Origin of the sequence: Amycolatopsis orientalis (assembly GCF_000943515.2) — a bacterium.
GTDB classification, from domain to species: Bacteria; Actinomycetota; Actinomycetes; order Mycobacteriales; family Pseudonocardiaceae; genus Amycolatopsis; species Amycolatopsis orientalis.
In genome coordinates this window covers 4,854,016-4,910,004 of sequence record NZ_CP016174.1, presented here as the reverse complement: position 1 = coordinate 4,910,004, position 55,989 = coordinate 4,854,016, and the positions used below count along the sequence as shown (strand labels likewise).

The window sequence follows — 55,989 nt, the reverse complement described above, 5'->3', positions numbered from 1 at the left end:
GCAGCCCGGCCGAGGCGAGGACGCCCGAACCGTTGCAGACACTCATGAGCAGGGCGCCTTTCCCGGACTGCCGCCGCAGCCACTCGGTCACCGGACGAGTGGTCGGTTCGCCGAGGTCCGGCAGCGCGGGCACGACGACGACGTCCGGGGCGGCGGAGGCGAGCAAGCGGTCGAGGTCGGCGAAACTCAGGTCCGGGATGAGGTCCAGCCCGCCCGTGAGGGTCACCGGCCGGGCTTCGGGAGCGACCGTGTAGACGTTGAACGCGCCGCTCGTCGCCAGGACCTCGAAGGGGGCGAGCGAGTCCGAGACGACGGCGCCCTCGTTCCCCACGACGACGACCGCGGTGGGCTTGGCGGGATCGTGCGCCCGCGGCACCGGACGTGGCGAGATCGCGTCGGTCCTTGGTGTGTGGAGGTTTTCGAAACTGGCGGCCAGCGTGATCCCGCCGAAGGCGAGCGGGAGGGCCAGCGCGGCGAGGACGAACGCGAGCACGGTCAGCGTGCCACGGGACAAGGCGCGCATGGTCAGGCTCCGTACTCGGTGCGACGGCGGAGCATGGCCACGAGCATCGTGGGCACCATCAGCACGTGCCCGGCCGTCATCAGGGCCATCCCGGAGATCAGGCCGGTCCAGAAGAACGGCAGGAAGAGCACGTAGGGCACGTACATCGCGGCCGACATCTCCGCGATCGACGCCCAGCCGTGCCGCCGGATCCGCATCCACAGTGCCATGCCGAGCGACATGTTCGTCGCCATCACCAGCGCGCTCGCGGTCACGTTCCCGGCGAGGCCGGGCCAGGCGAACGACCAGACCGGTTCGAGGACGATCATCCCGGCGACCATCGCCACGAGCATTTCGACGGCGTGCCGGGTGAAGTGCAGGACGGCCCGGTTGCGGGTCTTCGGTTCTGTCGTGTGGTTCATCGTGGACTCCCTCGCGATTCGGTGCGACGGGAGCGATGTTCGGTGCGCCGGGGGCACTTCGGCAGGTGCCGGAAGTCATGTTCGGGGTCACGTGACCCTCGGGGAGGGTCGCACGCTGTGTGGCGGTGGCTCGTCGATGAAGGAATTGGGACACTCAACGTCCCGATTCCTTCATCGACGAGGTCGGTCGCACCGCCTCGCGATCCACAAGTCACCCCGCAGGTCAGGCGTATCTACACAAATGAAGGCCTCCTTCGCTACCTTGAGGGTAGGCACGGGGACCTTCACGGCAGCGAGCCGATCGCGCCATGCTTGCCTCACGGCTCAGAACAGGCCGAGTTCCCTCGCACGCAGGGCGGCCTGGGTCCGGTCCCGCACCTGGAGCTTGGACAGCACGCTCGTCACGAGGTTCTTCACCGTGCCTTCGGCGAGGTACAGCGCCTTGGCGATCTCCCGGTTGCTGTGGCCGTCCGCGAGGAGCCGGACCACCTCCAGCTCCCGTTCGGAAAGCGGCGTGACCAGCGGCTGGGGACGCGTCCGCGGCTCCTCGGGCAGCTGCGCCACCCTGGCGACGACCTTGGCGGCGACCGACGGCTGCAACACCGACTCGCCCCGCTTGGCCGCGACCAGCGCCTCCACCAGCCGCGTCGACGAGACGTCCTTGAGCAGATAGCCGACGGCACCCGCTCGCAGTGCGGCGAAGACGTCCTCGTCGTCGTCGAACGTGGTCAGCGCGAGTACCCGGACCCCGGGCTGTTCGGCGCGCAGCCGTCGGGTCGCGGCGATCCCGTCCAGTACCGGCATCCGCAGGTCCATCAGCGCGACGTCGGGGCGGAGTTCGGCGCAGAGCCGGACGGCCTGCTCCCCGTCCGCCGCTTCGCCGACGACCTCGATCCCGGACTGGACCTCCAGGAGCGTCGCCAGCGCCTCACGGAATAGGGCCTGGTCGTCGACGATCAGTACGCGGACGCTCATCCCGGCACCTCCACGGTGAGGGTCAGGCCGTGCCCTTCGACCGAGTCCACCGCGACCCGCCCGCCGAGTCCGGCCACCCGTTCCCGGAGCCCGACGAGGCCGAAACCCTTGCCGTCGGGGGATTCCCCGGCGAGACCGACGCCGTCGTCGCGGACTTCGAGCCGGATCAGATCCGTGACGGCGTAGTCGAGCACCACGGTCGCGGTGTTGGCACGCGCGTGCTTGCGCACGTTGGTCAGTCCCTCCTGAGCCGCGCGGAACAGCGACTCCTCCACCTCGGCACGGGTGTCCCGAGCCGTGCCCTTGACCTCGAATCCGGTCGGCACCCCAGCCGCGGAAGCCTCGTCGGCCAAGGACCGCAGTGCCTCCGCGAGCGGTTCGGAGCGCGGTTCCCGCAGCGTCGACACCGAGCGACGGACCTCGGCGAGGGCTTCCCGTGCCTGGTCCTGCGCCTTGGCGAGCATCGTGTCGACGCGGCCGGTATCCGCGGTGCCGATCACCGCCCGCGCCGCCTGAAGCATCATCTGGACGACGGTCAGATGATGGCCGAGTCCGTCGTGGATGTCGCGGGCGAGCCGGTTGCGCTCCTGCGTGGTCGCCAGCTGCTCGGCCTGCGCCGCGTAGTCGCGAAGCCGTTCGTGCGCCTCCGCCAGTTCCTCCCGCGCCCGCTTCTCCCGCTGGACCAACTCGGTCACCACGGCGGCGAAGACCATGACCGCCAGCGTCCCCAGCCCTTCCCGTAGCCCGTCCATCGGCTCCATCCCGAGGTGCACGAGCGGGATCACGACCGCGACGCCGATCGCCGCGGGCAGGGGCAACAGCAGGACGGTTTGGGAGATCAGGACGACGAGCAGCAGGATGGCGCCGACGGCGGCGCCCGAGAGCGAGAACAGGGTGAAGCCGAGCGGTAACTGCACGCAGACGTAGGCGACGGCGAACGCGCGGCCGCGCTTCTGGACCCAGGGGAAGCCGGCGATCGCGATCGCCGCGTAGAGCAGTCCGACGAGGAGTGTCGGCAGCACGAGTGTCTCGTAGTTGGCCGAGCCCAGGGGCAACGTCACGTACGCGACGACGGTCAGCACGGCCAGGGCCCGGTTCACGGACACACCATGCTCGACCCCGCGACACCGGCGCAAGCGACTCCCGCATTTCGTCCTCTGGATGCGGTCCATGCGGTGCGCAACTACCGCATCCAGAGGACGAAACGCGGGGTCAGGCGATGGTGCTGTGCCGGATCTCGAGGGAGAACGGGGTCTGGACGTCCTCGGGTTCGAGGTCGCTCCCGCCCGCGATACGCCGTCGCAGCAGATCGACCGCGGCCCGCGCGATCGCCGCCTTGTCCGGGGCGATCGTCGTCAGCGAAGGGAGGCTGTAGGCGCTCTCCTCGTTGTTGTCGAAGCCGACGATCGCCATGTCCGACGGCACCTGGACCCCACGCTCGGCCGCGGCGCGAAGGGCGCCGATCGCCAGCAGGTCGTTGAAGCAGAAGACCGCGTCGGGCGGTTCCGGTCGCGAGAGGAGGTGCGCCATCGCCTCGGCGCCGTTGGCGCGGTGGTACCGCAACGCGGGGAGCACCAGTTCCGGAATGGGTGCGATGCCCGCCTCTTCGAGCGCGAGGTGGTAGCCCTCCAGCCGTTGCGCGGCGGTGTGGCGCTGCGGATGCGCGCCGATCGCGGCGATCCGCCGGCGGCCCAGCGAGATCAGGTGCCGCACCGCGATCCTGGCTGCCTGGACGTTGTCGATCCCGACGTGGTCTATCGGGACGTCGACGACGTGCTCGCCGAGCATCACCAGCGGGACACCCGGCGCGAGATCGTCGAAATCGTCGGTGTGGAGGGCTTCCGGGCTGATGATCGCGCCGTCGATCAGATGCGGACCGAGCGTGGACAGCGCGTCGCGCTCGCGCTCCCGGGTGCCCAGCGTCTGTTCGATGAGGACGTTCCACTCGTGCTCCTGCGCCGCCTGCAGCACGAGGCCCGCCAGCTCGCCGAAGTAGGGGATGCTCAGCTCGGGCAGCATGAGCCCGAGGAACCCGGTGCGGCCGCGGCGCAGGTTGCGGGCACCGAGATTGGGCCGGTAGCCGGTCGACGCCAGCGCTTCCTCGACGCGCTTGCGGTTTTCCGGCTTCACGAAGTCGTAGCCGTTGACCACGTTCGACACGGTCTTGACCGAGACGCCCGCGAGCTTGGCGACGTCCTTGAGCGTGGCCACCCTCGTTCCCCTCTCCCGAGATCCGGCATGGATCCGGGACAGCCTAGCCGCGCGAACGGCGGATTTACAACGTTGTACCAACGATGTAAATCTGGCATCGTCCCCTTGAGTGACATGGGTCACCGCCGATCCGTGCGCTCGACCTTCCCCGAGGAGCGATCGATGTCCCTGCCCATCCGCCGCACCCTGCTCCTGGTGACCGGCCTCGCGCTCGCGCTGACGGCCTGCACCAGCCGTGAGAACCAGCAAACCGCCCCGTCGGGGGCGGGACCGGCCGCCTCGGCGGCGCCGAACCAGGCCGCCGGCCCGGGATGCGCCCGCGAGAAGACCGGCTATCCGCAGGTGGACGTGAAGAACGCGGTCATCGGCTTCTCCCAGTCGGAGAAGGAGGCGAACCCGTTCCGGATCGCCGAGACGCAGTCCATCAAGGACGAAGCCGCGAAACTCGGTGTCCCGGCGGACAAACTGCTGGTCACCAACGCGCAGAGCGATCTCAACAAGCAAGTCGGCGACATCAAGTCGTTGCTGGACCGGGGCGCGCAGCTGCTCATCGTGGCGCCGCTGAACTCCGACGGCCTCCAGCCCGCCCTCGACGCCGCGAAGGCCAAGAAGGTCCCGGTCATCACGATCGACCGCAAGGTGACTTCGCAGCCATGCACCGACTACCTGACCTTCATCGGCTCGAACTTCGTCGAGCAGGGCAAACGCGCGGCGCGGGAGATGGTGAAGGCGACCGGCGGCACCGGCAAGGTCGCGATCCTGCTCGGCGCGTCGGGCAACAACGTGACCACCGACCGCACCAAGGGTTTCAAGGACGAGATCGCCGCGACCACGGGTATCCAGATCGTCGCCGAGCAGACCGGGGAGTTCGACCGCTCCAAGGGCCAGGCCGTGATGGAGCAGCTCATCCAGAGCAACCCCGAGATCACCGCCGTCTACGCCGAGAACGACGAGATGGGCATCGGCGCGGTCACCGCGCTCAAGGCCGCGGGCAAGGCGCCGGGCAAGGACGTCAAGATCGTCTCGATCGACGGCACCCGCAACGCCGTCCAGCTCCTCGCCGACGGCAGCTACAACGCGGTGATCGAGTCCAACCCGCGCTTCGGCCCGCTCGCCTTCTCCACGCTGCAGGACTTCGCCGCCGGCAAGGAGATCCCGCCGACCGTGGTGATCTCCGACGACCAGTACGACTCGGCGAACGCGGCCCAGAAGCTCGGGAACGCGTACTGACGATGGAACCGGTACTCGAGGTCGAAGGCGTGACGAAGACGTTCGCCGGGGTGCGCGCGCTCGACGACGTGTCGTTCGCGCTGCGGCCGGGCGAGGTGCACGCGCTGGTGGGGGAGAACGGCGCCGGCAAGTCGACGCTGATCAAGGTGCTCACCGGCGTGCACAGGCCGGATTCCGGCACGGTCCGGGCGCGGGGCGCGATCTCCACGATCTATCAGGAGGTCAACCTCATCCCGCTGATGAGCGTGGCGAGCAACGTGTCCCTCGGCCGCGAGCCGAGGACACGCTTCGGGCTCGTCGACTGGCCGCGGATGAACTCCGAGGCCGCGGCGCTGCTGGCGGACTACGGCATCGAAACCGACGTCCGCCGTCCACTCGGGACACTCGGCGTCGGCGCGCAGCAGATGGTCGCGCTGGCCCGCGCGGTGTCGGTCGACGCGGACGTCGTGATCATGGACGAGCCGACGTCCTCTTTGGAACCCCGTGAGGTCGAGACGCTGTTCGAGGTCATCGGCAGGCTGCACGAACGCGGGATCGCGATCGTCTACGTCAGTCACCGGATGGACGAGCTGTACCGGATCTGCGATCGGGTGACGGTGCTGCGGGACGGGAAGCGGGTCCACACCGGACCGCTCGCCGACCTGCCGCGGCTGGAACTGGTGTCGATGATGCTCGGCCGCAGCGTCGGCGACATCCGCTCGCACGGGGCGACGGCCTTCGAGGGCGACCACGAGGCGGGCCGGGAACCGGTGCTGCGCGCGGAGAACCTGTCCAGCGGCAACCGGCTCTCTGACGTCTCGGTGTCGATCAGGCCCGGCGAGATCGTGGGGCTCGCCGGGCTGCTCGGTTCGGGCCGGACCGAGACCGCGCGGGCGATCGTCGGCGACCTGCCGCTCTCCGGCGGCACCGTCCTCGTCGGCGGAAAACCGGTGGCGCGCGGGAACGTGGCGGCCGCGATGCGCGCGGGGATCAGCATGCTCGCCGAGGATCGCAAGACCGAGGGGATCATCCCGCATCTTTCGGTGCGGGAGAACATCGTGCTCGCCGCGTTGCCGAGGCTGTCCCGCTTCGGCCTGGTCAGCCGCGCCCGGCAGGACCGGATCGTCGACACCTTCGTGAAACGGCTGCGCATCAAGGTATCCAGCCCTGATCAGAAGGTCGCCGAACTCTCCGGGGGCAACCAGCAGAAGGTGCTGCTCGCGAGGTGGCTGTGCACCGAACCCACGGTGTTGCTGCTCGACGAGCCGACGCGCGGTATCGACGTCGGCGCGAAGGCGGAGGTGCAGGCGCTCATCGACGAACTCGCGAAAGACGGCCTGGCCGTCCTGCTGATCTCGTCGGAGATGGAGGAACTGCTCGACGGCGCCGACCGGCTGATCGTGCTCAAGGACGGCGCGGTGGTCGGGGAACTGGCCGGCAACCAGCTGACGCAGGACCGCGTGCTGGCGGCGATCGCCTCGGGCGGCGCGGATGACTAGCACCCAGCGGAGAACAGAGGATCCGGGAAGCACCATGACGGACACGGCGAAGACGGTGGACCGGACCCGGGTCGCGCGCTGGCTGCAGGAGTACGGCGTGTACGTCGCCGTCGTCGCGCTGGTGCTGTTCAACATCGCGTTCACGGCGAACTTCCTGACCGCCGGCAACTTCCGCACGCAGCTCGTCCAGGCGGCGCCGGTACTGGTGGTCGCGCTCGGGATGGCGCTGGTGATCGGCACCGAGGGCGTCGACCTGTCGGTGGGCGCGGTCATGGCGCTGTCGGCCGCGCTCGTCCCGCTGTACCTCGGCTACGGGACGCTGCCCGCCGTCGCCATCGCGCTCGCGGCGGGGTTGGCGGCGGGGGCGTTCAACGGCGTTCTCGTGGCCAGGGTCGGGATCCAGCCGATCGTCGCGACACTCGCTTTACTCGTGGGCGGCCGCGGCCTCGCGCTCGTGCTCGCCGACGGCCGGCTGATCCAGCTGCACGACGAGACGTTCCTGGCGTTGGGCACCGGCGAGGTGCTCGGGATCCCGGTCAGCGTGCTCATCGCGGCGGTACTCGCCGTGCTGGTGGCGGCACTGGTCGGGAAGACGGCGTTCGGCAGGCGGCTGGTCGCGATCGGCGGCAACCGGCGGGCCAGTGTGCTCGCCGGGTTGCCGGTCAACCGCGTCCTCATCGGGGTCTACGCGATCTGCGGGCTGCTCGCGGCCTTGGCCGGGGTCCTCTCCACCGCCCGGCTGGGCGCCGGTGACCCCGCCGACGCGGGATTGCTGATGGAACTGTCCGCGATCACCGCGGTCGTCGTCGGCGGCACCCCGCTGACCGGCGGCCGGGTCCGCATCCTCGGCACGGTGATGGGCGTCCTGCTCATGCAGCTCGTCCGCGCCACGCTCATCAAGCACAACCTGCCGGATTCGACCGCTCAGATGGTCCAGGCCGCGATCATCGTCGGCGCGGTGTACGTCGCACGGGAACGGAGCAGCCGATGACCGCGGCGCCCACTATGGCCGCCCAGGACTCCACCCGGCGCGAGCTGATGACCGGAGTCCTGCAGAAACAGGGCGCGGCGATCGCGCTGGTGCTCATGGTCGCCGTCGCGTGGCTGCTGTTCCCGCGTTTCGGCAGCCTGGACAACCTGCGCGACATCGCCCTGCAGAGCTCGTTCCTCGCGATCGTCGCGCTCGGGATGACGTTCGTGATCATCACCGGCGGGATCGACCTGTCGGTGGGCTCGGTCTACGCGCTCGGTGGGGTTCTCGCCGCCTACGGCTCGCAGTGGGGTTTCCTCGTCGCGCTGGTGCTGCCGCTGGCGGTATGCGGCCTGATCGGGCTGATCAACGGACTCCTCGTCGCGAAAACCGGGATGGCGCCGTTCATCGTCACGCTGGCGACGCTGCTCTTCGCGCGCGGCCTGCTGCTCGCGATCACCACCGAGGGCGCGACGACGTACAAGATCCCGGAGGGCGAGGCTTTCGTCGAACTCGGCCGCGGCACGCTCTTCGGGTTCGGCTATCCGGTGTTCATCGCGGCCGCGTTGTGCCTGCTCGGCGGGCTCCTGCTGCGGCGGACCCGGTTCGGGCAGTCGGTGTTCGCCACCGGCGGCTCGGAACAGTCCGCGAGGCTGATGGGGCTGCCGGCGGCGCGCACGAAGGTCACCGTCTACGTGCTGAGCGGTGTCCTTTCCGGCCTCGCGGGCGCGCTCACCGCGGCCTACCTGCAATCCGGCGTCACGGTGATCGGGGTCGGCCTCGAACTGGACGCCATCTCCGTCGTCGTCATCGGCGGCACCCTGCTGACCGGCGGGATGGGCACGATTCTCGGAACGGTCATCGGCGTGGGCATCCGAACGGTCATCCAGAACGTCATCAACCAGATAGGAACTCTCGACAGCAACTACCAATCGGTGGTCAGCGGCGCGTTCCTGCTGGTGGTCGTTGTGCTGCAGCGGTCGCTGGCGCGCACGACCGCCCGGAGATAGGGAGATCGCATGCACCGAAGAACCGCGCGCGCCCTGAGCGTCGTGGCCGGTCTGCTGGCCGCCGCGACGACACTGGTGCCCGTCGCTCAAGCCGCTCCCGTCCCGCTTCCCACCCCCTGGACGGATCAGGTCTCGCCGTCGAACGCGCTGCCGGAGTACCCGCGTCCGCAGCTGGTCCGGTCGGAATGGCTCAACCTCAACGGGACCTGGGGGTTCACCGGAGCGCCGAACCTGAACTCGCCACCGATCGGCAGACCGCTGAGCGAGAACGTCCTCGTGCCTTACCCGATCGAGTCGATGCTTTCGGGGATCAAACGGCATGAGGACAACATGTTCTACCGGCGCACCTTCACCGTTCCGTCCACTTGGGACGGACGACGGGTGAAACTCAACTTCGGCGCCGTCACCTGGGAAACCAGGGTCTGGGTCAACGGGACGTCGATCGGCAGCCACACCGGCGGCTTCGACGCCTTCTCCTTCGACATCACCCCGGCCCTGAAGGCGGGGGAGAACGAGATCGTCGTCGGCGTGGCGTCGCCGGTCGACGGCAGCCGGTACCCGATCGGGAAACAGCGCAAGACGCCCGACGGCATCTTCTACACGGCGGCGTCCGGGATCTGGCAGACCGTCTGGCTGGAACCGGTCCAGGCCGAGCACATCACCCGGCTGGACACCACTCCCGACGTCCCCGGCGGCGCGCTCGATCTCGTCGTCCAAGGCACACCCGGGCAGCAGGCGACCGCCGAAGTCCTCTCGGGCGGACAGGTGGTCGGCACCGCGAGCGGGACGGTGGGCTCGCATATCCGGGTCCCCGTGCCGAACGCGCGGCTGTGGTCACCGGACGACCCGTTCCTGTACGACCTGCGCGTACGGCTGCCCGGAGGCGACGTCGTCACCGGGTACTTCGGGATGCGGTCGCTGGGCAAGGCGATGGTCGGCGGCGTGATGCGCCCGCTGCTCAACGGGAAGTTCGTGTTCCAGCTGGGCACCCTGGACCAGGGCTACTGGCCGGACGGCATCTACACCGCGCCGACCGACGAGGCGCTGCGGTTCGACCTCGAACGCCAGAAGGCACTGGGCTTCAACATGGTCCGCAAGCACATCAAGGTCGAGCCCGCGCGCTGGTTCTACCACGCCGACCGGCTCGGGCTGATGGTCTGGCAGGACATGCCCGCGCTCGACGCCGTCGACGAGGTCCCGAACGGGCACGCGAACTACGAATCCGAACTGCGGCGGATGATCGAGCAGCACAAGGGCATCACGTCGATCGTGCAGTGGGTCCCGTTCAACGAGGGCTGGGGCGAGTACGAAGCCGGGCGGATCGTCGACCTGGTCCGTTCGATCGACGGCACGCGGCTGATCAACCACAACTCCGGCTCGAACTGCTGTGTGTCCGATCCGGATCCGGGCAACGGCGACGTGATCGACGACCACGCGTACCAGGTCTCCACCGGGACGAGGCAACCCGACGCGCGACGGGTCGCGGTGCTGGGGGAGTACGGCGGACTCGGCAGGCAGGTGCCCGGGCACGAGTGGGAGCCGGGCAAGGGCTTCGCGTACGGCGCGCTGTACCCCGACGAGACGTCCCTGACGAACAGGTACGTGGAGATCACGAAGCAGGTCGGGCGGTTCGTGCACGGGCGCGGGCTTTCGGCGTCGGTCTACACCGAGCCGTACGACGTCGAAAACGAGGTCAACGGGTTCTACACCTACGACCGGCGCGTGCTGAAGATGACCGAGGCGCGGGTGCGCGAGATCAACCAGAAGGTGCTCGCCATCGCCAAGGGCACCGAGGTCGGCCGGGGCGAACTCGTGTCGCTGCGGGTCACCACGGCCGGGTACACCGATCGCTATCTGCGGCACCAGGACGGCTTCGTCCGCACCGACGTCCTCGGTGAGGGCAGCGCGGACTTCGGCAAGAAGGACGCGACGTTCTGGGCACGGCAGGGGCTCGCGGACGCGTCGTGCCTGTCGTTCGAGTCGCGGAACTATCCCGGGCACTTCCTGCGGCACGCGTCGTCGCGGATCCGCAAGGACGCGAACGACGGTTCCGCCCTGTTCGCCGCGGACGCGACGTTCTGCGCGAGGGAAGGCGCGGGCGGTACGTCGCTGGAGTCGTTCAACCAGCGGGGCGCCTTCATCCGTCACTACGCCGAGACCGTCTATCTCGCGCGCAGCGGCGGGGCGAACCCCTGGGACACGCCGACGAGCTTCGCGGCGGACACGACGTGGGCGGCCTCGGTCCCGCTGTGGCGCAGCGGCGCCGATCTACCGCTCGACCAGGCGCGGTCGTTCAGGGTGACCACGCCGGGCTTCACCGACCGCTACCTGCGGCATCGCGACGGTCTCGCGCGGACGGACGTGGTGAACGCGTCGAGTGCGGCGCTGCTGAAGGCGGACGCGACGTTCGTCATCCGGCGCGGGCTCGCGGATCCGTCGTGCTACTCGCTGGAGGCGCGGAACTATCCTGGCCAGTTCCTGCGGCACGCGGACTTCCGGGTCCGCCTCGCCCGGAACGACAACACCGACCTGTTCCGGAAGGACGCGACCTTCTGCGCCCAGCCGGGGTCCGGTGGGGTCCGGCTGGCGTCTGTCAACGAGCTGGGCACGAACATGCGGCACTACGCCGAGGAGGTCTTCGTCGCCATCAGCGGCGGTGGCCACCCGTTCGACAACCCGGTGTCGTACGACCAGGACGTGACCTGGACGGTCTCGGCGGCTTGGGCTCCGTAACCGCCTCGTGAGTGGTAATGACGGTTCTAACCGTCATTACCACTCACGAGACCGAGAGGGACCCCCGGTAACCTTGCGTCCATGACCGGCCCGGACGTACCTCTCTCTTTCAAGCTCGCGTACGTCCCCGGCGTGACGCCTTCCAAGTGGGTCCGGATCTGGAACGAGCGGTCGCCCGGTGTGCCGCTCGACCTCGTCCAGACGACCGCCGCGGAGGCGGCGGCGCTGGTCCGGGACCGCGAGGTGGACGCCGTCCTGCTGCGGCTCCCGATCGACCGCACCGGTCTGCACGCGATCCCGCTCTACACCGAGACCACGGTCGTCGTCGTCCCCAAGGACCACGTGGTCGCCGCCGCCGACGAGGTCACCGTCGAAGACATCGCCGACGACGTCGTGCTGCACCCGCTCGACGACACGCTGGACTGGGAGCGACCGCCCGGGAAACCGGCGCTGGACCGCCCGGCCACCACGGCGGACGCCATCGAGCTGGTCGCCGCCGGGGTCGGGCTCCTCGTCGTCCCGCAGTCACTGGCCCGGCTGCATCACCGCCGCGACCTGACCTACCGCCCGATCTCCGGGACGCCCGAGTCCGGCGTCGCGCTGTCCTGGCCGGAGGACGAGACCACCGACCTGATGGAGCAGTTCATCGGGATCGTCCGGGGCCGGACCGTCAACAGCACGCGGGGACGGCAGCAGACCCCGGAAAAGCAGGCTCAAGACAAGCAGAAGCAGGCCCCGGCGAAGAGCAAACGCCCCCAGCCCGGGGCTCGGAAGCCGCCGCCCGGCCGGCGCGGCGCTCCCAACGGCGGGAAGCGCCGCCGCAGGGGCTAGCTTTCGCTCCGTGCCGCCTTGACCCGCGCCTCCTCCTTGCGGACCTCGGCGTGGGTTTCGCGCTCCCGCTTCAGCCAATCCGGGGCGGCGGTCTTGATCTCTTCGATCTGCTCGGTGGTGAGGGCCTCGGTGATCCCGCCGCGCGCCAGGCCGCTGATGGAGATGCCCAGCTTCGCCGCGATGACCGGCCGCGGGTGCGGCCCGTTGCGGCGAAGCTCCCGCAGCCACTCGGGCGGCTCGGCCTGCAGCGCGTTCAGCTCGTCGCGGGAGATGACACCCTCCTGGAACTCCGCCGGGGTGGCCTCGAGGTACACGCCCAGCTTCTTCGCCGCTGTCGCGGGCTTCATCGTTTGAGGGGTCTTGTGCGACGTCATTGCCTCAGGGTAACGAGCGCCCTGGCGCCGGGAGTTCACGCCCTGTGATCAGCACGGCGTCCGTCACGCGCCCTCAGCGCTCGTACCGGTCTAGAGGTAGTCGAAGAACCGGTCCCACCACGACGGCGGCCGGTCCGGCGGGTAGAGGGCGTCGAATCCGCTGATGCCGGTGTACCTGGTCCACAGCGGATGTTCGGAGACGGGCAGGTAGCCGAGTGCTTCCAGTTCGTCTTCGATCCGTCTTCGTTCCGCCGCGGGGAAGAACTCCCGTTCCTCGTCTTCGTCGTAGCTGCCCGGATATCCCAGTGTCACCGCCACCAGGCCGCCGAAATTGCTGACCGTGACGGTCAGGTGGTCGACGGCCGACGTCGCGTCCGCCGGGATCACGATCCTGCCGAGATGGCTGGCGTCCTGGACGTGCCGGTCGACCTCGCAGGAGCAGCCGAATCGTCGGTCGAGCCGCTCGGCCAGCCGTTCGAACCGGGCCCGTTCGGCCGGGCCGTCGAAGTCGTGCGGCACCTCCCAGTGGCCGGGCTCGTCCAGCTCGCGCAGCATCGCCCAGGTCTGCTGTTCGTCGAGGGGCATCGTCGCCTCCCGGCCTCAGGTGGTCTAGTCCACTTATCGAATTGACCTTAACCAGCCGGATCCCGTGCGGACAATGGTGGGACGAATTCCGGCCGGAAAAAAGTTTCGCGGGGACCGATGGGTTTCCGCGCGGTCGTGTCTCTGCATGGGGGTAAGGACCGGAACGACCCTTGGGAGCGAGACATGCGCAAGCTCATCGTCACCATCCTGATGTCCCTCGACGGCCACTACGAAGGCCCGGGCGGGAACTTCATGGCCATGCCGCTGGACAACGAGTTCGACACCCACAACCACGCCGAACTGGCCGAAGCCGGGACCCTCCTGCTGGGCGCCAGGACATTCCAGCTGTTCCAGGGCTTCTGGCCGCAGATGGCGGGCGACCCGGCCGCGACCGAAGTGCACAAGGCGATTTCCCGGCGCAACGGCGAGATCGAGAAGGTGGTCGTCTCCGACACCCCCGCCGAAGAACAGGACGGGCCGTACCGCGACACCACCACGTTCGTCCGCCGGGCCGACGCGCACGAGTACATCGCCGGACTGAAGCGCGGTGAAGGCGCGCCCATCCTGATGTTCGGCAGCCGGGTGCTCTGGAACGACCTCCTCGCCGCCGGGCTCGTCGACGAGTTCCACATCGTGCTGGGGGCCGGCGTGCTCGGCGGCGGCACCCCCGCGTTCGACGGGAAGACGACCGCGCGCCTGCGGTTGCTGGGCAGCGAAACCCATGCGGGATCGGAGAACATCGTCCTCCGCTACGCCGTCGAAAAGCAGGGGTAGCGCCAGCGCTACCCGGAATCGGGGAGGCCGCCCTCCTGATCTTCGCGTCCGATCCGGCCATCGTTGTCGGTGTTGATCCGGTCGATGAAGGAGTGCGAATGACGGGCACGAGCACCACGACGGTACGCAAGGGCGTTGTGGTCCTGACGGTGGCGGGGCTGATGGGTACGGCGTGGACCACCGCGGCGGAGGCGGCCCCGTCCGGGGGCCAGGAGCTGCGGAAGAGCCTCGACTCGTTGGTGAGCCAGGAGAAATTCCCGGCCGCGCTGGCCTCGGTGACCAACCGGGGACGCACGACGTCACTGGTCGCGGGGTCCTCGCGGATCGATCGCCGGGTCCCCGTCCCGCGGGACGGCTCGGTCCGGGCAGGCAGCAACACGAAGACGTTCACCGCGATCGTCGTCCTGCAACTGGTGGCGGAGGGCAAAGTGGACCTGGACGCGCCGATCGACAAGTACCTGCCGGGACTCGTGCGCGGCGAAGGCATCGACGCCACCAAGATCACCATCCGGCAGCTGCTGCAGCACACCAGCGGGCTCCCGGACTACACCGAGCACCTCGGGCTGGGGGAGTTCGAGCGGATCCAGCACAGGTTCTTCCACCCGCACGATCTGCTCGCCGCGGCGCTGGCCCATCCGGCGAAGTTCGCCCCCGGCACCAAATGGGAGTACAGCAACACCGGTTACCTGCTGGCGGGCATGGTGATCGAGAAGGTGACCGGACGCCCGGTACAGGAGCAGATCACCGAACGCGTCATCAGGAAGGCGGGCCTGCGGCACACCTACTGGCCGCAGCCCGGCGACCAGACCATCCAGGGGCCGCACCCCCAGGGATACGCGATCGGCAGCGCCACGAGCGGCGAGGTGATCGACGTGACCGAGCTGGATCCGTCCTGGGGCGGGGCCGCGGGCCAGCTGATCTCGACGCCGAGCGACCTCGCGAAGTTCTTCCGAGTGCTGCTCGACGGGGCGTTGCTGCCGCGCGAGCAGCTGGCCGAGATGCGGAAAACCGTCGACGCCCCGTTGTTCCCGGGCGCCCGCTACGGCCTCGGCCTGATGAGCAACCCGCTCAGCTGCGGTGGCGTGTACTGGGGGCACGGCGGGGACATCCACGGGTTCGAGACCCGGGGTGGGGCCACGGAAGACGGCCGCACCGTCGGACTCGCGGTCACCGCGATGCCGGGGACCTTCGGCGACGGCGAGCGGGGCAGCGCCGCCGTGATGGCCACAGTGGACACCGCGTTCTGCAAGTGACCGGTCCGGTCCGTGAAGGACTCCTTCACTACCTTCAGGGTAGGGAAGGAGGCCTTCACTACCTTCAGGGTCAGGGGCCTGGCAAAGTCGCAGAGTTGCTGGTCCGCGCCGCTCCTGGGACGGCGGCCGGCGTGAGGGGTGTGTGGATTTAGGGACGTTCAACCTGGATCCACCGGTGTTGTTGGCGGGGTTGACGTGTCGTGGGCGCGCAAATGCCCTCTGGCTTGGGATGATTGTTCTTGCGACGAAACAAATCCACCTAGCGAGAGGGCATCTGCTGGATGCGATCTTCTCATACCGCCGGATCGGTGTCGGTGAGGTTCGATGATGCGGGTCTCGTGTCGTGCGCGGGGCTGGTCCCGGTGCTGCGGCTGGCCGAGGACATCGGCCTGGGCGGCCTGATCGAACAGCGGGTTGACCTGGGGATCCCGGTCGGTGCGAACACGGACGCGAAAGCACTCTCGGTCGTGGCGGGCATGGTCGCCGGCGCGGACTCAATCGAGGACCTGGACGTGATCCGGCATGGCGGGATGCGCCGGTTGTTCACCGGTCTCCGCGCGCCCTCGACGTGTGGGTCGTGGCTGCGCGGGTTCACCCACGGCCACGTCCGTCAGCTCACCTCGGCCGCCTCCGAGGCTCTGATCCGGCTGGCCGGGCGGGTGCCGTCGCTGCTGGCCGGCGTCGAGCAGCTGGCGTTCATCGATATCGATTCCAAGATCAAGGAAACCTACGGTCACGGCAAACAGGGCAGCGGGTTCGCCTATAACGGGATCCGCGGCCTGAACCACCTGATCGCCACCCTGTCGTCCCCGGTCTGCGCGCCGGTGATCCTGACCGCCCGGCTGCGCGGCGGGAACGCTGATTCCCGCCGCGGAGCGGCGTCGATGATCACCGAGGCGATCGGTCTCGCCCGCCGGTCCGGCGCGACCGGGACGCTCGTGGTCCGCGCGGATTCAGCGTTCTGCACCGGCCCGATCATCACCGCGATCCGCCGGACGGGCGCCTCATTCTCGGTCACCGCCCAGAAAAACGCGGCGGTGATGGCCACGATCAACGCTATCGGCGACGACGACTGGGGCCAGGTCGCTTACCGGCACCCGATCCCCGACCCCGAGACCGGTGAGTGGATCACGCACGCGGAGATCGCCGAAACAGTCCACACCGCGTTCACCAATGCCACCACCAACCCGGGCCAGATCACCACCGCGCGGCTGATCGTGCGCCGCACCCCGAGATTCACCACCACCGAGCAAGGCGAGCTGTTCCGCACCTGGAACTACCACGCCGTGTTCACCGACACCGGCTTCGACCTGCACACCGCCGACGAGTACCACCGCAAACACGCGATCATCGAACAGGTCTTCGCCGACCTCAACGACGCCGCCCTCGCCCACTTCCCCTCCGGCCGCTTCGCCGCCAACCAGGCCTGGCTCACCCTGGCCTGCCTCACCCACAACCTGCTCCGCGCCACCGGCAGCCTCACCAGCATGTTTCACGCCAAAGCCCGCACCGCAACCCTCCGCCGACATCTCATCACCATCCCCGCCCGCATCACCCGCACCGCCCGCCGCATCACCCTGCGACTACCAGCCAACTGGCCCTGGCAACACCACTACCAAGCACTCTTCACCGCAACACACCAAAGACTCTGACCCCCACCCCAACAACCAGGACCACAGTGGACACACCGGATGAGACGTCCGGCACCCCACCCTGCCACCAGCGAAAACACAAGATCGACAACATTGGCGAGATCAACACCCGCATCCACCGGTGGATCCAGGTTCAACGTCCCTAAATCCACACACCCCTCACTAGCGGTAACACTTGCGCGCCGCCAGTCACAGCGAGTGCCTTCATGGGCTCCCGGCTGCGGGAAGTGGTGGGGCTGGTGGTCAGTGCTGCTCGTGGTGGTCCGGGTGTGACGTCGCTGGTGTCTGCGGGGTTCGAGTGTGCCGGGTTCTGGGGGTATGTCCCTGATCCTCTGTTGATCAAGCTTCGCAACCGAGTGTGACCCGCGTCTATGAAGGAATTGGGACACTCAACGTCCCAATTCCTTCATAGACGGCTGCACCACCACGAAGAGGTACCCGACCTTCTGGGCAGGGAAGGAGTCCTTCACGGACAGCGCGGGGCCCAAGACACCGGTGACCGGGCAGGGTCAAGTCTCGTGAGTGGTAATGACGGTTAGAACCGTCATTACCACTCACGACTCCCAGTGCCGACGCCCCGCCAGCTAGTGCCAGGCCTAGAGGTTCTTGATGGCCGTCTTGAAGCCTTCCAGCGCCGCGCGATAGAAGCGGGGACCGTAGGACACCCGTGCCACGCCCAATTCCCGGAGCGCCGCCAGATCCAGTTCCTCGCCGACGTTCCCGTTGACCGGGCACCCGAGTTCGGTGACCAGCGCGGCGAGGTCGTCCCGCCGCCGCACACCGATCGGGTACACGCAGTCGGCGCCGGCCTCCCGGTAGAGCCTGCCCCGCCGGACGGCCTCGGCGAGCCTGTCCGCCTCAGGAATCCCGCGGTCACCCAGGAACGTGTCGACCCGGGCGTTGACGACGATCGGGACGCCCGCGTCGCTGGCGGCCGAACGGATGTCCGCGAGCCGCTGCGCGTGCTCGCCGGCGTCGACCAGCCCGCCCGTGGCGTGGTCGGTGTCCTCCAGGTTGCAGCCGACGGCACCGGTCTCCAGCAGCCGGTCCACGAATTCCCGCGGCGCCAGGCCGTAACCCGCTTCCGCGTCCACGGTCACCGGCACGGAGACCGCGCGGGCGACCCGGCCCGCCGCCGCGAACATCTCTTGCCACGGCGCGCCTTCGCCGTCGGGGTAGCCGAGCATGGCCGAGACGGCGGCACTGGCGGTGGCGACCGCGGGGAACCCCGCCTCCGCCACGACCTCGGCGCTCGCCGCGTCCCAGACGTTCGGCAGGACCAGCATTTTCCCAGTGTGCAGGCCGCGGAGCGTTTCGGCGCGAGCCTTCTGATCGGTCATCGGTCTCCTCCTCGTTCGGTACCGGACAGGGCGGGTGCCCGCGGAACTTCGGCCGGCCGCCTGCCCGGCATACCCAAGGCGACCAGCATGCCGGTGAAGGCGAACGCGACGACGGCGACCATCGCGGTCGTGAAACCACCGCCGAATTCCGACGGCGAGAGGTAACTTCCGGCACCGGCGAAAACGGCCACCGTCACCGCGACGCCGAACACCCCGCCGAAGATCCGCAACATCATGAACACGCCGGAAGCCTGGCCGATCTCGGGCGGCCGGACGGCCCCGACGACCGAGCGCTGCGCGGCGGGCATGGCCGAGGTGATGCCGACACCGCTGAGGATCAGCCCGGGCAGCAGAACGGCGTAGCTCGTGCCGGGTTCGGCGACCAGGGCGATCCAGCTCATGCCGATGGTCTGGAGCAGCAGCCCGGCGGCCACGAACGTCCGCGCGCTGTACTTGTCGGCCAGTTTGCCCGCGATGGGCGCGCAGATCATCAGGGTCGCGGTCCACGGCATCATCCGCAGCCCCGCCTCGAACGGCCCGAAGCCCTGCGCGGTCTGGAAGTACTGCGGCAGGAAGAACAACGTGCCGTACAGCGAGGCGAAGACGCAGAAGTTCGCCGCGTTGGCCGTGGAGAAGGCCCTCAGCCGGAAGAACCGCATCGGCAGCATCGGTGCTTCGCTGTGCCGCTCCCAGAAAACGAACGCGATCACCAGGGCGACGCCGAGTACCAGCGCGCCGAGCACCTCGGCGCTGCCCCAGCCCGCGAGGTTCCCCCGGACCAGTCCCCAGACGATGCCCAGCGCTCCCAAGGTCACCAGGACGACACCGCCCAGGTCGAACCGGTTGTTCGGGCCCGCGCTTTCGTCGACGCGGCGGAGCGTCAGCAGGACGGCGGCCACGCCGACCGGCAGGTTGAGCCAGAAGATCCACTGCCAGGCCAGCCCCTCGGCGATCGCGCCGCCGATGAACGGGCCGCTGAACGTCGCCAGTCCGGTGAGCCCCAGGTAGAGCCCCATCGCCTTGCCCCGCCGTTCGGGCGGGAAGATCGCGCTGATCAGGGTGAGCGACAACGGCAGCACCAGCGCGGCACCGGCGCCCTGCACCGTCCGCGCGGCGATCAGCGTGCCGATGTCCGCCGACAGCGCGCAGCCCACCGAGGCGAGCGTGAACACCGCGAGGCCGGTGACGAACATCCGGCGGCGGCCGAACCGGTCACCGAGTGCCGACCCGGTGAGCAGCAGGACGGCGAAGCTGAGGTTGTAGGCGTTGACGGTCCATTCGAGTTGCTCGATCGAGGCGGTCAGATCCCGGCGGATCGTGCCCAGCGCCGTCGTCACGACCTGGCTGTCCAGCGCCATCATGAACGACGCCAATGAGGCGAGCGCCAGAACCCACGCCTGTTTGGGTGTCAAGGTTTCTCCTTGGCGGGAAAGGGTTTTCGGGCAGGACGGCACACACGCCCGGCGGGCGTGTGTGGGTGTGGGAAGGATCAGCCGCGCAGCGAGCGGGGAAGCCCGAAGGCCGCGAGCTGTGAGTTGTCGAGGAACCGGGTCACCGCGGTGATCCGGTCGCCCGCGAGGGCCAGCACGAGTACCCCGTGCGCGTGGCAGATCGGCGTCCTCGGGTCGAGGAGGTAACAGCCGAAGGCGGGCTGGCCGTTCGCCCGGGTCGGGATCAGCGAGTAGCGGTGGCCGTCCCGGAACGCGACCGTCGCCAGGAAGTTCCCGACGGCGTCCGGGCCCTGGTACTCCAAGGGGAGCGGGGGCATCGTCAGCCAGGCGTCGTCGGTCAGCAGCGCCACGATGGTGTCGACGTCGCCGTTCTCGAAGGCGCGGGCGAACTCGTCGACGATCCGGCGTTCCCGCGGCGAATCCGGCAGGGGAGCGGTCTCCCGGTCGCCGTCCGGCAGCTCCCTGGCCAGTGCCGTGCGCGCCCGGTTCAGCGCGCTGGTCACCGCGTTCCCGGTGGTGTCGAGGATCTCCGCCACCTCGGCGGCGCGGAACCCGAGGACGTCCCGCAGCACCAGCACGGCCCGCTGCCGGGGCGGCAGCTGCTGGAGGGCCGCCAGGAACGCGAGCGAGATCGACTCCCTGACCTCGTACCGCGCCTCCGGACCGGGCACCTGATCGGCGATCTCGTCGAGCAGGACGTCGGGGTATGGCTCCAGCCAGCTGGGTTCCGGACGGCGGCGCGACGGCTCGGGCAACGGGACCTCCGATCGGTAGGCCGCGTGGTCCTGCGGGCGGCGGCCGCCTGTCCGCAGCGCGTTGAGGCAGCGGTTGGTCGCGATCCGGTACAGCCAGGTCCGCACGGACGCGCGTTCCTCGTACGCGCCGATCCCGCGCCACGCGGCCAGCAACGTCTCCTGCAGCAGATCCTCGGCGTCCTGCACCGAGCCCAGGATGCGGTAACAGTGCACCTGCAGCTCACGGCGGTACGGCGCGACGAGGTCACGGAACGCCTCGCCGTCGCCGGTCTTCGCCAGGGTCAGCAGTTCGTCCGCCCGCATGCCCGGCTCCTTCCTCCTGTGGTGTCTCTCGAAAGGATGGACACCGCCGCCGCCGGAAACTGGTCGGTCCCCGCCCAGTTTCCCCGGGATCCGCGGAAAACCGGTTCCCGGACCGGCTCTCCCGTGGCTACACTCGCCGCGTATCACCCCGACGAGGAAGGACAGGACCGTGCGTCATCGCCACGCCGCCGTCGTCCCCTCGGCTCGGTACGAGGTGATCCTCGTGTCTTCGCGCATCCGGTGCCTGCCGCGCGGCTAGCACCGGCTCCTTGACGAACGCCTGACCCGCTCGCGCCCTCTTCCCGTTGTCCCGCAACGGTGACGGCCGCCTGCGCGCGTTCGCCGGAATCGCGCTGTCGAAGTTTCCGGAGATCATCTCGAAAGGCCCGCGCCATGCGCACCGAACCACACCGTGTCCCCCTGTCCGCCGTCCGGAATCTGGGCATCCTCGCCCATGTGGACGCGGGCAAGACCACCCTCACCGAACGGATCCTGTACGTCACCGGCACCACCTACCAACGGGGTGAGGTCCACGACGGTACGACCGTGACCGACTTCGATTCCCAGGAGCGGGACCGCGGCATCACGATCTTCGCCGCCGCCGTCAGCTGTTCATGGGACGGTCATCGCCTCAACCTGATCGACACCCCCGGCCACGTCGACTTCTCCGACGAGGTCGAACGGTCGCTCCGGGTCCTCGACGGCGCGATCGCGGTGTTCGACGGCGTCGCCGGGGTCGAACCGCAGAGCGAATCGGTGTGGCGCCAGGCCGACCGGCACGGCGTGCCACGGATCGCGTTCGTCAACAAACTCGACCGCGCGGGCGCCGACCTGGACGCGGCCGTGGAGTCCATCCGGGACCGGCTGCATCCGCGTCCGCTCGTGGTCCAGCTGCCGATCGGGGCCGAGGACGGCTTCGTGGGCGTCGTCGACCTGCTGCGGATGCGCGCGCTCGTCTGGGCCGACGGTGCCGGGACGGCCGAGGAAGGCCCGGTTCCGGAGTCCCTTGTGGACGAAGCGAACCGGCGCCGCCGCCTGCTCGACGAGACCGTGGCGGAACTCCATCCGGCCGCGCTGGAGGAATTCTGCGCGTCGTCGTCGGTTTCGGCGGAGACACTGGTCGCGGCGCTGCGCGAGCTGACCCGGACCGGGGAGGGCGTCGTGGTGCTGTGCGGCTCGGCCTACCGCGACCGCGGCGTGGAGCCACTGCTGGAAGCCGCGGTGGCGTACCTGCCCGCACCGTCGGACGTCCCGCCGGTCCGCGGCGAGTACGAAGGCACGGCGCACGAGCGGCCCGCCGAGCCGTCGGCGCCGTTCGCGGCACTGGTGTTCAAGGTGACCTCGACCGCCACCGGGCGGTTGACGTACCTGCGGGTGTATTCGGGCACGATCCGGACTTCGGAGGCTGTGGTGGACGTGGGCAGCGGGCGGACCGAACGCGTCGGCCGCATCCTGCGGGTCCAGGCGGACCGGCACACGCGGGTGGACAGCGCCGCCGCGGGCGACATCGTCGCGGTGGTCGGGCTGAAGGCCGCCCGTGCGGGCGCGACGCTGTGCGCGCCGTCGGATCCGATTCTGCTCGAACCGCCCGTCGTCGCCGATCCGGTGGTGTCGGTCGCCGTCGAGGCACGGACGGGAACCGACACGGAACGGCTGATGACGGCGCTGACGCGGCTGGTCGAGGAGGACCCGTCGCTGGTCCTCCGGGCCGATCGCGAGACCGGCCAGACCCTGTTGTCGGGGATGGGCGAGCTGCATCTGGAGGTGGCGGTGGAGAAGATCCGTCGCGACCACGGACTCGACGTCGGCGTCGGGCGCCCGAGGGTGGCCTACCGCGAGACGGTCGCGCGTGGCGTGACCGGTTTCGTGCACCGGCATGTCAAACAGGACGGCGGCGCCGGGCAGTTCGCCCACGTCGTCATCGACACCGAACCACTGGAAGAAGGGGAGTTCGAATTCCGGTCCACTGTGGTCGGTGGCCGGGTGCCGCGCGAGTACGTCCGCGCGGTCGAAGCCGGTTGCCGGGACGCGCTGGCGGAAGGTCCGCTCGGCGGGCATCCGGTGACCGGTGTCCGGGTCACGCTGACCGACGGGGCCACCCACTCGAAGGACTCGTCGGAGATGGCGTTCCGGACGGCCGGGCGGTTCGCGCTCCGCGAGGCGTTGCGCGCCGGGGCGATGACGCTGCTGGAGCCGGTCGCCGAAGTGACCGTCACCGTGCCGGAAAGCGCTGTCGGCGTGGTGCTCGGCGATCTGGCCGCCCGGCGTGGCCGGGTGCTGGGTTCGACTGCGCGCGCGGGCACGACCGTGGTCACCGCGACGGTGCCGCTGGCCGAACTGTTCGGCTACGCGACGCGGCTGCGCGGCCGGACCCAGGGCCGGGGCACGTTCACCGCCCGGCCGACCGGGCATGCCCCGGCGCCGGTGGGGCAGCAGGCGCGGTAGACCGACGATGGCCCGCCCACGACGTTGTGGGCGGGCCATCGCCCGAACCGCTGTCATCCGGTGATCGGGCACCGGGTGACAGCCGTCTTCAGCCGGTCACGCCGACGGCCACGGCGGACGGCAGTTCTGCCGCGGCAGCGCGTGCGAACCGTTGGTGTACACACCGTCCGCGATCGTGTCCTCCATGATCGAGCGGTGATCGGTCGGCCGGGCCCACTGGTAGCACTGGTGCTGGGCGAAGTACCCGCCAGGTGCTTCGAAGGTGTCGAAGTGGCAGACACCGTCGGTCTCGATGCAGTAGCGGATGAACGGGATGCCACCGAAATCGGTGCGACCGGGACCGAACGACACGTAGCCGCCGAACGGCGACGGCGCGCCCGCACCCGGCGGGAGCACCGCGCTGATCCCGCGTCCCGGCGGACCGACCGGCTGCATCGGGTCGGCGAAGATCTTCGCGCTGAACCGCGACTTGTCCACGCCCAGCCTGCCGTCCGCGATGTCGTTCAGCACCAGGTTCGCGACCAGCGCGCCCTGCGAGTAGCCGACGACGGTGAACTCCGCCCCCGGGTTCTCGTCGAAGGAGCTCTGGACGACCCGCCGGGCTTCCTCGTGCCCGCGTGCGACGCTCTGGTCCATCGGCGTCTGGTCGCAGTTGGGCAGTCCGGCGGCCCCGGCCGGGTAATGGACCACCTTCCGGATCCCGCCCCGAAGCCAGGCGTTGTCGTACACGGTCGCGGCGCCGTCACAGGTGCCGCCGATGAGGATGTAGTAGTGCGCCTGGTCGGCCTGGGCCACCGGCGCGGTGACGCCGATCAGCCCGATGGCCAGCGCGGCCGCTGCCAGGACCCCCCTGAGTTTCTTCACATTCGACTCCCTTTCGCTCGACTACGGTGCGTGCTCGAACGCTAGGGATGCGTCATGAAATTCTGATGAAACGGCTTTCAGCGGTGGGCGAGGACGTTCACCACGTGACCGTCGGGGTCGCGGACGAAGAACCGCCGAACTCCCCACGGCTCGTCGGTCAGCTCGTGCACGATCTCCGCGCCGGACGCCTTCGCCTCCGCGTACGCCGCGTCGACGTCGTCGACCTGGATGGACGCGACCGGCACGACCGGCGCCGTCTCGTCATGCGTCATCAGGCTCAGCTGGACCTCGGGACGCGCCGGATCCGCCAGCGTCACGATCCAGCCGTGATCCATCACCACCTCGAAGCCGAGCACCCGCACGTAGAAGGCTTTCGCCTGCTCCAGCGACTTGCTCTCCAGATCCGGAACCACCCTCTTGATCGTCATGCGCCGATCCTGGCACAGGGGTCCGACGGTTCCGGGGGAGCAGGAGCGGCGTCGCGAGCATGAGCAGCCCGGCGATCCCGACCGCGGCCCGCGGGCCGGTGACCGCGGCGAGCAGTCCCCACGACGCGGTCAAGGCAGCGGTGGTGAGCTTCCCGGCGATCGACCAGGCCGACAGCGTGCGGGCCGCGCGGTCGAGGGGCACCAGCTCGAGCCTGCTGGTGGCGAGCACCGGAGCGAATACGCCGATACAGGTGATCAGGCAGAACTCGACGACGATGACCAGGAGCAGTCCCGAAACGCCGGGATGGAGGAAGACCAGCCCGACCGGCCAGCAGACGCGCAGCCAGCCGGCGACGAAGAGGACGCGCTCGCGGCCGTACCGGGCGACGACCCGCCGGGAGAGCCTTGCCCCGACCAGCCCCCCGAGACACGGCACGGCGAAGGCGACCGCGTACTCCCACGGGGCGAAGCCGAGCTGCCCGAGCATCAGGACGGCGACCAGCGGCGCGGTCGCCATGATCAGGCCGTTGACCAGGATCGTGTTGACGAAGAGGGGACGCAGCACCGGGTGGGTGAGGATGAATCGCCACCCTTCGCGAAGGTCGCGGCCGCTCAACCGGGGGCCGTCCCGCCTCGCGGGCGGCGGTTCCGCGCCACCGACGGCGCGGATCCCGGCCGCGGAGAGCAGATAGCTGACCGCGTCGGCGGCGACCGTGATCACCGGCCCGAACAGGCCGACGGCGAAGCCACCGAGCGGCGGGCCGAGCACGGTCGCGGTCCAGGTGGTGGACTCGAACCGGGCGTTCGCGACGAGCAGGTCTTCGCGGGGCAGCAGCGTTTTCAAGAAAGCGCCGCTGGCCGCCAGGAACGTGATGTCGGCCGCGGCGACCACGACCGAGACCACGAGAAGCTGGCCGAAACCGAGCAGCCCCAGCGCGTACGCCACCGGGACGGTCAGCAGCGCCACGCAGCGGACGAGGTCCATCGCGATCATCACCGGCCGTTTGCGGCGGAACTCGACCCAGGGGCCGAGCGGCAGCGCGACCACCGCGCCCGCCACGAGACCGGCGGACGCCAGCAGCGAGACCTCGGTGGTACCCGCGCCCAGCACCACGATGGCGATGATGCTGAACGCGTCGAACGCGAACCTGGTGCCGAAAGCGCTCGCCGCGTACGCCGCCCAAAGCCATCCGAATCGTCGCCCCAGCGACCGTCCACCCATGCGCGAGATCAAAGCAAGCCGCTGCGCCCAAGTCGAACAACGACCCGTGGACGGCCCACAACCGCGAGTTGTGGCCGCCGCTCAGAGATCCCCGAGCGCGGTGACCGGCGACTCGACACAGTCCGCGACGAACCGCAGGAACCCGCCCGCGGTCCCGCCGTCGCACACCCGGTGGTCGAACGCCAGCGTCAGCTCGCAGATCTTCCGCGCCACCAGCTCGCCGTCGACGACCCAGGCACGGTCGAGGATCCGGCCGATGCCGAGGATCGCCGCCTCCGGATGGTTGATGATCGCGGCCGACCCGTCCACCCCGAACACGCCGTAGTTGTTCACCGTGAACGTACCGCCGGCCGGGCTGGGTTTGCCTTCTCGTGCCTGGGTCGTCCGTTCGCGGATCGCCGCCGAAAGCTCCCTTGTGGACAGTGAGCCCGCGTCGCGGACGACCGGTACGACGAGACCGCGGTCGGTCTGTGCCGCGAAACCGAGGTTGATGTCGCGCAACTGGACGATCTCCTCGCCCTCGACGCGCGAGTTCAGCTCGGGGTACTTCCGCAGCCCAGCCACGGCGAACCGGGCGATGAGACCGAGGAGACTCACCGGGCGGTCCGGTGCCGAGGCGTTGAGCGACTTCCGCGCCGTGACGAGTTCCGTCGCGTCGACGTCGACCCAGACCGTCGCTTCGGGGATCTGGCGCCGCGAGGTCGTCAGCTTGTCGGCGACCGCCTTGCGGACCCCGGTCAGCGGGATCCGCGTCTCGCCGTCCCGCTGCTCCGGGACGGTGAGCGCCGCTTCGACGTCGGCGCGCCGGATGATGCCGCCAGGACCGGTTCCGGTGAGCTTCGTCAGGTCGATCCGGTTGTCGGCGGCCATCTTCCGGACGAAGGGCGAGATCACGCCGGGTGCTTTCGAGGGCTTCTCGGGAGTGGCGACGACGGTGCGCGTCCGGCGGCGCCTCGTCGTGGTGGTCGTGCCGTAGCCGATGAGGACGTTGCCGCTGCCTTCGCTCGCGGTCGTCACGCCCGGCTCGGCGAAACCGGGGCCGATGGTGAGCAGGGGAGCTCCGACCGGCAGTGACTGGCCGGGTTCGCCGTGGAGGCGGGGGACCACACCGGCGAACGGCACCGGCACCTCGACCGCGGCCTTCGCGGTCTCGACCTCGACGACCGGCTGGTCGACACCGACGGTGTCGCCTTCCGCGACGAGCCAGTTCACGATCGACGCCTCGGTCAGTCCTTCGCCGAGGTCCGGGAGCAGGAAGTCAGGCACCGGCCACCGCCGGCTGGTCGTTCCACTGCAGGCGGGCGATGGTGTCCAGGATCCGGTCGACGTCCGGAAGCTGGTGGCGTTCCAGTTTCGGTGGCGGATAAGGGATGTCGAGCCCCGTCACCCGCAGGACGGGCGCGTGCAGCTGATGGAAGCATTGTTCCGTGACGCGGGCGACGACCTCGGCGCCGTAACCGCCGAACCCGGCGGCTTCGTGGACGACGACAGCGCGCCCGGTGCGCCGCACCGAGGCGGTGACGGTCTCGTCGTCGAACGGCGTCAGCGACCTGAGGTCGACCACCTCGACGTCCCAGCCCTCGGCGGTCGCCGCCTCCGCGGTCTCCAGTGCCGTCGCGACCATCGGGCCGTAGGCGATCAGCGTGACGTCCTTGCCCTCGCGTCGGACGACCGCGCGGTCCATCGGGGTGTTGCCGCGGGTGAAGGAGACCGGTTCCTTCGACCAGTACCGGCATTTGGGTTCGAGGAAGATCACCGGATCCGGTGAGTCGATCGCGTCGCGCAGGAGGTCGTAGGCGTCCTGTGGGGTGCCGGGCGTGACGACGCGCAGGCCGGGCGTGTGGGTGTAGTAGGCCTCGCTCGAATCGCAGTGGTGCTCGACGCCGCCGATCCCGCCGGCGTAGGGGATCCGGATGACCATCGGCAGCGAAAGCGCGCCGCGGGTGCGGTTCCGCAGCTTCGCGACGTGCGAGGTGATCTGCTCGAAGGCGGGATAGGCGAAGGCGTCGAACTGCATCTCGACGACCGGACGGAAACCGCCCATCGCCATCCCGACCGCGAAGCCCACGATGCCGGATTCGGCCAGGGGCGTGTCGAAACAGCGCTCCTCGCCGAAATCGGCGGTGATCCCGTCGGTCACCCGGAACACCCCGCCGAGCGGCCCGACGTCCTCGCCGAAGATCAGCACGCGGTCGTCGTCCTTGACGGAGTCGCGCAGTGCGGCGTTGAGTGCCTGCGCCATCGAAAGCTCGTTCATCAGGCCTCCACTGCTTCGAGTTCGGCGACGATCTGCGCGCGCTGGGCGATCAGGTGCCGGGTCGGCTCGGCGTAAACGTGCTCGAACAGGGAGAGCGGGTCGGGCTCGACGTCGGCGTTGAGCGTGTCGCGCACGCCGGCCGCGAAGGTCTCGGCTTCGGCACGGAAGCGCTCGATGTCCTTTTCGGACAGCAGGTTCTCGTTCGTCAGGTAGGTCTCCAGACGGCGGACCGGGTCGGCCGCACGCCACTTCTCGACCTCGGCCGGGTCGCGGTAGCGGGTGGCGTCGTCGGCGTTGGTGTGCGCGTCGATCCGGTAGGTGTGCGCCTCGACGAGCACCGGTCCTCGACCGGAACGGGCGTGCGCGACGGCGTCGTCCAGGACCGAGAGCACGGCGAGGGCGTCGTTGCCGTCGACCTGTTCGGACCGGACGCCGTAGCCGACGCCCTTGTAGGCGAGCGCGGGCGCGGCGCTCTGCTTCTCGAACGGCACCGAAATCGCGAAACCGTTGTTCTGCACGAAAAAGACGGCGGGCGCCTGGAACACGGCCGCGAAGTTGAGCGCCTCGTGGAAGTCGCCCTCACTCGTGGCGCCGTCGCCGATGAGCGCGAACGCGACGGCCTCCTCGCCGCGGCGCCGCAGCGCGTGCGCGAGCCCGGCCGCGTGCAGGGTCTGGGTGGCCAGCGGCGTGCACTGCGGCGCGACCCGGGTCGCGGCGGGGTCGTAGCCGCAATGCGCGTCGCCGCGGAGCAGCGTGAGGACCTCGCCCGGGTCGAGCCCGCGGGCGACCAGGGCGACCGAGTCGCGGTAGGTGGGGAAGAGCCAGTCGGCGTCGGTGAGGGCGAGCGCGCTCGCGACCTGGCAGGCCTCCTGGCCGGCACTCGACGGGTAGACGGCGAGGCGGCCCTGTTTGGTCAGCGCGGTCGCCTGGACGTCGAACCGGCGGCCGAGCACCATCAGCCGGTATGCCTCGACGAGCCGGTCGGCGGGCGGTTCGGAGTAGCCGTCGTGCTCGTCGACGCGCGTGCCGTCCTCGGCGAGGAACCGCACCGGGGTTTCGGACGGCAGCAACGCGGCGGCAGGGGTCTCTCGCGACATGGCGCAACACCACCTTTCACAGACATATGATGCTGAGATGGTGGTTTCCGGAGTCCCAGTGTTCAAGAGGCAGGCGAAATGAGCGACAAACTGCCCGAGGGATCGGTTCAGACGAGCCAGGCGTCCAGCAGTGGCGTGGCTCACGGGCCGCATCCGGGACGAACGGTCCTTGCCCTCGACGACATCGACCGCGCCATCCTCGCCGAGCTGTCGGCCGACGGCAGGCTCGCCGTCCGCGCGCTGGCCGAGCGGCTGCACATTTCACGCACCAACGCCTACGCGAGGCTGGATCGGCTGGGGTCCGAAGGCGTGATCACCGGCTTCGGCGCGAAGATCGATCCGCGGCGGGCGGGCCTCGGAACGAGCGCGTACATCCTGATCACCGTCGAGCAGACGTCGTGGCGGACGATGTCGGCCGAGTTGCGGGAGATCCCGTACGTCGAGCACGTGTCGCTGGTCGGCGGCGACTTCGACATCCTGCTGCTCGTGCGGACGCCGGACAACGCATCCCTGCGCGACGTCGTCCTGGAACGGCTACAGGCCCTGGACGGCGTCCGGTCCACCCGGACCTGGCTGATCTTCGAGGAGCAGCCCGGCGTCGCGCCTCGTGAGTGGTGATCGTCGAGTCCGTGAAGGCCTCCTTGAGGGACTCTGGTTCCCTCAAGGAGGCCTTCACGGACCGGGCCCGGGAACGACCCACTCACGAGGCTCTGGGGCGCGGGCACTGCCGCGGCCGTAACATCGGGCGCGCTTTCGCCGAATACAGGCGGGTTCGACGGCGGAGGCGGAGGAATCGTGACGCGCGTGCTGCTCCTGTTGTCGGCTGCCGTGTTCTTCTGCGGGACCGCCTATGCGTCACCGGATCCGCCGACGCGCCCGGTCGTGACGGTCACGACGAGCGTCGCTCCGACGACGGTCTCACCGACGGAGCTGACTACGACGGTCGTCGTCCCGTCGATCACCGCCGCACCGCCCACGACCAAACCGCCCACTACGACCAAGACCAAGCGGCTCACGGCGGACCAGCGGCGGGCAGCCTGCCGCAAGGACGAGAACCAGTGCTACGAGCCGGGGACGAACATCAAGTGCCAGACAGGCGGCTGCGTCGACAGGGCGCGCGGATTGACACAGCGAGACGTCGAGACGGAGCGCGACAAGTGGCTGCGAGAGCACCCGGGCTGGTGTCCCGTGGGCGAGACCGGTGCGGTGGCGCCCTGTTGACCGACCCGGCGTCACCGAAGCCGGACCGGCGGCCCCATTCGGGTGATAACGGTTCGGCATTCGATGTATCTGCCCGTCACTCCATTGACACCTCCCTACGATCGCGGCGACTGGGTGGAGGAGTGCGGTGACGGTGGACGGCGTGGGTCAGGATTATCTGACGCGGCAGGTCGGGGCGTTGCTCGAAGCGATTCGCGAGGAGGGGCCGGTCGGCGAGGGCAGACGCAGCTTCCGGCTCGCCGGGCATCTCGCCGCGGAGGGCGGGTTCCATCTCGGCGACATCCTCGCCGCGACGGCGCAGTTGCTGGCGGTCCACGCCTGGAACAACGGTTACCTCGCCGCGGCGGAACTGCTGACGCGCCGGATGCGGGACTTCGGCGCCGAGTCGGCGGAGCTGGTGCAGCATCTTGTGCGGCTGGAGACCGGATGCGAACAGGGATGGCTCCTGCGGGAGGACCGCGAAGCCCTCATCGACTACGCGCGGCGGGCCCGGCGTCCCGACATCGAGCAGCGGGCGCAGGCGATCGAGCCGCTGCTGCCCGGGGTCACCGGCCCCGAGCGTCCTGATCGGATGGCCAGTGAGTCGTGAGATAGTGCTCGGGATCCGCGAGGACGGCGCGGATCACCGCGCCGGCCGCGCCGCGTACGGCGGCTCTAGTGCCGAGCGACGAGCGGACGAGCCGCACCGGCGACCACGCCGTACTGGGCACACGGCGCTCCAGTTCGGCGAGGAGTGGCTCACGAAGCCAAGGTTCGAGCCGGGCGTAGGTTCCGCCTAGCACCACCGCCGGGACGTCCATCAGATTGACCACAGTGGACAGTCCGACGCCGAGGTGGCCCGCCGCGGTGGCGACGGCGACGGCGGCCGCGTCGTTTCCCGCTTCGAGAGCGGAGATCAGGTCGTCCACCGTCTCGGCGCCCGCGAGCCGCAGGATCTCCTCCTGTCCGGCCATCCGTTCCAGGCAGCCGTTGGCGCCGCAGGAACACGGCGGACCGTCGGGAGCCACCGGCAGATGCCCGATCTCGCCGCCCGCGCCGCGCACGCCCTCGAACAGGGCACGGTCCAGCACGATTCCCGCGCCGATCCCGATCTCGCCGGACACATGGACGAAATCGGGCAGCGCCGAGCCGTGCCAGAGTTCGGCGAGTGCGGCGAAGTTGGCTTCGTTGGCGACGGTGAAGGTCTCCCCGAGCCGGTCGGCGAGGTCGACGTCGCGCCAGCCCAGGTTGGGGGCGAGTCGGACGAGCCCGCTGGAGGATTCGACCACACCCGGCACCGCGACGCCGACGCCGGCGACGGGCACCCCCAGCGCCTCCGCCTGCTTCCGTGCGCTGCGCAGGAACGCCGACACACGCTGGAAAACACGCGGAGTCCGGTTGTCCGCGTACCGGACCTCCTCGGCCCGGACGGTGCCGGTCAGATCGACCAGGCAGGACGCCAGGTAGTCGACACCGATCTCGATGCCGAGCCCGTGCGGGCCGGTGGGGGACAGGGAGACGACGGTGCCGCGCCGCCCTGGGCCGACGCGTCGCTCCGGTTCGCCTTCGGCCACGAGATCCGCGCCGATGAGGCGGTCGACCACGCTCGACACGGTGGCTTTCGTGAGTCCGGTGGCGGCGGAAAGGCCCGCGCGTGAGGTGCCCGGGCCGTCCGCGATCGCGCCCAGAACGAGGGCGGCGTTGTGCTGCCGCACGGTGTGCTGTCCCGCCGGGCGCGTGCCGATCATCGCGCGATTGTATTCGTTCGATGCCTGAACGAAAGCCTTGACCCGCCGGGGTGCGCGTGGATAAGTTCAGGCATCAAACTAATTCGTGGAGGCATTGATGGCTCAGGCACCGACGCGTGAGGACAAGTTCAGCTTCGGGCTGTGGACCGTGGGCTGGCAGGCGAACGACATGTTCGGCCCGGCCAGTCGCGGCCCGCTCGATCCGGTCGACGCGGTGCACCGGCTTTCCGACCTCGGTGCCTGGGGCATCACCTTCCACGATGACGACCTCGTCCCGTTCGGCTCGTCCGACGCGGAGCGCGCGCGGCATTTGAAGCGCTTCCAGGCCGCGCTCGCCGAGACCGGCCTCGTCGTCCCGATGGTGACCACGGACCTGTTCCGCCACCCCGTCTTCAAGGACGGCGGCCTGACCAGCAACGACCGCGAGGTCCGCCGGTTCGCGCTGCGGAAGGTGCTGCGGAACCTCGACCTCGCCGCCGAATTCGGCGCGTCGACGTTCGTGCTCTGGGGCGGCCGCGAAGGCAGCGAGACCGATGCCGCGAAGGACGTCCGCGCGGCGATGGACCGTTACCGCGAGGGCATCGACTTCCTGGCCCAGTACGTCATCGACCAGGGCTACGGGCTTCGGCTCGCGCTGGAGCCGAAGCCGAACGAGCCGCGCGGCGACATCCTGCTGCCGACCGTCGGCCACGCGCTCGCGTTCATCTCCACGCTGCAGAACCACGAGATCGTCGGCGTGAACCCGGAGGTCGGGCACGAGCAGATGGCCGGGCTCAACATCGTCCACGGCATCGGGCAGGCGCTGTGGCAGGGCAAGCTGTTCCACATCGACCTCAACGGCCAGCGCGGCCCGCGGTTCGACCAGGACCTCGTGTTCGGCCACGGTGACGTCCTGTCGTCGTTCTTCCTCGTCGACCTGCTGGAGAACGGCGGTTACGACGGGCCCCGCCACTTCGACTACAAGCCGCTGCGCACGGAGAACATGGACGGCGTCTGGGCCAGCGCGGAGGCGAACATGGCCAGCTATCTCCTCTTCGCCGAACGTTCGCGTGCCTTCCGGGCCGACCCAGAGGTGCAGGCGGCGCTGGAGACGGCCCTTGTCCCGGAACTGGCGACGCCGACGCTCAACGACGGCGAAACGGCCGCGGACCTGCTGGCCGACCGTTCGGCGTTCGAGGACTTCGACGCGGACAAGGTGGCGGAGCGCGGCTATGGCTTCGTCCGCCTGTCCCAGCTGGCGCTCGAACACCTCACCGGGGCCCGCTGACCCTCATCCTCAAGTGTTATGAACGGGACTTTCATTGCAAAATTTGCAATGAAAGTCCCGTTCATAACGTTCTGGGGTGGAGCATGCTCGATGATCGGTCCGCAGTCGGGTGCGTCCGTCCCGGACGAGGCCGGGAAGCCCGGGACCGGACTGGAGGAGCAGCTCGAGCTGATCTGGTCGAACATCCGTGCCATCCTCGCCTCGGCCGACATGACCGTCGACAACATCGTGCGCCTGACCAGCTACCTGCGAGACACGGCCAACGCCGCCGCCCGCACGGCGGCACTCGGTGGCCGGGCCGTCCCGACGACCGCGATCGTAGCCGCGGGCTGACCCCCGCACGCCCGGTTCACGGGACAGCTAGAACCGGTCGACGTCGATGACGGCTTTCGCGAATTCCTCCGGGGCCTCCTGCGGCACATTGTGGCCGATCCCGTTCAGCACGCGGTGTTCGTACTTGCCGGAGAACTTCGAACGGTAGGTCTTGCCGTCGGCGTTCGGCCCGTCGAAGTCGCTGCCGATCGTGATCGTGGGCACCGCGACCGCCGGTCCCTGCGCGAGTTTCTGTTCCAGGGGATCGAGTTTCGGGTCACCGTCGGCGAGGCTGAGCCGCCAGCGATAGTTGTGGATCACGATGGCCACGTGGTCCGGGTTCTCGAAGCAGGCCGCCGAGCGGTCGTAGGTCGCGTCGTCGAAGGTCCACTTCGGCGACGCGATCTTCCAGATCAGCTTGTTGAAGTCGTGGCGATTCTTCGTGTAGCCGAGGATGCCGCGCTCGGTGGCGAAGTAGTACTGATACCACCAACCGAGTTCGGCGGCGGGGGAGAGCGGCTGCTTGTTCGTCTCCCGGTTGGTGACGAGATAGCCGCTCACCGAGACGAGCGCCTTGCAGCGTTCGGGCCACAGCGCGGCGATGATCACGGCCGTCCTGGCGCCCCAGTCGAAACCGCCGAAGACGGCCTTCTGGATCTTGAGGGCGTCCAGCAGCGCGATGATGTCGGCGGCGATCGCGGACTGCTGCCCGTTGCGGAAGGTGTCCTTCGCAAGGAACCGTGTCGGCCCGTAACCCCGCAGGAACGGCACGATCACCCGGTAACCGGCCGCGACCAGGCGCGGGGTGACGTCGACGTAGCTGTGGATGTCGTAGGGCCAGCCGTGCAGGAGGACGACCACCGGGCCGTCCGCCGGCCCCGCTTCGGCGTACCCGATGCTCAGCTCACCGGCGTCGATCTGCTTGAGCGGGCCGAACGAGTTCGACCTGCCTGCCGAGTTCGGCCCGGCGGCCGCGGCCGGTGCCACCGCGGGCTGGGCCGAACAACCGGCCACCGTGGCCCCCGCCGTCGCGGCGATGACGGCCTGCGCGAACCTTCTCCTGCTGAGCATCCTGATCCCTCCCGCGAAACGCCTGGTACGGGATCAAATTAGGGAGCCGGCGCGGGCCGCGGCGACCGTCGGACGACGTCACCGGTGTACGTCACGCGGGTCAGGCGACTTCGGGTTCGACGTCGAGGAAGGCCGCTTCCAGCCGGTGGATCCGGGCCCAGAACTCGGCCTCGCGGCCGGCTTCGAGGACGCCGAGGTGCCCGCCGGGGACCACGCGGCCCACGAACGGACCGGACGTCCACACCCGCCATCCGCCCGTGGCGTCGTCGCCCGAGGCGAACGCGAGATCGTCGGCGCCGCGGATCGCCGCGATCGGGCACGAAAGCCGGGTCCTCGCGGGCCCGCGGTAGGCGTTCAGCAGCTGGAGGTCGCCGAGCAGTAGATCCAGCGCGTACTCCCAGCTTTCGGGTGCGTCGCGGTAGCCGGCGACCGGGGTGAGCCCGGTGCGGCCGAACACCCGCCCCATGGCCGAAGCCGCCGTCTTGGCGTTCTTGTCCGGGGAGCGGCGCTGCGGGGCGCACGCGTCCACCACGATCAACGACGCAGGCGCGACGCCGAGACGCTGAGCCGTTTCGAGCGCGACGAAGGCGCCCATCCCGAAACCGATCACCACGGCGCGGGAGAACCAGTCCCTCGTAAGCTCCTCGGCCAGCGGCGCGGCGAGGTCTTCGACGGACGCCGCGGGAGTCTCCGCGAGCCGGTCCCCGTGCCCGGGATACTCGGCGCCCCAGACGTTCGCGCGGACGGCTCCGGCGAGCGGGCCGAACGTGCGGACCGTGCCGCCGGCGGGTGGAAACAGCAGGTAATCGAGGCCGCGACCGTCCGATGTGGACAGTGGAGTAAGTGCGGCCTTCATGATCCGAAAGATACGCGTCGTTAACCCGAATGGGGTAACGGTTTGGCTTCGACCAAGATCGAATCACCCGGCAGGGGGAGACCTGGCCGAGGTCTTCGCAGAAGCTCGCCCGGCCGTGTCGTATCTGGGGTCCGCCGTTCGACGTCCTGATAAGAGCCGGAAGGAGAAAGCGATGAACACCACGACACAGGCCTCGGCCACGCGGCTGACCCCGGTGAGCCGCACCCTGCCGGTTCTGCTGGCGATGGAGGACGACGCGGAGGACGTCGGCCGCCTGTCCCCGGACGACCGCCTGACCTGCCACGTGCACGGCCGCTGGATCCACCAGTGCGTCGCCTCGCCGCTGCACGTCAACCCGGTCACCCGGCATCGGTGGTGCCGCACCTGCGCGACCGCGCTGACCGTTTCGATCGACGAGCTGTCCGGTGCGGTGACGATGTCGTGCCCCCGGTGCGGCCACGGCGGAAGTGCCGCGTCGGCCCGGTTGACCGCCGCCTGCCGGGCCAGCCTGGCGGCGGTGCGCGGCCGCTCGGCGGGGGGATCGCGTCAGCGCGCGGCCTGAGCGCCGATCGCGAGGTGAGCACTACCGGTGGGCCGAGACCCACTTGATCACCCGGTCGACGATGAGGTCGCGGTCCTCCGGCCGCCGATAAAGGTAGTGCCCGGCATCAGGCAGGACTTCGACGTCGGCCAGGGGGAGCAGATCCCTGAGCCGTTCCGCCGCCGCGAACGGATCGTGGACGACGCTCCGCGCGCCGAACAGCGCGAGCACCGGCACCGTGATGGCCGCGACCGCGGTTCCGTCCGGACAGGTCTGGAAGGGCACCCTGGCCCGATAGGACCTGATCCCGGCGAGTACCAGGCGGGCCGCGGGCTGGTCGAAGATGTCCTCTCCCGCCGACCAGGTCAGGAAGCCTCGCCAGAGCCGGTCGTTGTCGAGGACGGCCGCGAGGGCGCCGTACCAGAACACGTTCCGGGTGAACGGGGCCGAAACCGTGGTCGCGTCGAGCAGCCCGAGCGACGCGATCCGTCCAGGGGCGTCGATGGCCTGGTTCACCGCGTGCCAGCCACCGGTCGAACCGCCGACGAGGTGTACCGCGGCCAGGTCCAGTTTCTCGAAGACGTCGTCGAGAGCCCTCGCGCGGTCACGGACGCCTTCGAACGGCGCGGTCTGCACGCTCCGGCCCGCCTCCCCGAGCGTGTCGATCGCGTAGACCCGATGCCCCTCGGCCAGCCCTGGGATCAACGCGGCGTAGCACGCCGACGTCGCCATGAGCCCGGGCAACAAGGCGATCGGCGGGCCCTCATCGCCGTAGCGGTAGACCCGCGTGGTGCCGTGGCGCGTCGCGATGTCGGACACGGCATCCGGTTCCGGGCATTCGGCGATCGCCCGGTCGTAGGCGGCGAAATAGCGCTTCTCGGCCGCCGGATTCCTGAATCCCCCGATTTTCTTCATGGGAGGAACGCTAGGCGGAGCCGCATCCGGAGGCTTGAACGAAAGTAAGATGACGGTATGGGCGGGTGGGGTCTCGTGGTGCCGCGTCGCGACGTCGCCCAGGCGCCCGGCGAGCGGGTGCTCAGGCTGCCCGATCCGCGCCTGGCGGCCCACGTCTCGAGCTACGTCGCGCACGATCTTCCCGACACCGGGCCGAGTTCCTGGCGGATCACCCCGCTGTCCGTGCTCATCTGGGTGATCGACTTCGAGGCCCCGGCTCGCGGCCCGTCGGGTGACGGCGCGATTCCGGATTCCCCCGTACTGGGACTGCGGGACCGGCCGTTGCTCGCGGAGCAGGCCGGGGCGTCGCGAGGCATCGCCGTCGCCCTGAGCCCGCTCGGCTCGTACGCGTTGTTCGGGATCCCGTTGCGGGAGCTGACGAACGCGGCGATCGCGGCGTCCGATCTGCTGCGGTCCGGGTCGCTGATCGAACGGCTCGCGGAGGCGGCGGACTGGCCGGAGCGGTTCCGGCTCCTGGACGAGTACCTGCTGTCGAGAATGGCCCGCGGTCCGGAATTGGCCGCGCCCGTCCGCTACGCCTGGGAGCGCCTGATGACCGGACCGGTCCGTATCGACGCGCTCGCCGACGAGATCGGCTGGAGCCGCCAGCACCTCAGCGCCCGGTTCCGCGAACAGATCGGGCTGAATCCCAGGACGGCCGGGCGGATCGCCCGGCTCAACCGCGTGGTGGCGCTGGTGAGCCGGGCGCCGTCCCTGTCGTGGGCGGAGGTCGCGTATCGCGGCGGCTACAGCGATCAGGCGCATCTCGTCCGCGAGTTCCGGGCCTTGACCGGAAGCAGTCCGACCGAGGTCGGTAAACCGGCCGGGCTATTTGTTCCGCCAGATCACGGCACGTGAGTCCGCGCTTTCGTAGGGCTGGGACGTGTACGACAGCGACGTGATGGGGTCCGACGCCACCCCGAAGTGCAGACGGCAGGACTCGAAGACCGCGCCCTTGACCGAGAAGTCCTTGGGCGCGAAATTCTGGTCCTCGCATCCGGTGACGTCCGCTTTCCCCATCCCCAGCAGGGAACCCGGCCAACCGCCGCTCTTGGTCCTGGCGGTCAGGATCGGCGAGGTCACCTCGGCGAGGTTTGTGCCGTCGACGTTCGTCAGCTTCTCGCGGACGAAGAAGAAGTTCTTGCCGCGCAGCTTGGCTTTGTCCTCCTCCTTGAGCGGCAGGCCGTCGATGTCGGCGTCGGGCGCCTTGACCGATTCGACGGTGACCGTGAGCCCGACGACGCCCTTCGCGTAACGGCTGTAGAACGGGATGATCGCCTGCTCGCCGAACTTGAGCTTCGTCCCCGGCTTGACCGCGTCGCCGGTGACCTCCAGCGTGGGCGTGGTGGTCAGGTACGGCATCTCCGTCGTCGTCGGCGCGTTGGAGGACGTCTCCCCGGCGGTCGTGGCGGCGGCACTCCTGGCCTGGCCGGTGTTCGACGGCGGCGTGCAGCCGATCAGCGCGGCGCCGAGCACCACGGAGATGACGGCATGGCGAACTCTCGGACGTGTGGGCACGACCGATCTCCCCTCGAAAGTGAAAGCACGTGGATTTCCCCCGTGATCACTCTAGACAACGAGCGTTCACTCGATCGGCGGAGGTAGGTTGCGGACATGACCCAGGTTTCCACGCCTGCCGAGGCGGCCACGAGGATCACCGGACGAGCCGTCGCGGGGCAGCGGGGACTGGCGGGCGCGGTGACGGAAGTGGTGCTGGACAGCGGCGACACCGTCGTCGTCAAACGTGGCCACGACGGCAACGCGGTGGCGGCGGAGGCGGCGGGACTGCGGTGGCTGGGCGAGGCGGACGCGGTCCGGGTGCCCGAAGTGCGCGGCCACGAACGCGAATGGCTGGTGACCGAACTGGTCGGCGGCGGGCGCCCGACACATCACGCGGCGGAACGGCTCGGACGGGGGCTGGCGGCGTTGCACGCGGCAGGCGCCCCCGGGTTCGGGGCACCGCCACCCGGTGGACCGGTCGACGCGTGGATCGGCCTGGCCCCGATGGCGAACGAGCCGGGGGAGGACTGGCCACGCTGGTACGCCGAGTACCGGGTCCTGCCGTATGTCCGGCGCGCGGTCGACGAGGGCACGTTGGACGGTGACGAAGCCGCGGTGATCGAGCGGGCGTGCGCGCGACTGCCGGAGGTGGCCGGACCGGTGGAGCCTCCCGCCCGCCTGCACGGCGATCTGTGGAACGGGAACGTGCTGTGGGGCGCGGTCGAGGCGTCGCTCATCGACCCCGCCGCGCACGGTGGCCATCGCGAGACCGATCTGGCCATGCTCCAGTTGTTCGGCTGTCCGCTGCTCGACCGGGTGCTGGCCGCCTATCAGGAGGTCGCGCCGCTCGCCGACGGCTGGGCCGAGCGGGTCGGGGCACATCAGCTGTTCCCGCTGCTCGTGCACACCGTCCTTTTCGGACGGTCCTATGCCGGGCAGGCGGTCGCGGCCGCGCGGGTGGTCGGCCGGTAGCTCACCGCGCGAGGCGGTCGAGCCATTCGGCGAGCATCGCGTGCTCAGCCGGGGTCAGCGCGTCCCGGGGTTCCTTCTCCAGTGCGGCTTTGAGTGCGATCGCGCGGCTGGGGATGTCCGAAGCGCTGTCCGCGCTCTCGGTGGTGATGCCGGCGATGACGTGTTCGCGTGCGGCGATGATCAGATCCGGATCGCGTTCTCCCGGCGGGCTCGCGATGAGCGAGAGGATCACCCCCATCCCGGTCGCGTGCACCAGCTGAGCGGCTTGTTCGACCGGTACGCGGAGCCGTCCGGCCTCGGCGATGCGTTCGACGATCCGGCGGAGGATCGCGTCCGCCTCCTTGCGCGCTTCACGGACGCGGGGCTCGCCGTACATGAGCATGTAGAAGGCGGGCTGGGACAGACCGAACTCGACGTGCAGATCCCAGCCGCGCCGGAGGTCGCGCACCGGGTCGTCGGTCTCGCCGAGAGCGTGCTTCCCCGCCAGATAGCTCTGGAAGCCGTAGGTGGCGACCGCGTCGAGAAGACCGTCCTTGTCGCCGAAGGTCCGGTAGAGCGTCGGCGCCTGCACGCCGGCGGCAGCGCTGACCGCACGCGTCGACAACGCGTCGCGCCCGCCTTCCAGCAGCAGCTCCGCCGCCGCCCGGATCAGCCGGTCTTTCGTCGTCAGCGTCATGAATCAACGATAACACCGACGCGGTAGCATTGGTTCGGTATCAGTGATACGGTGAGTCTGTTAGCAACGATATTCCGATGGGAGCACAGCATGACACGCGTAGCGATCGTCACCGGCGGGTCTCGGGGCATCGGCCGGGCGGCCGCCGAGCGGCTGGCGTCCGACGGTTTCGCGGTCGTCGTCGTTTACGGCGGCAACAAGGACGAGGCGCTGGCGGCGGTCGAGGCCATCACCGCCGGGGGCGGCCAGGCGATCGCTGCCCAGGCCGACGTCGCCGACGAGCACGCCGTCGAGGCCGTGTTCGACACCGCGGAGAAGACCTTCGGCGGAATCGACGTCGTGGTCCACGCCGCCGGGATCACCTACCTCGCACCGGTGGCCGAGATGGACCTCGACCGGCTGGACCGGGTGCACCGCACCAACATCCGCGGCCCCTTCGTGGTCGCCCAGCAGGCCGCCCGCCGCGTCCGCGACGGCGGGGCGATCATCAACTTCTCCACTTCGGTGCTCGCGCTCGCCTTGCCGGGTTACGCCGCCTACGCCGCCAGCAAGGGAGCGGTCGAGGGGATCACGCTGATCCTCGCCCGCGAACTGCGCGGCCGCGACATCACCGTGAACGCGGTCGCCCCCGGCCCGACCGCCACGGCGCTGTTCCTCGACGGCAAGGACGAGGAGACCATCACGCGCATGGCCGCGCAGCCGCCGCTCGAACGGCTCGGCACGCCGTCCGACATCGCCGAGGTCGTGTCGTTCCTCGCGGGCCCGGCCCGCTGGGTCAACGGTCAGGTCCTCCGTGCGAACGGCGGCCTCGCCTGAGTTTTCGTCGGCGATCACCCGCCCGGGTTCTGCTCGTCGTCGCGCCGTATCGCCTGCCGCCCCCGCTCGCGAACCTGCTGGAAGGTCGCTTGGGCCTGCTGGGTGAACTGCTGGACCTGCGGAGCCTCCCAGGCCTGCCGGGCGAACGTCACGCCGCCGTCCAGCGCTCGCTGCTGGAATTCGCGCGCCTGTCGTAGCTGCTCCGTCCAGGTCTTGGAGACCACGACCGAGCCGATCCTCCGGTCGTGCCAGCTGGTCTTTCCGTCCGGCGACATCCGCAGGAGCCCGCATTCCACGGCCGAGAACACCAGCAGCGCGATCCCGGCGAGCCCGAGCAGCACGCTCAGCCACAGCAGCGCCGCGATGAGGAGCACCCAGCCGAGGCCGGGAACGAGCACGGTGATCGCCGTGCGGGCGCAGATCTGGCCGAAGTTCAACCGTCCACCGTCGGCACGGCGCACCGTCAGCGTGAAGGCGGCTTTGCCCAGCGTGCGGCCCCAGGAACGCAGGAGGAGCACTTCGTAGGCCATGATCAGCAGGACCTGCACCATCAGCGTCGCGGCGATCAGCAGGACGACCTCGCCCCAAAGGTCGGCCACCTCGTCGCCGGCGGCGTCGCCGAGCGCGCCCCATTCGCCGAACGCGGCCTTGAAGATTCCCTTGCCCGCCAAGGTGAAGCCGTGCTCGCCCGCTTCGGACTGGATCCACTCGGCGGTCAGGAACCACAGCGGCGAGGTGACCAGCCACGGCACCAGCCAGTCGATCCAGCGCGCACCCCAGCGGCGGGCCGACGTCGACGACGGCCGAGGGTGCGGAGGCGGCATCAGGTTCCCGGGCTGCTGGATCACCATCCTCCCTCCAGCCCGGCTCGCCTGTCCCACAGCGGGTTCTTGAACGCGTCCCACCACAGTGCCGCCGCGAGGAGACCGGCCCCGATCGCCACGGGATCGAAGGTGACGACCAGGCTGAGCCCGTTGATTTCGACGACCGTCTCGAGCAGGCACGCCAGACCGGCGAGCACCGCGGACCAGTGAGTGCGGAGAAGGAGGGCGGCCACACAGAGCGCCGCGACGATCGAGGCGTCGGCGACGAGCATCGCGAGGGTCGCCATGGTGAGTTTGACCAGGAGAACGCGGAGCATCGCGAGTTCGTGCCGCTGCGCGGACTCGAGCTTCCGTGGCCGGAGTTCCTCGGGGAACTGGGAAAGGTGGAAGCGCTCGTCGAGCTTGTCGAGCACCGCCGGGTAGGCGGCTCCCCAGACCAGGAAGACGAGGAAGCCGACGAGGATCAACCCGGTGTGGCCGTCCTCGGCGGCTTTGTACTTGCCCAGGAAGAACGTGGGCACCAGGGCCGCGAGCCCGGAGATCACCAGCATCGCGCGGGGCACCGTCGCGAGGCCGCGGAGCCGGGTCGTCAGGAGCAGCAGTAACGGAGCGCCGATGACGAAGGCTCCGTAGACGACTCCAGTGCTGAGGAACCAGAAGGCGAGGATCGCCGTGGTCGCCCAGAAGACGGCGTAGAGGAGGCGTCTGCCCAGGCGGTTCTCGACCACCTCCGGTACGCCTTCCTCGATCGTTTTGTCCAGCCATTCGGCCATGACCTGCCCCCTCGTGCAAGAATTGCAGTACGCAAGCACGGTAGTGACTCGCGTCACGTAGTGCAAGAGTTGCAGTGTGTAGTTTTTGCTTCGATAGGAGTGCCGGTGGCAGGAACGTCCGACACGGTGGAAGACCGTCGCCGGTTCGGGGGTGAACTCCGGCATCTGCGTGAGCAGGCGGGCAGGACCCTCGACGAGGCCGCCGCGCGCCTGGAGTGCTCGGCGGCGAAGGTCAGCCGGATCGAGACCGGCCAGGTCGCGGTCCGCCCACTCGACCTGCGCGAACTGCTCGACTTCTACGAGGTGACCGGCGCCCGCCGCGCGGCTCTGCTCACGGTGTCGCGGCAGCGCGGCAAGCGGCCGGAGTTCGAAGGCGTCATCTACGACGGCTACAACCTCTACCTCGGCTACGAGGACGAGGCCGCCGAAATCGGCGAGTACCAGCCACAGTGGATACCCGGCCTGCTGCAGACCCGCGAGTACGCGCACGCGTTGTCCGTCGCCGCCGGTTCCACACCCGAGATCGCCGAACGCAGGGTCGGTCTGCGGATGGATCGCCAAAAACGCCTCCGCGGGGAGAACCCGCCGCGGTTGTCGGTCGTCGTCGACGAGTCCGTCCTTCGCCGTCCGGTGGCCGAGCCCGGCCTGATGACCGCGCAGCTGCGGCACCTGGCCGTGGCGGCGGAGGATCCGCACGTCACCGTGCGGATCCTGCCGTCGTCCGCCGGGATGCACCCGGCACAGGCGGGCGGGTTCATCATCCTCGGCTTCCCGCGCCCCGAAGATCCGAAAGTCGTCTACACCGACGACCTGACCGAGGGACGGCTGACCCAGGAACCCGACCGGGTGGCGCAGTACGTGTCGGCGTTCGAGCGGGTCCAGTCGCTGGCGCTGACGCCCGCGGAATCGGTGGAATTGATTCACGAGGTGGCCGGGTCGCATTCCTGACCGTCCGGGGTCTCCGAACAATGGCGGACGAAAGCCGACCAGTTCCCGGGGGCGACGACGAATGCGGGGCCGGGATCCTTGGCGTCGCGGACGCCGACCCCGGTTTCCAGGAAGGCGACCTCCACACAGGTCGGGCCGCCTCCACAGCGACTGCTCTTGAACCACGCCGCGCCGGTGAGATCGTGTGTCACAGGAGTTCCTTCCTCATTTGTCATGCCGGATGAGGAAAGAGCGTGGGATGTGGCGCCGTCGCGACGTCGGGTGAGTTTGTCGCGACAGCGCACACGGCGCCGAACTGCGGAAACGCGGCCGGGAGCGACGGTCTCCCCGGGTGTCGCTAACCTACGTCTGCACGGTCGCACAGCGCTGAGGGACAGGGGAGCGCTATGGAAACCCGGAGCGGCGATTCCGGTGACATCGCCGGTGTCGAAGAGATCGGCGCACTGATCAAACGGCTCCGGGACGAACGGGGCCTCACCCAGGACAACGTCGCGGGCCGCGCGGCGAAACACGGGCTCCGGATCAGGCGTGAACGAATTTCGGAAATCGAGAACGGCAGGCGTGACCCCCCGACTCAAGGCGAGCTGCGTGCCATTCTTCTCGGCCTCGGGCAAACCGAAGAAAGGGTGAAGGAACTGCAGGGCGTCCTCGCCAGGACGACCGCCCAGCCGCCGGGCGCCGTCGTGGAAGTCGCTTTCGGCGATCCCGTCCAGCAGCCGGCCGCCGTCTCGCGCCGTGCGACGTTCGGTCACCGGGTCCTGCTCGTGCTGGCGGGCGCGGTCGCCGGGGGGCTGATCGCGACCGGCGTCGCGGGCGTGTGGCCGTGGACGCTCCTCACCTACGAACCCGATCTGCAGGTCAACGTGGGGCGGCCGAATCCCGCCGACGCGCTCGCTCCCTGTCCGCAGCGCACTACCGACGTGCGCGACCACCGCGACGACACCGCCGGGTCGATCTGGTACCGCGAATGCGCGGACTACCTGGAGATCTGGGTGACCGACCATATGAAGGACGGCCGGTGCGTGTGGGCGATCGTGCACTGGAGCAACGGCGTCGTCGACGCGTCCAAACGAGCCTGCCCCGCGGGCAAGATGGAGTTCTCGAAGATCGCCAAGTACGCGCCCGACTTCTGGATGGAACTCGTCGCCAAGGCGACCGACTAACCGCCCGTCTCGTGAGTGGTAATGACGGTTCTAACCGTCATTACCACTCACGAGGCCGAACCGGCTCGCTGCCAGTCGCTTGGCAAGGGGAGGGTCGGGGTTCTTCGGTTGTGCCGCGTGAAGGTCCCCTTCCCTCGGCTCAGCCGAGGGAAGGGGACCTTCACTCGCAGCGGTTGTGACTGCCGATGCTTGGGGGTGGTCGTGAGTGGTAAGTGTCGTTCTAACGACACTTACCACTCACGACCCCTTCATCGCACCGCCCCAGTCTGGGGGTTCCAGCGCGTTCGGCCGGATTTCGGGGCTGGGCTCTGGAGGGCGGAAGGCGTCCCGAAGGTCAGACGACGGTTTCGTCCGAGTCCTCGGCGTCGTCGTCGGCTTCCTCGATCTTCCACTTCAGCTGGAACTCGACCTCTTCCTCGCCGTCGCCCCGCTCGTGTTCGATCGAGAACTGCGCGCGGGCGGGGACGCGGAACCGTTCCCCGGCGATCTGGATGCGGAACGAGGTCTCGGACTCCAGCGCGTCGGCGAGACGGCGCAGTTTCGCGACGACATCGGCGGTGGAATAGACGCGTTCGACGTCTCGGGGAGCGGTTCCGGTCACGGTGTGCCTCCAGTGTCCGACACCCGGCCGGGTGTCCGTGGCGTCATTCAATCGTGTGAACGTGATGCGGTGTCTGCCGGGTCACAGTGTCCGGGCGAGGCGGAAACCGACGTCGTCGACGCGGAAGGTCGGGTGGCTGCGGCGCCGCACCGAGGCCCGGCAGCTCCACTGTTCGTCGAACCAGCCACCGCCCCGCAGAACCCGGTATTCGCCGTAGACCTCGGCGTCGTAGACGTCCCAGCACCATTCCCAGACGTTGCCCAGCATGTCGTACAGGCCCCACGCGTTGGGCGTCTTCCCGCCGACGTCGTGCCGTGACTCCGCCGAGTTCTCCCGGTACCAGGCGATTTCGTCGAGGGGGCCGTGGCGGGGCCCGGTCGTGCCCGCGCGGCAGGCGTACTCCCATTCGGCCTCCGACGGCAGCCGGTAGCCGTCCGCGGAGGTGTCCCACGACAAGGAATCCAGGTCATACGCCGGGGTCAAGCCTTCGCGTTCGGACAGGGTGTTGCAGAAGCGGATGGCGTCCGGCCATGAGACGTCGACGGCGGGGAGCCTGCTGGGACCGGACCCGTACACCTCCTGGGTGACCGGAACCGGCGCGAGCCGGAAGGACGCGACGGCGACTGTCCAGCTTCGCTGTGTCCGGCGGTCCGAAAGGGTCACTTCGCCCGCCGGGATGGTGATCATTTCCATGGTCCGGCCGATGCTACCCAGCGCCGGTGGCGCCGAAGCAGCGCCAGCGGGACCACGGCGATCGCCGCGCTGATCCAGATGGCGTGGCGATGGTCGCCGGTCGCTTCCGTGACGAAACCGGCGAGCACCGGACCCAGGAACGCGCCGACGTTGAGCGCGACCGTGGCGAACGAGCCACCAAGGGTCGGCGCGCCGGGCGCGACCCGCATGACCCTGGCGATGAGCGCCGAACCGCACCCGAACGACAGTCCACCTTGGACGGTCGTCAACACGAACAGGGCGATGGGATGCGCGCTGGTCGCGGCCAGCACCGCCCAGCCGGCGGGCAACGACCACAGCGCCAGGACCAGACCACGGCCGAGCCCGCCGTCGCCTTTGCGGCCCGCGACGGTGACGCCGGCGAACGCGCCGACGCCGAACGCCGCCAGCAAACCGGAAACCGCCCCGGCGGGCAGGTGGGCGACGTCGGTCGCGATGACCGCGAGGAAGGCGAACGTCGCGAAGGTCGCGCCGTTGACCAAGGCCGCGAGGATCATCGCCTGCCGCACCGGAGGTGCTTTCAGTTCCCGGGTCTCACGCCGGATCGAGATCTCGTGCCGGTCCGCCGCGTCGGCGGGCGCCGAGCGGAACACCAGCAGCAGCGCGGGCAGGCACAACACGGCCACGGCCCAGAACGCCGACCGCCAGCCCGCGAGGTCGCCCAGCACGGATCCGGCCGGTACTCCGGCGACACAGGACAGCGTCACACCCGCCAGCAGGACCGCGGTCGCCCGCGCTTGCTTTCCTTCCGGCGCCAACGCGGCCGCGACGGGCATGGCGACGGCGAGGAATCCGGCGTTGACGATCGCCGCGACGATCCGCGTGCCGAACAGCACCGGGAAACTCGTCGTGAGCGCGCCGACGACGTGCACCACGACGAAGGCGGTCAAGAACCCGGCCAGCGCCCGGCGGCGGGGCCAGCGTGCGCTGAGCACGGCCATGGCGGGCGCGCCGGCGATCATCCCGACGGCGTAGGCCGACGTCAGCGCGGCGGCCGCGCCCACCGGGACCGACAGGTCACCGGCGATCCCCGGTACGAGACCGGAGGCCATGAATTCGGAGGTGCCTTGCGCGAAGACGGCAAGGCCGAGGACATAGACGAACAGGGGCAACGGACCACTCCCGGAAAGAAGGTGAGCAGGAGAAGCCGTGCGCGGACAGGAAGAAACCCGGCCGGACGCACGGAACAGCGCTCCGGTCACCGGGAAGCGAGAAGGCCGATGCCTAACGGCCGGACACGACGACTCGCCGCCGGATGACCGGCGGCGGGGGTCTGTCCGACTCGGGGCTCGTCACGAGAAGGCACAGTACACACCGCCGTCGGCGGCCCTCAACCCGGATCCGGTCGCGGCGCGCGTGCGAATGGCCCAACGGTATTGCCGATGAGAGGGGAAAAACGATGTCCGTTCCGCGTACCGGAACGCTTTCGTTGCCCCCGGGAATGAAGCCGAGTAATGCACTCTGACCTGCGGTTTTCGTGATTGTTTCGGTACTGGGAACCGTTCTGGAATTCGGTTAACCTCGACCTCATGATTCCCACGGTTGTCTGGGGTACAGGCAACATCGGCCGCGCCTCCATCCGGGCCGTCGACGCGCATCCGGCACTGGAACTCGCGGGGGTGCTCGTGCACGATCCCGCGAAGGTCGGCCGTGACGCGGCCGCCCTCGCCGGGCTCGACGGTGAACTGGGTGTGGCGGCGACCGATGACGTCGAAGCGATGTTGGCGGCGGGGCCGCGAGCGGTGGTGTACGCGGCGTCCGGTGACATCCGGCCCGCCGAGGCGCTCGCGGACATCGTCCGCGCGATCCGGGCGGGCGCGGTGGTGGTGACGCCCGCGCTGTACGCGTTGTACGACCAGCGCAACGCGCCCGGAGAACTGCGTGAGCCCGTACTCGCGGCGATCGCCGACGGCGGTGGCTCGCTGTTCGTCTCCGGCGTCGATCCGGGCTGGGGCAACGACATCCTGCCGTTGCTGATCAGCGGGCTCGGCACCACCGTGGACGCGGTCCGCTGCCAGGAGATCTTCGACTACTCCACCTACGACCAGCCGGATTCGGTCCGCTACCTGGTCGGTATGGGGCAGCCGATGGACTATCAGCCGCCGATGCTGGCGCCGTCGGTCCCGACGATGGTGTGGGGCGGGCAGGTCCGGCTGATCGCCCGCGGCCTCGGCGTCGACCTCGACGAGATCCGCGAGACGCTCGACCGCCGCCCGCTGGAGAAGACCGTGTCCACGCGGGCGATGGGCGAATTCGAGGCGGGCACGCAGGGCGCGGTGCGGTTCGAGGTCCAGGGCATCGTGGACGGCGAACCCCGCATCGTCATCGAGCACGTCACCCGGATCCACGCCTCGTGCGCGCCGGACTGGCCGATGCCGCCCAGCGGCGACGGCGCGCATCGGGTGATCATCGAAGGCCGCCCGAGGATCGAGGTCTCGGTCGAGGCGACCGACGAGGGTGAGAACCGGTCCGCCGGCGGCAACGCGACCGCGGTCGGCAGGCTGGTGGGCGCCATCGACTGGCTCGTGAACGCCAAACCGGGGCTCTACGACGCCCTTGACGTCCCGTTGCGACCGGCCACCGGCAAGCTCGGAAGGAGCGCGCGATGAACATCGACATTCCCGAGGGCAAGGACCCGATCGGCTACGTATGGGGCGAGATGGTGCCCGGTATCGGTGCCGCGGCCTCGAACTTCTCGCTCGCGGTCTACTCGCACACCACGCTCGGGCTCCGGGAGTTCGAGGCGGCGCGGCTGCGGATCGCGCAGATCAACGGCTGTGTCTTCTGCCTGGACTGGCGGACCGAACGCGACGGGGTGAAGGTCGAGGAGGAGTTCGCCGACGCGGTGACCGAGTGGCGCACCACCGGCGCGTTCGACGAGCGGACCCGCCTGGCCGCCGAGTACGCCGAACGCTACGCGCTCGATCACCACGGCCTCGACGACGAATTCTGGAAACGGATGGGCGAGCACTACAGCCAGCGGGAAATCGTGGAACTGAGCATGAGCATCGGTTCCTGGCTCGCCTTCGGGCGGCTCAACCACGTTTTGGGGGTCGACACCGTCTGCGTACTGCCGAAGATGTGACGGTTTCGGCCTGAAGAATAGGCCGGGGTGGCGGCCCCGGCCTATTTTCGATCGTCGTCACAGATCGGTGGCGACGATCTTTTCGATGTTCCGTTCCGCCAGCGCGGTAATGGTGACGAACGGATTGACGGTCGTATTACCGGGAATCAGCGCGCCGTCGATCACGTAAAGGCCGGGATAGCCGTGCAGCCTGCCGTAATTGTCGGTCGCCTTGCCCAGTACCGCGCCGCCGAGCGGGTGATAGGTGAGATGGTCGCCCCAGATCTTGTACACGCCGAACAGATCGGTCCGGTAGATCGTCCCCTCCTTGGCGTTGATCTTGTCGAAGATCGTCTTCGCCATGTCGATCGACGGCTGCTTCCAAGCGGTCTGCCAGTCGAGGTCGACCTTGTTCGCGCCCGCGTTCCAGGAGAACGTCCCGCGGTTGGGGTTCTTGGTGATGGAGAGGTAGAACGACGCGTAGGTCTCGATACCGGTCGGCAGCGGCGCGACCTCGGCGAACGCGCCGCCCGCCGCCCAGTTGTCGATCCCGGCCGTCGGGATCGACGACTGCAGCGCGCCCGTGGCGTCCCACATGTGGTTGGCCCGGCCGCACATGACGTTCCCGTTGTCGCCCCACCCCTTCCCGACCTCGTTGCTGAGCTTGGGCAGCGCCCCGGTGGCCTTCAGCTTGACCAGCAGTTTGCTCGTGCCGACACTGCCGGCGGCGAAGAACACCTTGCCCGCCGTCACGGACTTCGTCGCGGTCACCGTGCCGCTGGTGTCGAGTTGCTCCATCACCACGGTGTATCCGCCGCCGGACGCGGGGGTGACCGAGGTGACGCGGTGCAGTGAGGAGATCGTCACCCGCCCTGTCGCCTTGATCCGCGGAAGATAGGTCTGCTGCAACGACTTCTTGCCGGCGTTGTTGCCGTAGAGGATCTCCCCGGCCAGTGCGGATCTCGGTACCGTGCCTGCCTGCTCCTTCTTCATGTAGTCCCAGTCGTACACGTCCGGGACGAACACGAACGGGAAACCCGAGCGCTGGGCGTGTTTCCGGCCGACGCGCGCGTACTGGTAGCACTCGGCGGTCTCGAACCAGTTCGGGTCGATCGTGGCGACGCCGAGGCCCGCGTTGGCGCGCGGGTAGTAGACGCCGTACATCTCGTCGGCGTTGACCGTCGGGAGGACGAAGCCGAAGTTCTCACGCTTCGGCGTGACGGCCATCCCGCCGTTGACCAGCGAGCCACCGCCGACGCCGCGGCCCTGGTAGACGGTGATGCCGCTGAACTCCTCGGCGTCGAGGATCCCGGTGTGCCGCGGGACGTCCTTGTCCAGCGGGAAGCCGAGGAAGTTGCTCAGCGGCTGCTTGGTCCTCGTCCGCAGCCAGAAGGACCGGTAGTCCGGGGTGGTGGTGTTGGCGAAGATCTTGCCGTCCGTGCCCGGGGTGTCCCACGCCTTGCCGAGTTCGACGAGGTGGACGTCGACGCCTGCCTCGGCGAGCCGGAGGGCGGCGACGCAGCCGCCGTATCCCGAACCGATGACGAGTGCCGGGATTTGCGCGGCGTCGGTGATCGAGCTGTTCGCCGCCGGGCTGTTCCCGGAAGAGGCGAAGGCGGTCCCACCGAGGGCCGCGGCCCCCAAGATAGAACCAGTTCCTGTGATAAATACGCGGCGGGATAACTGTCCAGAAGCGGTTCTCCGCATGGATTCGTCGCTCACGTGATCTTCCTCACCGTTGAGGTATTTAGAACAAGTTATACCTGCGGCTCAGGCGGGTGGCAATAAAGGAGAAGGTTCTTTTCCGCATGCTTGGGCCAGGTAGGCGGGCGTCACGGTGGTGGATGGGCCACTATGTACGGCTGTGGAGTCCACTCGAGTTGATCGCTGGCTGTGGGCCGTCCGGCTGACGAAAACGCGCCCGGACGCCGCCGCGGCCTGTCGTGGCGGCCATGTCCGCGTGAACGGCAAACCGGCCAAACCCGCGACCACGGTCGTGGCGGGCGACGAGGTGCGCGCCCGGGTCAACGACACCACGCGGATCCTGGAAGTGACGCGGGTGATCCAGAAACGCGTCGGTGCCGTCGACGCGGCGACCTGCTTCATCGACCGGACGCCCCCTCCGCCGCCCGAATCGGCCATCCCGGTCGCTCGGCGGGAGCGGGGCGCGGGACGTCCGACCAAGCGGGAGCGCCGGGTCCTGGACCGGTTCCGGACCGGCGAGCGTTGACGCCTCGGCCGCTGGCCTCGTTCACATACGTGACCACTGTTCACATCCGTTGACGGGTGACAGAGGCGTGAACTATAAAGGCTGAGTCCGGGTGTACACGCCGCAACACCTTCCGTCAGTCCGTCACGGAGGTTTCGGGTGTCCCGAAAAAGTCCTCTTCGCCGTGCCGTCCTTCCGGCGGCCGCCGCCGTGGTCGCCACCGCCGCGCTCCTGCAGCTACCGCCGGGTGCGGCGGACGCCGCGCCGGGTCCGGGAGCGCTGACCGGCCTCGACACCGGCGCCGCCAACCGCCGTGCGCCGGTCGCGGGGCTCTACGACTGGTCCAAGGCGGGCTACCTGGGCGGCGCCGCGCTGCCCGGGGCCGCCGAAGTGAATCCGAACGCCACCTGCCAGGTCACCGCCGCGGAACTGGCGGGCCAGTACAACGTCAAGCCCGACGACGGCACCGACGACACGAACGGGATCCAGGCGGCGATCGACGGGATCAAGAGCGCGTGCTCGCCGTCCGGGAGCTACACGAAACTGAGCACGATCACCTTCCCGGCCGGGCGGTTCGACGTCACGCACGAGATCCACGTCGACGCCGACTACCTGATCCTGCGCGGCGCGGGCAAGGACGCGACGAAGTTCGTCTACCGGCCTGACGCGAACACGCTCTACGACACGCTCACCCCGGACGGTTCCGACTGGGACGAAGACGGGATGACCTCGGGCGCGGGCAAGGGCGGCTGGTTGTGGCCCGGTCGCGGCCTGTTCCGTGTCCAGTCCAGGGGAGTGCACACTTCCTATGCGAGCGACTACGCCTCGGCGCCCGCGAACCGCAAGGACATCTTCGAGGGCACGGTCAACGTCCATTGGAAGGCCGGGGTGAAGCTGCGCGGCAAGGCGGGCGACACCGCGTTCGCCGCGCGGACGGGGGACCGGGTCGTGCACCTGGCGAGCAGCGGTGCCCTGACCTCGCTCACTGCCGGGAACCTGGTCAACATCCGTGCTGCCAACTCGCAGAAATTCTATGAGCAACAGCAGGCGACACCGACCACGTTCCCCTTGCTGAACATGCACATGCGCCAGCAGATCTTCACGATCACGGCGCTCGACACGGCCGCGCGCACGATCACCCTCGACAAACCACTCGAGTACGACGTCCCGGTGACGTCCACTTCGGACGGTTCGGCCCCGATCGACGGTGCCACGTACGACTCGAAGGCGGCCCCGCTGGTCGACCCGGTGCTCGGCGTCGGATTCGAGAACCTCGGGTTCACGCAGGACATGCCGAGCCTGAACCCCGCGGAGGCGAACAACAACTACGGGAACATGACCCCCGCCGCGGAGATGCACGGCATCGTGTTCAAGTGGGCCGCGAACTCGTGGATCCGCGGCGTCCGCGCGGAGATGACCGGGTCCCATCCGATCGTCACGGAGGAGGCCAAGAACCTCCAGATCGTCGACAACGAACTCAACGGCTCCTGGAACAAGGGCAAGGGCGGGAACGGCTACTTCCGCGGCTCGCGGGTGTGGGACTCGCTCTACGCGGGGAACACCTCGACCCTGTTGCGGCACTTCACCTTCCAGTGGTCCGCGGCGGGCAACGTGGTGATCGGCAACTCGTTCGACTCCGATCTGAACCTGCACGGCGGCTGGGAACGCAACAACCTCTTCGAACTCAACACCGTCAAGGTCCCCTACGCGCACCGTTCCGGGAACTGCCGGGCCAACTGCGGTGAAGAGGGCGGTGGCGGCCCCGACGACTCGAACTGGTTCCCGATCTGGTGGGGCGCGGGCAAGAAGGCGGTCAAGTGGTCGGGCGGGTCCGGCTATCGCAACGTGTTCTTCAACAACGCCATGACCAAACAGCTCACGGACGGCGGGCCGTATAACGACTTCTACGCCGACCGGCATCGCATCCATGTTTTCGGCTGGAACGGCACCGCCTACCAGCACCTGGACGTCGGCGGTACCCCGATCGCGGACTGGGCGAAGAACGAGCAGCGGGACTACACCGGCGGACACGGGGTCGACGCCACCAAGACCGACGCCGCGTCGTCGCTGTTCCTGAAGTCCGTCGACGGGACACCGCCGTCGTCGTCGACAGGCCAGACCTCGACACCTTCGACTCCGACGTCCACTCCGACTACGCCGACCACCACGACAACGCAGAGCCCGGGCGCGTGCCTGACCGCGGCGTTCGTCCGGAAACCGGTGTGGGACAGCGGGTACGGCGGTGGCTTCACCATCACCAACGGATGTCCGGCCGCGGTCGGCTCGTGGGCCGTCGAATTCGACCTGCCCGCCGGGACGACGGTCAGCAGCTCGTGGAGTTCGGTGCTGACCAGGACCGGTCAGCACTACCGGTTCGGGAACGCGGACTTCAACGGAAGCGTCAAAGCGGGCGGTACGGCGACGTTCGGGTTCAACGCCGCCGGACCGGGGCTCCCGGTCGCCTGCGCGATCGCCGGAACGAAATGCGGAGGCACCGAATGACGAGGAAACGACTGCTCGCCGCGCTCGCGGCCACCGTGTCGGCGGCCGCCCTGTCCGGCGCCGTCGTCACCGCGGAGGCGGCCGCGCCCAGCCTGTCCGCCACGTTCGCCCAGGGCTCGGTCTGGGACAGCGGCTACGGCGGGAAGTACACGCTCACCAACTCCGGCGACGCGACCAGTACACAGTGGACGGTCGAGTTCGACCTGCCAGCCGGGACGGTCGTCAGCAGCTCGTGGAGTTCGGTACTGACCAGGAGCGGCCAGCACTACAAGGTCACCAACGCCGGCTTCAACGCCACGATCAAACCGGGCGGCACGGCGAACTTCGGCTTCAACACCAGCGGTCTCGGCCTGCCGACCGGTTGCACGGTCAACGGCGTCCCGTGCGGGGGAGGCGTCCCCACCTCGACGCCGGGGACGACCACGACGACGAGCGAGCCGCCGGTCACGACCACGAGTGTCCCGCCCGGTGACGTGGTCGACGTCGGTACCGCGGCGGAACTCCAGGCCGCGCTGGCGGCCGCGAGCCCGGGGCGGACCATCCGGCTTGCCGCCGGGACGTACCGCGGTTCCTTCGTGGCCACGAAACCGGGGACGGCGGCGGCGCCCATCACGGTGACGGGGCCTGCCACGGCGGTCCTGATCAACGACGGCCCGTCGGGGGAGGCGCCCTCGTGTCCGGCGCCGACGGCGGGCTGGGACCCCGGGTACGGGTTCTGGCTGTACGGCGCGCCGTATTGGCAGCTCAAGGGTTTCACCGTGCAGGAGGCCAAGAAGGGGATCGTCGTGGACAACTCGCACCACACGGTGATCGACGGCGTCCGCGTGCACCGGATCGACGAGGAAGCCGTCCACTTCCGCCGCTCGTCGGCCGACAGCGTCATCCGCGACTCGACGATCAGCCATACCGGGCTCGTGCAGGCGGGTTACGGCGAGGGTGTCTACCTCGGCTCGGCGAACTCAAACTGGGGATGCCACGGGAACTCCGGCGGAGTCGACCGAAGCGACCGGGTCCAGGTGCTCGATAACCACATCGGACCGTACGTCGCCGCGGAGGGCATCGATGTCAAGGAGGGCACCGCGGACGGCGTGATCCGGGGCAACACCTTCGACGGCCAAGGGGTTTCCGGGCAGAACTCGGCCGATTCCTGGGTCGACGTCAAGGGAATCGGGTACGTGATCGAGGGCAACACCGGCTCCTTCGCCTCGCCGGGGACGTTCGCGAACGGCTACGAGACCCACAATCCCGACACCAGCCCGTCGTTCCCGAACGGCTGCGGGAACGTCTGGCGGGACAACAAGTCGGATCTCGGCGGCGTCGGCCAGTACGCCATCAAGATCACGTCGACGTCGAAGTGCTCGGAACGGCCCAACGTCGTCTACGCGTCCAACACCGTGTCGAGGGCGGTGAACGGGCTGACCAACATCCCCGTCACGCCTTGACGGACGCCAGTGGCGGGAGCGGCGCGGCTCCCGCCACCGGCGGGTCAGACCCGGACCGCGGTGATCGCGACGGTGGCGTACCGCGCGGTGAACCGGCCGCCCATCGAGTCGATCGCCGCGCCGACCTCGGCCAGGATCTCTTGCCGCACAGTGGCTTCGACCCAGGTGAGCGAACCGAACGTCGGGAGCTGGTCCAGCCATTCGTCCCGGGTGTAGACCCGCTCCCAGTCGTGGCGGCTTCGTTCCGGCTCGCCGAAACCACCTGCTTCCCGGAGGCCGTCGGCGACCTTCACGATGAGCGGTCCGTACGGATCCGCCGGCTGTTTCGGGACATTCTTGAGGTCGATCGGGGCATCCGGCACGAGACGGCGGTACGCGTCCGCCAAGGCGTCCGCGACCTCGTCCGGCGGCTCCGGAACATGCCAGAACGCGGCGAAAACCCCGCCGGGCCGCAGTACTTGGGTGGCCTTGGCAGCGCCGGCGATCGGATCGACCCAGTGCCAGGCCTGTCCGGAGACGAGCAAGTCGAACCGGCGGCTTTCAGGCTCCCAATCCTCGAACTTCGCGACCTCGACCTCGATCCCGCTCCGGCGGGCGAAGTCGGCCATCCGCAGGTCCGGTTCGACGCCCAGCACGTGACAGCCGGCCGCTTGGAA

At 69.3% G+C, this 55,989-nt stretch carries 56 protein-coding genes (2 of these 56 cut by a window edge); 26 read left to right on the top strand and 30 right to left on the bottom strand.

Features of this window, described 5'->3' with window-relative positions:
* The 5 genes from SD37_RS21515 to SD37_RS21495 all read right to left on the bottom strand — a co-directional run.
* Positions 1–523, bottom strand: partial view of a DJ-1/PfpI family protein gene (locus SD37_RS21515; RefSeq protein ID WP_044856417.1) — the 5' end (the start) only. 851 nt of this gene lie to the left of the window's left edge; the window shows 523 of its 1,374 coding nt (coding positions 1–523); its start codon is at positions 521–523; its stop codon lies off the left edge, out of view.
* 2 nt (positions 524–525) lie between these two features.
* The gene (locus tag SD37_RS21510; RefSeq protein WP_044856416.1) at positions 526–924 is read right to left on the bottom strand and encodes a hypothetical protein; all 399 of its coding nucleotides are present in this window, start codon (positions 922–924) and stop codon (positions 526–528) included.
* Positions 925–1,248: 324 nt separating this feature from the next.
* Complete coding sequence (locus tag SD37_RS21505; protein WP_044856415.1) at positions 1,249–1,899, bottom strand: response regulator transcription factor; 651 nt, start codon at positions 1,897–1,899, stop codon at positions 1,249–1,251.
* Positions 1,896–2,999, bottom strand: coding sequence for a sensor histidine kinase (locus tag SD37_RS21500; RefSeq protein ID WP_174567846.1), 1,104 nt, complete (start codon positions 2,997–2,999; stop codon positions 1,896–1,898). The genes SD37_RS21505 and SD37_RS21500 overlap by 4 nt, the downstream gene beginning before the upstream one ends.
* A 112-nt stretch (positions 3,000–3,111) precedes the next feature.
* Positions 3,112–4,110, bottom strand: a complete 999-nt coding sequence (locus tag SD37_RS21495) for a LacI family DNA-binding transcriptional regulator (protein ID WP_044856413.1) — start codon at positions 4,108–4,110, stop codon at positions 3,112–3,114.
* A gap of 162 nt (positions 4,111–4,272) precedes the next feature.
* Here SD37_RS21495 and SD37_RS21490 point away from each other — a divergent pair, with 162 nt between their 5' ends.
* The 6 genes from SD37_RS21490 to SD37_RS21465 all read left to right on the top strand — a co-directional run bounded on the left by SD37_RS21490 (position 4,273) and on the right by SD37_RS21465 (position 12,362).
* A complete protein-coding gene (locus tag SD37_RS21490; protein WP_044856412.1) occupies positions 4,273–5,340 on the top strand; it encodes an ABC transporter substrate-binding protein in 1,068 nt (355 codons plus the stop codon).
* 2 nt (positions 5,341–5,342) lie between these two features.
* On the top strand, positions 5,343–6,818 hold the full coding sequence (locus SD37_RS21485; protein WP_065912917.1) for a sugar ABC transporter ATP-binding protein: 1,476 nt from the start codon (positions 5,343–5,345) through the stop codon (positions 6,816–6,818).
* A 34-nt stretch (positions 6,819–6,852) separates the two neighbouring features.
* Positions 6,853–7,809 carry an ABC transporter permease gene (locus tag SD37_RS21480; RefSeq protein ID WP_037311681.1) on the top strand — a complete coding sequence of 319 codons (957 nt, stop codon included), beginning with the start codon at positions 6,853–6,855 and terminating at the stop codon, positions 7,807–7,809.
* The gene (locus SD37_RS21475) at positions 7,806–8,798 is read left to right on the top strand and encodes an ABC transporter permease (RefSeq protein WP_044856410.1); all 993 of its coding nucleotides are present in this window, start codon (positions 7,806–7,808) and stop codon (positions 8,796–8,798) included. Before SD37_RS21480 ends, SD37_RS21475 begins: the two co-directional genes overlap by 4 nt.
* A gap of 9 nt (positions 8,799–8,807) precedes the next feature.
* A complete protein-coding gene (locus tag SD37_RS21470) occupies positions 8,808–11,531 on the top strand; it encodes an AbfB domain-containing protein (protein ID WP_044856409.1) in 2,724 nt (907 codons plus the stop codon).
* Positions 11,532–11,612: 81 nt separating this feature from the next.
* The gene (locus tag SD37_RS21465; protein ID WP_044856408.1) at positions 11,613–12,362 is read left to right on the top strand and encodes a LysR substrate-binding domain-containing protein; all 750 of its coding nucleotides are present in this window, start codon (positions 11,613–11,615) and stop codon (positions 12,360–12,362) included.
* Here the strand turns inward: SD37_RS21465 and SD37_RS21460 are convergent.
* Both SD37_RS21460 and SD37_RS21455 read right to left on the bottom strand, forming a co-directional pair.
* Complete coding sequence (locus SD37_RS21460) at positions 12,359–12,709, bottom strand: DUF5997 family protein (protein WP_201788913.1); 351 nt, start codon at positions 12,707–12,709, stop codon at positions 12,359–12,361. The two genes, SD37_RS21465 and SD37_RS21460, sit on opposite strands and share 4 nt — an antisense overlap.
* 117 nt (positions 12,710–12,826) lie before the next feature.
* Positions 12,827–13,321 (bottom strand): hypothetical protein, encoded by a 495-nt coding sequence (locus tag SD37_RS21455; RefSeq protein WP_044856406.1) that lies wholly within the window; start codon positions 13,319–13,321, stop codon positions 12,827–12,829.
* 183 nt (positions 13,322–13,504) lie between these two features.
* Between SD37_RS21455 and SD37_RS21450 the strand changes: the two genes are divergently transcribed.
* The 3 genes from SD37_RS21450 to SD37_RS21440 all read left to right on the top strand — a co-directional run bounded on the left by SD37_RS21450 (position 13,505) and on the right by SD37_RS21440 (position 17,000).
* Positions 13,505–14,095, top strand: coding sequence for a dihydrofolate reductase family protein (locus SD37_RS21450; RefSeq protein ID WP_044856405.1), 591 nt, complete (start codon positions 13,505–13,507; stop codon positions 14,093–14,095).
* A gap of 98 nt (positions 14,096–14,193) precedes the next feature.
* The gene (locus tag SD37_RS21445; RefSeq protein ID WP_044856404.1) at positions 14,194–15,348 is read left to right on the top strand and encodes a serine hydrolase domain-containing protein; all 1,155 of its coding nucleotides are present in this window, start codon (positions 14,194–14,196) and stop codon (positions 15,346–15,348) included.
* Between the two features lie 314 nt (positions 15,349–15,662).
* Positions 15,663–17,000, top strand: a complete 1,338-nt coding sequence (locus SD37_RS21440; protein WP_236725074.1) for an IS1380 family transposase — start codon at positions 15,663–15,665, stop codon at positions 16,998–17,000.
* A gap of 596 nt (positions 17,001–17,596) precedes the next feature.
* Here the strand turns inward: SD37_RS21440 and SD37_RS21435 are convergent.
* The 3 genes from SD37_RS21435 to SD37_RS21425 form a co-directional block, all read right to left on the bottom strand.
* On the bottom strand, positions 17,597–18,340 hold the full coding sequence (locus SD37_RS21435; RefSeq protein WP_044851864.1) for an isocitrate lyase/PEP mutase family protein: 744 nt from the start codon (positions 18,338–18,340) through the stop codon (positions 17,597–17,599).
* Positions 18,337–19,752: an MFS transporter gene (locus tag SD37_RS21430; protein WP_044851865.1), complete on the bottom strand. Its 1,416-nt coding sequence runs from the start codon at positions 19,750–19,752 to the stop codon at positions 18,337–18,339. The genes SD37_RS21435 and SD37_RS21430 overlap by 4 nt, the downstream gene beginning before the upstream one ends.
* Positions 19,753–19,829: 77 nt before the next feature.
* Entirely contained in the window at positions 19,830–20,849 is a 1,020-nt protein-coding gene (locus SD37_RS21425; protein ID WP_044851866.1) for a sigma-70 family RNA polymerase sigma factor, read from the bottom strand.
* A gap of 393 nt (positions 20,850–21,242) precedes the next feature.
* Here SD37_RS21425 and fusA point away from each other — a divergent pair, with 393 nt between their 5' ends.
* The gene (gene fusA, locus SD37_RS21420) at positions 21,243–23,294 is read left to right on the top strand and encodes an elongation factor G (RefSeq protein WP_044851867.1); all 2,052 of its coding nucleotides are present in this window, start codon (positions 21,243–21,245) and stop codon (positions 23,292–23,294) included.
* Between the two features lie 96 nt (positions 23,295–23,390).
* On the opposite strand, the gene SD37_RS21415 is transcribed toward fusA, so the two are convergent.
* From SD37_RS21415 to pdhA, 6 genes are all read right to left on the bottom strand, one after another.
* On the bottom strand, positions 23,391–24,158 hold the full coding sequence (locus SD37_RS21415) for a PE-PPE domain-containing protein (RefSeq protein WP_044851868.1): 768 nt from the start codon (positions 24,156–24,158) through the stop codon (positions 23,391–23,393).
* Between the two features lie 77 nt (positions 24,159–24,235).
* Positions 24,236–24,514: a VOC family protein gene (locus tag SD37_RS21410; RefSeq protein ID WP_235783606.1), complete on the bottom strand. Its 279-nt coding sequence runs from the start codon at positions 24,512–24,514 to the stop codon at positions 24,236–24,238.
* Complete coding sequence (locus tag SD37_RS21405; RefSeq protein ID WP_145926687.1) at positions 24,420–25,808, bottom strand: MFS transporter; 1,389 nt, start codon at positions 25,806–25,808, stop codon at positions 24,420–24,422. Before SD37_RS21405 ends, SD37_RS21410 begins: the two co-directional genes overlap by 95 nt.
* Before the next feature lie 81 nt (positions 25,809–25,889).
* Entirely contained in the window at positions 25,890–27,074 is a 1,185-nt protein-coding gene (locus SD37_RS21400) for a dihydrolipoamide acetyltransferase family protein (RefSeq protein WP_065912916.1), read from the bottom strand.
* Positions 27,067–28,065, bottom strand: coding sequence for an alpha-ketoacid dehydrogenase subunit beta (locus SD37_RS21395; RefSeq protein WP_044851871.1), 999 nt, complete (start codon positions 28,063–28,065; stop codon positions 27,067–27,069). The genes SD37_RS21400 and SD37_RS21395 overlap by 8 nt, the downstream gene beginning before the upstream one ends.
* Positions 28,065–29,162, bottom strand: a complete 1,098-nt coding sequence (gene pdhA, locus SD37_RS21390; protein WP_044851872.1) for a pyruvate dehydrogenase (acetyl-transferring) E1 component subunit alpha — start codon at positions 29,160–29,162, stop codon at positions 28,065–28,067. The genes SD37_RS21395 and pdhA overlap by 1 nt, the downstream gene beginning before the upstream one ends.
* A 135-nt stretch (positions 29,163–29,297) precedes the next feature.
* Here pdhA and SD37_RS21385 point away from each other — a divergent pair, with 135 nt between their 5' ends.
* From SD37_RS21385 to SD37_RS21375, 3 genes are all read left to right on the top strand, one after another.
* Positions 29,298–29,780, top strand: coding sequence for an Lrp/AsnC family transcriptional regulator (locus tag SD37_RS21385; RefSeq protein WP_065913101.1), 483 nt, complete (start codon positions 29,298–29,300; stop codon positions 29,778–29,780).
* A gap of 177 nt (positions 29,781–29,957) precedes the next feature.
* Positions 29,958–30,383, top strand: a complete 426-nt coding sequence (locus tag SD37_RS21380) for a hypothetical protein (RefSeq protein ID WP_044851873.1) — start codon at positions 29,958–29,960, stop codon at positions 30,381–30,383.
* Positions 30,384–30,516: 133 nt separating this feature from the next.
* Complete coding sequence (locus SD37_RS21375) at positions 30,517–30,972, top strand: hypothetical protein (RefSeq protein ID WP_236725072.1); 456 nt, start codon at positions 30,517–30,519, stop codon at positions 30,970–30,972.
* Here SD37_RS21375 and SD37_RS21370 read toward each other — a convergent pair.
* The gene (locus tag SD37_RS21370; protein ID WP_044851875.1) at positions 30,929–32,110 is read right to left on the bottom strand and encodes an ROK family transcriptional regulator; all 1,182 of its coding nucleotides are present in this window, start codon (positions 32,108–32,110) and stop codon (positions 30,929–30,931) included. The genes SD37_RS21375 and SD37_RS21370 overlap by 44 nt on opposite strands.
* Before the next feature lie 97 nt (positions 32,111–32,207).
* Here SD37_RS21370 and xylA point away from each other — a divergent pair, with 97 nt between their 5' ends.
* Complete coding sequence (gene xylA, locus SD37_RS21365) at positions 32,208–33,377, top strand: xylose isomerase (RefSeq protein WP_044851876.1); 1,170 nt, start codon at positions 32,208–32,210, stop codon at positions 33,375–33,377.
* 90 nt (positions 33,378–33,467) lie between these two features.
* Entirely contained in the window at positions 33,468–33,710 is a 243-nt protein-coding gene (locus SD37_RS21360; RefSeq protein WP_236725071.1) for a RidA family protein, read from the top strand.
* A 27-nt stretch (positions 33,711–33,737) separates the two neighbouring features.
* Here SD37_RS21360 and SD37_RS21355 read toward each other — a convergent pair whose 3' ends face one another.
* Entirely contained in the window at positions 33,738–34,760 is a 1,023-nt protein-coding gene (locus SD37_RS21355; protein ID WP_044851878.1) for an alpha/beta fold hydrolase, read from the bottom strand.
* A 100-nt stretch (positions 34,761–34,860) separates the two neighbouring features.
* Entirely contained in the window at positions 34,861–35,616 is a 756-nt protein-coding gene (locus SD37_RS21350) for a thioesterase II family protein (RefSeq protein WP_044851879.1), read from the bottom strand.
* A gap of 172 nt (positions 35,617–35,788) precedes the next feature.
* On the opposite strand from SD37_RS21350, the gene SD37_RS21345 reads away from it, so the two are divergent.
* Entirely contained in the window at positions 35,789–36,178 is a 390-nt protein-coding gene (locus tag SD37_RS21345) for a hypothetical protein (protein ID WP_044851880.1), read from the top strand.
* Between the two features lie 21 nt (positions 36,179–36,199).
* Here the strand turns inward: SD37_RS21345 and SD37_RS21340 are convergent, their stop codons facing one another.
* Positions 36,200–37,072, bottom strand: a complete 873-nt coding sequence (locus tag SD37_RS21340) for an alpha/beta fold hydrolase (protein ID WP_044851881.1) — start codon at positions 37,070–37,072, stop codon at positions 36,200–36,202.
* 57 nt (positions 37,073–37,129) lie between these two features.
* Here SD37_RS21340 and SD37_RS21335 point away from each other — a divergent pair, with 57 nt between their 5' ends.
* Complete coding sequence (locus tag SD37_RS21335) at positions 37,130–37,969, top strand: helix-turn-helix domain-containing protein (protein ID WP_044851882.1); 840 nt, start codon at positions 37,130–37,132, stop codon at positions 37,967–37,969.
* Here the strand turns inward: SD37_RS21335 and SD37_RS21330 are convergent.
* On the bottom strand, positions 37,940–38,629 hold the full coding sequence (locus tag SD37_RS21330) for a hypothetical protein (RefSeq protein WP_236725070.1): 690 nt from the start codon (positions 38,627–38,629) through the stop codon (positions 37,940–37,942). The genes SD37_RS21335 and SD37_RS21330 overlap by 30 nt on opposite strands.
* Before the next feature lie 96 nt (positions 38,630–38,725).
* Between SD37_RS21330 and SD37_RS21325 the strand changes: the two genes are divergently transcribed.
* Positions 38,726–39,583: a fructosamine kinase family protein gene (locus SD37_RS21325; protein WP_044851883.1), complete on the top strand. Its 858-nt coding sequence runs from the start codon at positions 38,726–38,728 to the stop codon at positions 39,581–39,583.
* 1 nt (position 39,584) lies between these two features.
* Here the strand turns inward: SD37_RS21325 and SD37_RS21320 are convergent, their stop codons facing one another.
* On the bottom strand, positions 39,585–40,259 hold the full coding sequence (locus SD37_RS21320) for a TetR/AcrR family transcriptional regulator (protein WP_044851884.1): 675 nt from the start codon (positions 40,257–40,259) through the stop codon (positions 39,585–39,587).
* A gap of 90 nt (positions 40,260–40,349) precedes the next feature.
* On the opposite strand from SD37_RS21320, the gene SD37_RS21315 reads away from it, so the two are divergent.
* On the top strand, positions 40,350–41,075 hold the full coding sequence (locus tag SD37_RS21315) for an SDR family oxidoreductase (protein WP_065912914.1): 726 nt from the start codon (positions 40,350–40,352) through the stop codon (positions 41,073–41,075).
* Between the two features lie 14 nt (positions 41,076–41,089).
* Here SD37_RS21315 and SD37_RS21310 read toward each other — a convergent pair whose 3' ends face one another.
* Together SD37_RS21310 and SD37_RS21305 are read right to left on the bottom strand one after the other, a co-directional pair.
* Complete coding sequence (locus SD37_RS21310) at positions 41,090–41,926, bottom strand: RDD family protein (RefSeq protein WP_236725069.1); 837 nt, start codon at positions 41,924–41,926, stop codon at positions 41,090–41,092.
* Entirely contained in the window at positions 41,920–42,672 is a 753-nt protein-coding gene (locus SD37_RS21305) for a hypothetical protein (protein ID WP_044851886.1), read from the bottom strand. The genes SD37_RS21310 and SD37_RS21305 overlap by 7 nt, the downstream gene beginning before the upstream one ends.
* Positions 42,673–42,777: 105 nt before the next feature.
* On the opposite strand from SD37_RS21305, the gene SD37_RS21300 reads away from it, so the two are divergent.
* The gene (locus SD37_RS21300; RefSeq protein ID WP_044851917.1) at positions 42,778–43,620 is read left to right on the top strand and encodes a helix-turn-helix domain-containing protein; all 843 of its coding nucleotides are present in this window, start codon (positions 42,778–42,780) and stop codon (positions 43,618–43,620) included.
* Here SD37_RS21300 and SD37_RS21295 read toward each other — a convergent pair.
* A complete protein-coding gene (locus tag SD37_RS21295) occupies positions 43,593–43,811 on the bottom strand; it encodes a DUF397 domain-containing protein (protein WP_201788841.1) in 219 nt (72 codons plus the stop codon). The two genes, SD37_RS21300 and SD37_RS21295, sit on opposite strands and share 28 nt — an antisense overlap.
* 195 nt (positions 43,812–44,006) lie before the next feature.
* On the opposite strand from SD37_RS21295, the gene SD37_RS21290 reads away from it, so the two are divergent.
* On the top strand, positions 44,007–44,783 hold the full coding sequence (locus SD37_RS21290; RefSeq protein ID WP_065912913.1) for a helix-turn-helix domain-containing protein: 777 nt from the start codon (positions 44,007–44,009) through the stop codon (positions 44,781–44,783).
* A gap of 334 nt (positions 44,784–45,117) precedes the next feature.
* Here the strand turns inward: SD37_RS21290 and SD37_RS21285 are convergent, their stop codons facing one another.
* From SD37_RS21285 to SD37_RS21275, 3 genes are all read right to left on the bottom strand, one after another.
* Positions 45,118–45,384: an amphi-Trp domain-containing protein gene (locus SD37_RS21285; protein ID WP_044851889.1), complete on the bottom strand. Its 267-nt coding sequence runs from the start codon at positions 45,382–45,384 to the stop codon at positions 45,118–45,120.
* An 81-nt stretch (positions 45,385–45,465) separates the two neighbouring features.
* Positions 45,466–46,077 carry a formylglycine-generating enzyme family protein gene (locus SD37_RS21280; protein ID WP_044851890.1) on the bottom strand — a complete coding sequence of 204 codons (612 nt, stop codon included), beginning with the start codon at positions 46,075–46,077 and terminating at the stop codon, positions 45,466–45,468.
* Complete coding sequence (locus SD37_RS21275) at positions 46,068–47,228, bottom strand: Cmx/CmrA family chloramphenicol efflux MFS transporter (protein WP_044851891.1); 1,161 nt, start codon at positions 47,226–47,228, stop codon at positions 46,068–46,070. The genes SD37_RS21280 and SD37_RS21275 overlap by 10 nt, the downstream gene beginning before the upstream one ends.
* A 417-nt stretch (positions 47,229–47,645) precedes the next feature.
* Here SD37_RS21275 and SD37_RS21270 point away from each other — a divergent pair, with 417 nt between their 5' ends.
* The gene (locus SD37_RS21270; RefSeq protein ID WP_044851892.1) at positions 47,646–48,725 is read left to right on the top strand and encodes an NAD(P)H-dependent amine dehydrogenase family protein; all 1,080 of its coding nucleotides are present in this window, start codon (positions 47,646–47,648) and stop codon (positions 48,723–48,725) included.
* Positions 48,722–49,201 carry a carboxymuconolactone decarboxylase family protein gene (locus SD37_RS21265; protein WP_044851893.1) on the top strand — a complete coding sequence of 160 codons (480 nt, stop codon included), beginning with the start codon at positions 48,722–48,724 and terminating at the stop codon, positions 49,199–49,201. The genes SD37_RS21270 and SD37_RS21265 overlap by 4 nt, the downstream gene beginning before the upstream one ends.
* Positions 49,202–49,258: 57 nt before the next feature.
* Here the strand turns inward: SD37_RS21265 and SD37_RS21260 are convergent, their stop codons facing one another.
* Complete coding sequence (locus SD37_RS21260; protein WP_044851894.1) at positions 49,259–50,824, bottom strand: GMC oxidoreductase; 1,566 nt, start codon at positions 50,822–50,824, stop codon at positions 49,259–49,261.
* 220 nt (positions 50,825–51,044) lie between these two features.
* Between SD37_RS21260 and SD37_RS21255 the strand changes: the two genes are divergently transcribed.
* The 3 genes from SD37_RS21255 to SD37_RS21245 all read left to right on the top strand — a co-directional run bounded on the left by SD37_RS21255 (position 51,045) and on the right by SD37_RS21245 (position 55,333).
* A complete protein-coding gene (locus SD37_RS21255) occupies positions 51,045–51,410 on the top strand; it encodes an RNA-binding S4 domain-containing protein (RefSeq protein WP_044851895.1) in 366 nt (121 codons plus the stop codon).
* Positions 51,411–51,548: 138 nt separating this feature from the next.
* Entirely contained in the window at positions 51,549–53,891 is a 2,343-nt protein-coding gene (locus SD37_RS21250; protein WP_236725068.1) for a cellulose binding domain-containing protein, read from the top strand.
* Entirely contained in the window at positions 53,888–55,333 is a 1,446-nt protein-coding gene (locus SD37_RS21245; RefSeq protein ID WP_083255030.1) for a cellulose binding domain-containing protein, read from the top strand. The genes SD37_RS21250 and SD37_RS21245 overlap by 4 nt, the downstream gene beginning before the upstream one ends.
* Positions 55,334–55,377: 44 nt before the next feature.
* On the opposite strand, the gene SD37_RS21240 is transcribed toward SD37_RS21245, so the two are convergent.
* Positions 55,378–55,989 carry the 3' portion of a class I SAM-dependent methyltransferase gene (locus tag SD37_RS21240; RefSeq protein WP_044851897.1) on the bottom strand. Its footprint extends 129 nt past the window's final position, so only the last 612 of its 741 coding nucleotides appear in the window; its start codon lies beyond the right edge, outside the window; the stop codon is at positions 55,378–55,380.

Bases quoted from the DNA above. Each gene is read 5' to 3' on its own strand.
- SD37_RS21315 (WP_065912914.1), top strand. From the start codon at position 40,350: ATGACACGCGTAGCGATCGTCACCGGCGGGTCTCGGGGCATCGGCCGG.
- SD37_RS21470 (WP_044856409.1), top strand. From the start codon at position 8,808: ATGCACCGAAGAACCGCGCGCGCCCTGAGCGTCGTGGCCGGTCTGCTG.
- SD37_RS21355 (WP_044851878.1), bottom strand. From the start codon at position 34,760: ATGCTCAGCAGGAGAAGGTTCGCGCAGGCCGTCATCGCCGCGACGGCG.
- SD37_RS21305 (WP_044851886.1), bottom strand. From the start codon at position 42,672: ATGGCCGAATGGCTGGACAAAACGATCGAGGAAGGCGTACCGGAGGTG.
- xylA (WP_044851876.1), top strand. From the start codon at position 32,208: ATGGCTCAGGCACCGACGCGTGAGGACAAGTTCAGCTTCGGGCTGTGG.
- SD37_RS21490 (WP_044856412.1), top strand. From the start codon at position 4,273: ATGTCCCTGCCCATCCGCCGCACCCTGCTCCTGGTGACCGGCCTCGCG.
- SD37_RS21265 (WP_044851893.1), top strand. From the start codon at position 48,722: ATGAACATCGACATTCCCGAGGGCAAGGACCCGATCGGCTACGTATGG.
- SD37_RS21280 (WP_044851890.1), bottom strand. From the start codon at position 46,077: ATGGAAATGATCACCATCCCGGCGGGCGAAGTGACCCTTTCGGACCGC.
- SD37_RS21395 (WP_044851871.1), bottom strand. From the start codon at position 28,065: ATGAACGAGCTTTCGATGGCGCAGGCACTCAACGCCGCACTGCGCGAC.
- SD37_RS21335 (WP_044851882.1), top strand. From the start codon at position 37,130: ATGGGCGGGTGGGGTCTCGTGGTGCCGCGTCGCGACGTCGCCCAGGCG.
- SD37_RS21340 (WP_044851881.1), bottom strand. From the start codon at position 37,072: ATGAAGAAAATCGGGGGATTCAGGAATCCGGCGGCCGAGAAGCGCTAT.
- SD37_RS21465 (WP_044856408.1), top strand. From the start codon at position 11,613: ATGACCGGCCCGGACGTACCTCTCTCTTTCAAGCTCGCGTACGTCCCC.
- SD37_RS21245 (WP_083255030.1), top strand. From the start codon at position 53,888: ATGACGAGGAAACGACTGCTCGCCGCGCTCGCGGCCACCGTGTCGGCG.
- SD37_RS21345 (WP_044851880.1), top strand. From the start codon at position 35,789: ATGAACACCACGACACAGGCCTCGGCCACGCGGCTGACCCCGGTGAGC.
- pdhA (WP_044851872.1), bottom strand. From the start codon at position 29,162: ATGTCGCGAGAGACCCCTGCCGCCGCGTTGCTGCCGTCCGAAACCCCG.
- SD37_RS21445 (WP_044856404.1), top strand. From the start codon at position 14,194: ATGACGGGCACGAGCACCACGACGGTACGCAAGGGCGTTGTGGTCCTG.
- SD37_RS21460 (WP_201788913.1), bottom strand. From the start codon at position 12,709: ATGAAGCCCGCGACAGCGGCGAAGAAGCTGGGCGTGTACCTCGAGGCC.
- SD37_RS21435 (WP_044851864.1), bottom strand. From the start codon at position 18,340: ATGACCGATCAGAAGGCTCGCGCCGAAACGCTCCGCGGCCTGCACACT.
- SD37_RS21360 (WP_236725071.1), top strand. From the start codon at position 33,468: ATGATCGGTCCGCAGTCGGGTGCGTCCGTCCCGGACGAGGCCGGGAAG.
- SD37_RS21310 (WP_236725069.1), bottom strand. From the start codon at position 41,926: ATGGTGATCCAGCAGCCCGGGAACCTGATGCCGCCTCCGCACCCTCGG.
- SD37_RS21510 (WP_044856416.1), bottom strand. From the start codon at position 924: ATGAACCACACGACAGAACCGAAGACCCGCAACCGGGCCGTCCTGCAC.
- SD37_RS21325 (WP_044851883.1), top strand. From the start codon at position 38,726: ATGACCCAGGTTTCCACGCCTGCCGAGGCGGCCACGAGGATCACCGGA.
- SD37_RS21455 (WP_044856406.1), bottom strand. From the start codon at position 13,321: ATGCCCCTCGACGAACAGCAGACCTGGGCGATGCTGCGCGAGCTGGAC.
- SD37_RS21480 (WP_037311681.1), top strand. From the start codon at position 6,853: ATGACGGACACGGCGAAGACGGTGGACCGGACCCGGGTCGCGCGCTGG.
- SD37_RS21505 (WP_044856415.1), bottom strand. From the start codon at position 1,899: ATGAGCGTCCGCGTACTGATCGTCGACGACCAGGCCCTATTCCGTGAG.
- SD37_RS21270 (WP_044851892.1), top strand. From the start codon at position 47,646: ATGATTCCCACGGTTGTCTGGGGTACAGGCAACATCGGCCGCGCCTCC.
- SD37_RS21405 (WP_145926687.1), bottom strand. From the start codon at position 25,808: ATGGGTGGACGGTCGCTGGGGCGACGATTCGGATGGCTTTGGGCGGCG.
- fusA (WP_044851867.1), top strand. From the start codon at position 21,243: ATGCGCACCGAACCACACCGTGTCCCCCTGTCCGCCGTCCGGAATCTG.
- SD37_RS21320 (WP_044851884.1), bottom strand. From the start codon at position 40,259: ATGACGCTGACGACGAAAGACCGGCTGATCCGGGCGGCGGCGGAGCTG.
- SD37_RS21290 (WP_065912913.1), top strand. From the start codon at position 44,007: ATGGAAACCCGGAGCGGCGATTCCGGTGACATCGCCGGTGTCGAAGAG.
- SD37_RS21485 (WP_065912917.1), top strand. From the start codon at position 5,343: ATGGAACCGGTACTCGAGGTCGAAGGCGTGACGAAGACGTTCGCCGGG.
- SD37_RS21475 (WP_044856410.1), top strand. From the start codon at position 7,806: ATGACCGCGGCGCCCACTATGGCCGCCCAGGACTCCACCCGGCGCGAG.
- SD37_RS21350 (WP_044851879.1), bottom strand. From the start codon at position 35,616: ATGAAGGCCGCACTTACTCCACTGTCCACATCGGACGGTCGCGGCCTC.
- SD37_RS21425 (WP_044851866.1), bottom strand. From the start codon at position 20,849: ATGCGGGCGGACGAACTGCTGACCCTGGCGAAGACCGGCGACGGCGAG.
- SD37_RS21450 (WP_044856405.1), top strand. From the start codon at position 13,505: ATGCGCAAGCTCATCGTCACCATCCTGATGTCCCTCGACGGCCACTAC.
- SD37_RS21370 (WP_044851875.1), bottom strand. From the start codon at position 32,110: ATGATCGGCACGCGCCCGGCGGGACAGCACACCGTGCGGCAGCACAAC.